A 54,447-nucleotide genomic window follows, 5' to 3' on the forward strand; every position below is an offset into this window, starting at 1 on the left:
CCGCACCGTCGGCCGCCGTTGCAGCTTGCGCGGACAGGGTCAAAGGTTCACCGTCAAAGTGAAACGCTGCGGTGGTCCGGACATCCATGCCGACCCAATTGGCCAATTCCTCCAGCTTGACACCGCCCAGCGACAGCACCAACTCGGACAGCGCCTCGTTGGTTTGCACCTGTTGTTCAACCATCGAAAACTGCGCTAGTTGTGAAGCATATTCACTGGAATCCATCGGCTCCAACGGGTCCTGATTCTGCGCCTGAGTGGTCATCAGCAACAAGAATGTGTCGAAATCGGATGCCACTGACGGGGCCTGCGAACTGGACGCCGCCTGCGCTGGCGTGTTGGTCTGAGTCGTCGATTGCGTTGGGGTGATCATGGTCAAAGCCTCATGTCGATTCGCCCGTCAGGGCGATGTGTAGGCGCGCCGGACCAGCCTCGGCGGCGTGCTCGGGTTGAGAGGTCGAGAACGCGTTGCCCTCACCCCCCTCAGATTGTTCGTGTTGCGCATCGGCGGATGTGCCCAGATCAAAGGACAGATCGCCCAGACCGAAATTCTGGAACTCGGCCTCAAGAACCGAGAGGTGGCGCCGCATCATGTCCAGCGTCTCAGGGCGTTCTGCGCTGATAGTCAGATGCAGGCCGTCGTCGCGGCCATTCAGAATGATCGAAACGCGTCCCAGTTCTTCGGGATTCAACGCAACCTCGATGGTGCCGGAATGTGGCCGGACATTGATAGCGGTCGCCATCTGAGATGCAATGGCACGCGCCGTTTCCGCGCGGGCGGTGGCTGTCATTGCCTGAACCGCGGGTCCCGATTCGCGTGAGTACGATAGCGTCGGGGCCTCTCTGGCGGCCTGTATGTCCTCAACCTCGGGGGTAGGCAGCGTGTCCGTTTGGGGGCTGGTTTTCTCGGTCGCCAGAAGCTGCATCTGCACAAATGTCGGTGCGCGTTCCGGTATTTTCTGGATCGGTTCCGCCACTGGCGTGGATTGCGCTACAGGCCTGTCCGGGTCGGAAAAGACCGACAGAATCGGCGACTCTTTCGGGCGCTGGTCCGAAACGGCCGGACCCATCGACGAGCTCTGCGGTTTAAGGGTGCCTTCAGTCGGGCGTCTTGGTTGCTCGGCCCCTGAAATCAATGCCTGAAAGACCGGCGGAAGCGCGCGCTGCGCTGGGTTTTCGGCTGTTTGCAGGAGTTCAGCCTGTGGAGGACCCGGTTGCTTGTCCCCGGTCGATTCGGCGTTAGCCTGAACGACCGGCGGTGTTTTAGACCGCACTTTGGGGGCCGTGTCCAAAACAGGTTTTGGAATCGCCTCTGCAGCAACAGGGCGGATTTCGGCAGGCGGCTGGTTATCCGGTGCAACAGCGATGTCTGTCGACTCAGCCTCTTCCGTGACGACCTCCAGTTCGGACGCTGCGTCCGGATCCTGAACCAGAAGATCAGCCGTTTCAGCACCCCCGTAATGCGGACCGGTATCCTGATCCAAGACCGTTTGAAAGGACATACCGCCATTGGACTCGCGCGCCTCCTGCGGGGTCGCATCGGGTTTCGCGGCGGCGGCGGTTGGCGAGGACATCACCGCTGAAAGAGGGTTGGGCATTTTGCTCCGGCTCCTTTTGTGTAACCGAAATCTGCCCGCAGGAAGTTACGTTTATTTTAACCGCTTTCGCCTTTGATCGAGAAAGTTCGATGCAAATTTCGGAGAAAGCAATGAAGGTTTCTGCGACACCTCCCGTCACGCAACCACCGAAGACACCTCAGAAAGTAAAGGCCGCTGCTGTCGAGTTGGAGGCGGCGTTTTTGGCTGAAATGCTCAAGGCCTCCGGGTTGGGCAAAGCACGCCAATCCTTTGGCGGCGGCGCAGGGGAGGACCAGTTTTCGTCGTTCCTTGTGCAGCATCAGGCGCGCGCACTGGCCGAAGCCGGTGGCGTCGGCCTGTCCGAAATTCTGTTCAAGTCCATGATGGAGAAAACCAATGCCGACCAAAGCTGACACCGACCTGATCAAGTCCTTGGAAGAAGTGCTGGACCTTGAGCGGACGGTGCTGGTCGACGGTGATCTGGACCGGCTGAATCACATGGCGCCGGAAAAGGAAAAACTGATCGGGGCAATCAATGACCTTCAGGTCTTTGACAGTGCCGAGTTGATTCGCCTGCAAGAGAAGGTGGAGCGCAATCAGGCCTTGCTGAACAGCGCGGCCGAGGGGATTCGCGCCGTGGCCAGCCGCATGGCCGAATTGCGCCGCGTGCGTCAGGAATTCAGCACCTATGGCGCCGACGGTCGGCGCAACGGATACACCGTGCGCCACCATGCAAAGCTGGAAAAACGGGCATAGTGACGGGTTTGATTCAAATCCGAGTTTTCTGGCTTGGGCGCTTTAGCACTCCGTTAGGGGATCGGCGGCAAAGGTGGTCGGGCACCTGAAACAGCAGGTGGCGCGAACAGCCCGACGGCGGATCGCACTGATCAGAAAGACGTCAAAGCCCGCAGATGGTGCGGGGTAAGCATGGGCGCAAAGGGCCCGAACGGAAAAGGAAGAAAGCTATGTCCAGCATTCTGACCAACAATGGCGCAATGGTTGCGCTGCAAACTCTGAAATCGGTCAACAAGAACCTGGCACAGACCCAGAACGCGATCTCGACCGGTAAGGACGTTGCAACTGCCAAAGACAATTCGGCCGTCTGGGCGATCTCCAAAGTCATGGAGTCCGACGTTAAGGGTTTCAACGCGATCAAGGACAGCTTGGCGCTGGGTGAATCGACTGTTGCCGTGGCACGGAACGCGGCTGAAACCGTGACGGACCTTCTGAACCAGATGAAAGGCAAGATCGTCGCGGCCCAGGAAGACAACGTGGATCGCGGCAAGATCAATGCGGACGTGAGCGCGCTTAAGGATCAGATCGAGTCCGTTGTTGGTGCGGCACAGTTCAATGGATTGAATCTGGTGAACGGGTCTTCGGGTCCGGCTTCGATCCTGTCGTCTCTAGATCGTGATGCATCTGGTGGTGTGACACCGTCGTCGATCAGCGTTGCAGCGCAAGACCTCTCGGTGGGTGGCTACACAGCCAAGGGTGTTCTTGCTGGGTCGGACAACGTGACCACTGACAACGATACCGCAGGTTTCACTATGGATAAGTCCGGTGGCACCGGGGATATCGTGATCGACAGTTCGACCGACAACTTCGCAGCGGGCGACAAGGTGTCGATTGCAGTGGGTGATCAGGTTGCAACCTACACCATTCAAGCCTCTGATCTGGATCCCTCGGGCACATATGATGCAGCGTACACAGACGGTATCGTTGCTGTGGGTCTGAAGAACAAGATCGACTCGCTGGGTATCACGGGTGTCGCGATTGACTACGATTCGGGTAACCCAGGAACGTTGACCTTCGTGACCGGTACTGCAACGGCGGGCGCCGACGCGGATCGTGACGTGACCGTTTCAGCTCAATTCACCAATGCGGGTGCCGGGGGTCTTGGGGCCTTGGATGCAATCGACGTCTCTACCGACTCGGGCGCATTGGCAGCTCTGGGAACCATTGAGGGATTGATTGATACTGCCATCGACGCGTCGGCAGCGTTCGGGTCCGCGCAGGGCCGGATCGAGACCCAGAAAGAGTTCATCTCGAACCTGGCCGACTCGTTCAAATCCGGTATCGGTTCGCTGGTAGACGCCGACATGGAAGAAACCTCGGCTCGTCTGCAGGCCCTGCAGGTTCAGCAGCAGCTAGCCACCCAGTCGCTGTCGATCGCCAACCAGGCGCCGCAGTCGATCCTGTCTCTGTTCCGTTAACCTCCGAAACTTGGCCGGGGCGTGGAAACGCGCCCAGGCCCTGACCGCCCAAAGACGGGCAATTGGAAGGATTTCTAGTGACACCGCACACTCTTGCTCAGCGAGCCTATGCACAGACCGCCGCCCCCACGCGCACACCGCGCGACACCGAGTACGAGGCGATTTCAAAGATCACGCACCGGCTCAAGGCTGCGGCCGCCCAGCAAAAGACAGATTTTGGCGGGTTCGTTCAGGCCCTGCACGAAAACCGCCGTCTTTGGTCCGTTCTAGCCAGCGGTGTCACGGATTCGGACAACGCCTTGCCCAACGAGTTGCGGGCACGGATTTTCTATCTGGCCGAGTTCACCGAACAGCACAGCAGCCAGGTTCTGGGCAACAAGGCAACGGTGGAACCGCTGCTTGAGATCAACATGGCCGTTTTGCGCGGCCTGCGGCAAATGGGGGCCACCTGATGGGCGGGCTGGTTCTGAAACTGGCCCCGAAAGAGAGGGTTCTGATCAACGGCGTGGTTGTTGAAAACGGGGATCGCCGCAGTCGGTTTTCGATCATGACGCCTGATGCCAACGTCTTGCGTTTGCGGGACGCCATCCACCCGGATGAGGTGAATACCCCGGTGCGACGGGTTTGCTATGCCGCACAGCTTGTGCTGTCCGGCGATATGGAGCCCGAACGGGCCCGTCAGCAACTGCTGCGCCGGGTCGAAGAGCTGAGCCAGGTCTTTACCGACGCGGACAGTCGCCGTGTGTTGTCCGAGGCGACCGAGGCCTTGTTGGCCGAGCAGTATTACAAGTGTCTGAAAGCTCTGCGCGCATTGTTGCCGCGCGAAGAGCGGTTGATGGCGTATCAGCAATGACGTTCCAGCCAGTCATCCCTACGGGCGGTTTGGTGGGCTGGCGGTTTCTGCAGCGCACCTATGACGCGCAACTGGACAGCTTTTCGTCCTCATCCTTCAACGAGAGGGAGCGGCAGTACTTTCTGGACAACATCGGCAAGGTGCAAAGGGCCGAGGATCTGGTGTCGGATCGGCGTTTACTGCAGGTTGCACTCGGCGCTTTCGGTTTGGAAGACGATATCAACAACCGTTACTTCATCCAGAAAGTGCTGTCCGATGGCACCAGCGCCGATGATGCGCTGTCAAACCGGCTGTCTGACGGCCGGTATCGGGAGTTTTCCGAGGCGTTTGGTCTGGGGCCGGGTGAAATACGCCGAACCGGGCTGGCGACCTTTATGGAGGACATTGCCCGCGACAACGTCGTGTCCCGGTTCGAAATCGCGGTGGGCGAGTCTGATGAAACCATGCGCATTGCGCTGTATGCGCAGCACGCTCTGGTCGACTTGGCTGGGCAAAACGGCAGTGCAGACACCAAATGGTTCGATCTGATGAGCCTGCCGCCGCTGCGCAGTATGATGGAAACGGCGCTTGGGCTGCCATCAAGTTTCGCTCAACTGGACATCGACCGGCAACTTGAGGTGTTCAAAGACAGGTTGTCGGGTGTTACCGGGTCAGATGACCTGTCGCAGTTTACGGATGAGGAGGCGGTGGTAAAGCTGACGGACCGGTATCTTGCCCGCAGCCAGATTGCTCAGTTGCAGAGCACGATTTCACCCGCTCAATCCGCACTAATCCTGCTGGGGGCGTGACGGAAAACACGGATTCAACATCTGGTCATGCCGGTTCTCGTTGGATCCCAACACCTGTCACCAAAACGGACGTTAGCCGCTCAAAAGCGCATCTGCTGAGGTTCGGAGTGCGAAGGATGTGACCGGAAGGGACACGTTGTGCAGTTTGACATCCCCAAGCGGCTCGGCATTGGCACAGGCCGGCTGAATGTCGGCTGAGACTACAATACGATGGCCTACCTTTTTGCCATACTCCCCCAATCGGGCCGCCACGTTTGCGGCTTGTCCGATGACGGTGAAATCAAGCCGTTCGCGTGACCCGACATTGCCATAAGTAACCCGACCATAGGCGACCCCGATGGAGCAATCGCAATGGGTGTCTGATCCGGACTGGCGCAATTCGCCCAGTTTTTCGACGATTTCGATGGCAGAGCGTTGAGCATTCCAACGCGCCGACTCCGAGTCATCACCGGCTGGGAAAACTGCCAACACAGCGTCGCCGATGAACTTGAGGACCTCACCGCCGTTTTCGTGCACGATGCCGGATACGGTCTCAAAGAACTCGTTCAGCAAGTTGATATAGGCGGTACGGCCAAGACGTTCTTCCAGGCTGGTGGAGTTGCGCAGGTCGCAGAACATGATGGCGGCGTCGATCTCGTCCCCGTCGCCCCGCCGGATTTCTCCCCCCAGAACCCGCGCACCCGAGCGTTTGCCCACATAGGTTTCCAGCAAGACCTGCGCGTTTTCGCGCTGCATGAAGACCTCGTAATACCGGGCAATGACCGAAGAACACTCGAAAACCAGCCCAAGGTTTTCGGTGGTGAACCCATCCGGGTGATCGCAAGTCAGAGTCAGAACATTGGTTCGCCCGTCCGAGAAGGGCAGGGGCATGGCAACGTAATCAGTTGCGCCTTTGGCGCGCAAATCCTCCATGATCGGAAAGCTGTTTTGCGGATTTTCGTCATTCAGACGCTGACGCACCCCGCCCAGCCCGTTCGACACGTGACGCAGGGGGCTGTTGATATAGGCCGGGTGGTCGTGAATCTCATAGGTGGGCACATTGGTCGAGATCTCGGCCTCACCCTTTTCCCAGATATAGTGTTTGCCCGCGATCAGTGGATGCAGCGACCAGGCCAGAATGCTGAGCCGTTGGATGGCGATGCCGTGCTCCAGCATTTTTTCAGCTAGGGCTTTGGTGAAGGCTTCGGGGGTCTGGTTCTCGGACGCGCCGCGCATCAACCAGTCGATCAGCGGACCGCTGATATTACCATCCTCGGGGTCGCGCAGAGTGTTTTCGCCCAGATCGATCCGCGAATAGGCGTCGGGCATGAAACCGATATGGCCCTGAATGGCTGTGCTTTCGGGCAGGGCGTCTTCATAGGCCCAGACGGAATTGGCCAGCCGCTGACCATCCAGAATAACATCGTGATAGGTCGCGGTCCCTTTGAAGGGGCAGAAGGTCTGCAATTCGGTTTCCTCGCCAAGATCGATGCAGACGTCCTCCCTTGGGATGTAGATCGTGGCGGGCAGCCGCGTTTCATACATGACCTTGGCATTGCTGCTATCGGCCAAAAGGGTTTCGTCGCGGTAGATCGCAACGCGACCGGTCAGCTTTTCGACCGAGATGTCGTAACCATTGGTCTTTGGGGTGGTGTGCACATTCATCATCAGACTCCCTGACGCGAGTCTTAATAGGATGGGGCTTTGACTGTCGCATTCCAAGGGGTGTCACCGGCTTTTTACCACACACAAATTGTGCAGAAAGGCCGGATCAGACCATCTGGATTACGTCTTTTTCGATCGACAGCATATAGCCCTTTTTGGCGATGTTCTTGACTAGCAGTTCGCTGACCATCTGATTGCCCAATGCATCGCGCAGCCGTTTGATCCGGGTGGCACCTGCGGCCTCATCACAGTCGGCGGCGTCTTTGCCGGAAATCATCGCCTCGATTTGCACGCCCGAAAGAACTTCGTCATCCAGACGGGATTCAGCCAAAACCGACAGGGTCTCCATCGCCGCCGGGGTCAGTTTGAAATCCATGTTGTTCAGGTAGACGGTGTTTTCCTCGCGACTGATCAGCAGAGAAGTGACCTGAATCCCGGTGCGTTCGATCTGTGCCATCCGCCGGTTCAGAGTCACCAGCATCACCAGAAACACCAGCGCGGTCACCAGCATGGCGCTGGCAAAGACCAGCAGCACGAAGATCACCATGCGATAGCTGGACAGCGTGTCGGCGAAGGCCGTGCCGGATTGCGCCAGAATCTCGAGCAAACGGATTTCCGTCTGCGAGGTTAGGTCGCTTTCGATGAACAACCGTTCGACCCGAGCGTTAAAGGCATTGGCATCTGGCAGGGTCCAGAACAGGAAGATCGCCGCCGTCACCAGAATCACTACGATCGCCGCGATGCCCGCGCCGACCAGTCTGACACCGGATCGGCGGGCCTCAGTAACGGAGATAGAATTTTCCGGCATTGCCCTTCCTTTTATCCAACCCTTCCGATCCGAACACGGATATGACGTTCAGCAGGGTCCAGCCCGAGCCTTTTAGGCGATTGGCGACTTCTTTTTTTGCGCGCCCCTTGTCGCAGGCAGGCACCTGCATGACGCCATAGTGCAGGCGCAGCGGATTATCCTTTTTGGCCTTGTAGTCGGCATAGCAATCGGCCGCAGCTGCGGTAGAGCCAAGCGATATCAGGGCCAACAGGACCAAGGAAGAAAGGATCTGTTTCATAAGCCGCATCCTGCGCATGGGTTGCCACGATATTCAATAACCCAAGGGGTTTGGCAGGTCTGATATTGGATAACAACGGGGCGTTATTGCTTGTCTGAACGGGGAAGGAACAGTGTCAGGGCATCGAGCACACGGCCCGCCACCGGGCCTCTAAGACCTCTGAAGGACAAGCAACATGCATAAGAAATTCATCGCCCTGATCGTGGCCTCTGCGGTTGCCATCACCGGAATTTCGGCGTCGCAGGCGCGGGCTGCTGATGTCGAAGATATCCTCGGCGGGCTTGCGGCAATTGCGCTTCTTGGCGTCGCCGTGAAGCATTTCAGTGACGAAAACAAAAAGAATACCGTTACGAACAACTACAATCACGTATATAAGGCGCCCCAAAACCGCGTGTACTCGAAACCGAAGCATAAGCCGCATCGCGTACGCCCGCTGCCCAAACGTGTTGCGCGCTACAACCTGCCGCAACGATGCTTGCGAAATTTCAAAGGGCATGGACCCAAACAGCGTCTGTTGGGCACGAATTGTCTGAGCAAGCACTACAAATACAGCAATAGCCTGCCAGACCAGTGCGAGGTCAGGTTCTGGAACGGCGACAGGGTCAAGCGGGCGTACCATCCCGGCTGCCTGCGCCAGAATGGATACCGCGTAAGTAACAAGTAAAGGTTTTCGAGCAGGAGCGGCGCCACAGAAGCGCCGTGCAGGGAGAGGGTGGCGCAAGCTGCCCTCTCTTTTTTGTTGCGGTGCGCGGTGAAACGCGGTTTTCCGGGGGTATGACGACACCGGATTATGAAATTGAGAAAACCGCCGCGGCGAATGGCTATCTGCGGATCGCGGGCGTGGATGAGGTTGGGCGTGGGCCGCTGGCTGGGCCGGTGGTGGCGGCGGCCGTGATTCTGAACTCCGGGGATATTCCCGAGGGGCTGAACGATTCGAAGAAGCTGACGGCAAAGCGGCGCATCGCGCTTGAGGCCGCGCTGCGCGACCGTGCCGAGATCGCGGTGGCCGAGGCCACGGTGGCTGAGATCGACGAACACAACATCTTGCGCGCCTCGCATCTGGCGATGGAGCGGGCGGTGGCAGCGCTGAACCCGCCGCCGGATTACCTGCTGATCGACGGCAACATGATTCCGCGTGGCCTGACGATCCCCTCGCAGGCCGTGGTCAAGGGCGACGCGCATTCGGTGTCGATTGCGGCGGCGTCAATCATCGCCAAAAACTGGCGCGATCAACTGATGGTGGATTTGGCGCAACAGCATCCCGGCTATGGCTGGGAGACAAACGCCGGTTATCCGTCGAAACAACACTGCGAAGCGCTGCAAAATCTTGGTGTGACCCCACACCATAGACGTTCGTTCAAGCCGGTACACAATATCTTGTATCAAGAGTAAATCGTAAGTCGCTGATTCAAAAAAGAAATTGACGGCGAATCGTCTTTGACTCATCCTTGTCTCAACCAAATGAGCGCAAAAGCGCCGTGGATACTTGAGGCAGTAAAATGACAACAACCACCAAAAAGGGCGCAAAAGCGCTCCCTTTAAACACGATTCTATCCGGGGACTGCATCGATGTGATGAACAGTCTGCCCGAGGCGTCGGTGGACCTGATCTTTGCGGATCCGCCCTATAATCTGCAGCTGAAAGGCCAGTTGCACCGCCCCGATAACAGTCAGGTAGACGCGGTTGATGATCACTGGGATCAGTTCAGCAGCTTTGGAGCCTATGACCAGTTCACCCGCGACTGGCTGAAGGCAGCGCATCGGTTGCTCAAGCCGAATGGCGCGATCTGGGTGATTGGCTCGTACCACAACATCTTCCGTGTGGGCTCGGCCCTGCAGGACGCGGGATACTGGATTCTGAACGACGTTGTCTGGCGTAAGTCGAACCCGATGCCGAACTTCCGCGGCAAGCGGTTCACCAATGCGCATGAGACGATGATCTGGGCGTCGAAACGCGAAGGCGCGAAATACACGTTCAATTATGAGGCTCTGAAGGCGCTGAACGAAGGCGTGCAGATGCGCAGCGACTGGGTGCTGCCTATTTGCACCGGGCATGAGCGTCTGAAGGACGAAAACGGCGACAAGGCACATCCGACGCAGAAACCGGAATCTCTGTTGCACCGTGTGCTGATCGGTTCGACCAATCCGGGCGATGTGATTTTGGACCCGTTCTTTGGCACCGGGACTACAGGCGCTGTCGCCAAGATGCTGGGCCGCGAATTCATCGGCATCGAGCGCGAGGAAAGCTATCGCAAGGTCGCTGAAAAGCGCATCGCCAAGGTCCGCAAATTCGACCGCGAGGCGCTGGAGGTCAGCGCCAGCAAGCGCGCCGAGCCGCGTGTGCCCTTCGGCCAGCTGGTCGAGCGCGGGATGCTGCGGCCGGGCGAGGAGCTGTATTCGATGAACCAGCGCCACAAGGCCAAGGTCCGCGCCGATGGCACGCTGGTTGGACAAAACGTCAAGGGCTCGATCCATCAGGTGGGCGCGCATCTGGAAAACGCCCCCTCTTGTAACGGCTGGACCTACTGGTGCTTCAAACGCGACGGCAAGACGGTGCCCATCGACGTGTTGCGCCAGCAAATCCGGGCAGAGATGCACAACTGATTTCACCAATACCGCCGGTGCCTGTGGCCTGACACAAGGCACTACGCCTTGCCCCGCCGACCTCGGCGGGGTCTTTTGTTTTCCTGTCGTCTGGTCTCAAACCGCGCCTCCTGTATCCTGCGATGCAGTGAAGGAGCCTATGTGATGTCGGATACCACAGCCAGCCAATCCCGCTTTGACCGGTTCTTTGTAACCCGCCCAGATAACTACGATCTGGAGAACAAATACACCGAAGCCGCGCTGGAACGGCACAAGCGCGAAGGACTGGAGCTTGCCGTGCGTGCGCGGTGGATCGCAATGGGGCTGACCGCTATACTGCTGGTTTTCCTCAACCCGCAATGGGAAGTGCTGTGGTACCATTTCATCCTGCTGCTGATCTGCGCAAATGGCTGGCTGATCCGGCGTGCTGGTCGTGTGGGGCAATCGCGGACCGAGCTATTGCTGATTTTTGCGGACTTGTTGATCATGACGACGGCAATGGTCGTGCCCAACCCGTTCAGCGACGATGTGCGACCGCTGGCGATGCAGTACCGGTTCGATAACTTCCAGTATTTCTTCATCATTTTGGCGGCCGGAACGCTGGCGTATTCCTGGCGCACGGTGATTGCGATAGGATCATGGACGGCGGGCATGTGGACCGCTGGATGGATCATCGCCTGGTGGGTTGCGACTCCGATGCCTGAACTCAGCGAACGTGTGGCCGAGGCTTTGACCGGCTATCCGGATGTGGCTGAGCTGTTGGACCCCAACAGTTTCATGCCCACGCAACGAATCCAGCAGATCGTAGTCTTCATGATGGTTGCGGTGACGTTGGGCGTGTCGATGCGGCGGCTCAACCGGTTGCTGATGACCAATGCAGGCTTGGAGCGCGAACGGGCAAACCTGTCGCGCTATTTCTCGCCCAACGTGGTGGATGAACTGAGCCAAAATGATGAGCCGCTCAAGCAAGTGCGCAAAGAAAACATCGCGGTTCTGTTCATCGATATCGTGGGGTTCACCAAATACGCCGCCGGGCGCGATCCTTATGAGGTGATCGAGGTTCTACGCGGTTTCCACGCCCGGATGGAGGCCGAGGTTTTTCGGCATCACGGAACGCTGGACAAGTATCTGGGGGACGGGTTGATGGCAACATTCGGGACTCCGGTACCAACGCCTTTAGACGCAAGCAACGCGGTGGCCTGTGCCCGGGATATGGTCGTGGTGATCGACCGCTGGAACATTGAGCGCCGCCGGGCGGGTGAGCCCGAGATTCGTGTCGGAATCGGGGTTCATTTTGGTGAGGTGGTTCTGGGCGATATCGGGGCCAACCGGCTGGAATTTGCGGTAATTGGGGATGCAGTGAACGTGGCCGCCAAGTTAGAGGCGCTGACCCGGGAGTTTCAGGCAAGGGTGATCATCAGCGACGCGGTGCGAGGGCAATTACAGGACGAGGGTCACAGCGCATTTGAGCTGATGGCAGGATTCGAAAAACATGAAAACCATGCCGTCCGGGGGGTAGAGGCCCCGATGGATGTTTGGGTGATGAGGGGGTAGGTGCTCCCGCCGATCTGCCCTGCATCAGAGATGCAAGGCAGATCGTTGGGCCGGGCAGCGCGCTGGCGCGCACTGCGGTCACGGCTGAGGTGAGGGGTTCTCTGCGCGGTTGTAGGGCGTCCAGTCGGTGACTTCGGGGTAGTATTGGCGACGCCAGGCGCGGACGCGGGGGTTCATGACACGGCGCCAGAGTGGCGGGATCATGGCCGCCACGGTCATCACCGGATAGCCGTAGGGCAGTTGCGGGGCAGCGTCCTCTGGGTGGTGCTGCAGCAGCGGAAACCGGCGGTTCGGTTTGTAGTGGTGGTCCGAGTGGCGCTGTAGGTTGATCAGCAGCCAGTTCGACGCCGTCTGCGAGGCATTCCAGGAATGGCGCGGCAGTACGTGTTCGTATTTGCCCTGACCTAGATGTTTGCGGGTCAGGCCATAATGTTCCACGTAATTGACCAGTTCCAACTGCCAGATGGCCGTGCCCGCTTGGATTAGAAACAAGGCGAGGCCGGATAGACCTCCGATAGCGAAGGCCAGCGCCAGCATCGTGGCTTGCAGGCTCCAATATCGCCAGAACGGGTTGGATGGGTCGCTCCAGTGGCGATCCTTGCGGGCCAGTTTTTCGCGCTCGGCCCGGAACGCGGAGACGAGGCTTTGTTTCAGGACGCGCGGGTAGAAGCGGTGGAAGCCTTCGTTATAGCGCGCCGTGACCGGATCGCGCGGGGTGCCGACAAAGCGGTGATGGACCAACAGGTGCTCGGACCGGAAATGCGAATACAGCACCATCGCCAGAAGAATATCGCCCAGCCAACGCTCGAACCGGCCCTTTTGGTGCATCAGTTCGTGGCTGTAGTTGATCCCGATGGTGCCGGAAATGGTACCCATACCGAAGAACAAACCGATCTTGGCCGCTGTCGACAGATGGTCTGAATGAGCGGCGTACCAGATCAGCCCATACAAGGTTAGGAACTGCACCGGAACCCAGGCTTTGGTCAGCAGGATATACCAGCGCAGCACGGTGTCTGGCGTGTCGGGGTCGGCGTTGCTCAACTCCAGCCCGGTCAGGCGATCCAGCACGGCAAACGCCCACCACGTGCTTGCCGGGACAAGCAGAACCCACCAGCCGCCTGCCATCGCCGTGCCCCAGATCAACGGGATCAGCAGGAATGAGATCCAGAAGGGCAGTGCCGATTGCCAGCGGGACAGGGACTGGATCGCGGTCATGGGGTGGCTCCGAAAAACTGCGCACAGACTAGTCACAGTCCGACAGGACGTACAACGGGCTATCGGTTGCGCCAGAGGTCGTGCGCCTTGCGCATTACGGTGGGCAGGTCTCTGGGGCGAAAGGCGTGTTTTTCCAGCACGATTAGGCCTTCGGGCAAGCTTTCGGCAGTCAACGGCGCCGTCCAGATGCGCAGGATCAGGTGGAAATGTGTGAACGTGTGTCGCACCTCTCCGGTCAGAACCTGCCAATCTGCCTCAAACGGGGGTGTTTCATCTGGTGCATCGGACCAATCCGAGCTTGGCCAGCCCAGCATTCCGCCCAGCAACCCCTTGTCGGGGCGGCGCTCTAGCAATAGGGCGCCGTTATTGCTTTGGGCGATATAGACGTGGCCGTATCGCGTCGGTTTGGGCTTTTTGGGTGTCTTGCGCGGCAGGTCGGGCTGCGTTCCGGCCATGCGGGCCTGACAGGGATCGCGGACGGGGCAGATCCCGCAGGCCGGAGATTTCGGGGTGCAGATCGTGGCCCCCAGATCCATCACCGCCTGCGCATAGTCCCCCGGCCGCGTTTTAGGAGTCAGCGCAGCGGCCTTGTCCTTGAGCAGGGGTTTCGAACCGGGCAGCGGGTCGTGAATGTCGTAAAGCCGCGCCATGACTCGTTCGACATTGCCGTCCAGCACCGTTTCTGGGCGGTCGAAGGCAATGGCTGAAATGGCGGCGGCGGTATAGGGGCCGATGCCGGGCAGTTTCAGCAGGGCGTCATAGCTGTCGGGGAAGATGCCGCCATGATCCGCGGCGACCACCCGAGCGCATTTCAGCAGGTTTCGGGCGCGGGCGTAGTAGCCCAGCCCGGCCCATTCCCCCATGACCTGATCATCCGGCGCTGTAGCCAAGGCCTGAACTGTGGGCCAGCGCGTAGTAAACCGCATGAAGTAATCGCGCACGGCAGCCACGGTTGTCTGCTGCAGCATCACCTCGGACAGCCAGACGCGATAGGGATCGGGCACAACCTCGGCGGCCCGATCCGCAGGCCCGACGCGCCAGGGCATCTCGCGGGCGTGGCGGTCGTACCAGCTCAGCAGAGCGCCGCTCAAGTCCTGTTGAATAGAGTCACGCAAGTTTTATCTATCTCCCGTCGGGTTTCGCTGGCGCCCGGTGTCACGCCCTTTACAATAGCGGCGCAGGAGTTGGAAACCAGATGCAGCGCAGACGTTCTTCGACCCGCGGGTTCAAACGCACCGCGACATTGCTGAACGGACAGATTCGGCGCGCCGGGGAAAGCCGGGGCTTTGCCGTATCGCGTTTGCTGACCCACTGGGCCGAGATCGTGGGCCAGGATCTGGCATCGATCGCGCGACCGGTGAAGGTGGGTTATGGCAAGGGCGGAATGGGCGCGACTCTGACCGTTCTGACCACCGGCCCGCAGGCCCCGATGCTTGAGATGCAGAAGGAACAGCTGCGCGGCAAGGTGAACGCGGTTTACGGCTATAACGCCATCAGCCGGGTGCGCATCACCCAGACCGCTCCGACCGGATTTGCCGAGGGGCAGGCCAGTTTCGATCACAAACCGAAACCGGCGAAACCCAAGATTGACCCAGAGATCGAGGCCGAAGCAGGCCGGACCGCACGCGACGTTCACGATGGTGATTTGCGCGCGGCCCTTGAACGTCTGGGCCGTAACGTTTTATCCAAGCAAAAACGCTGAGAAAGGGCTGAGAAATGAGCCGTATTGCAACCGGAATTTGTGCGGCGGTCGCCATCGCCGCAGGCGGCTATTGGCTGTCGCAGTCAAATTCCTCTCCGTCTTATCCGCTGGTCGGCAGCGCCGAGGCGCAAGAGGCCGATCTGGACACCTCGACCATCGTCGAGATGGTGCAGGGTGCCGAGGACGCGCCGGTCGAGATCATCGAATATGCCTCTTACACCTGTCCGCATTGCGCCACTTTCCATCAGGGCGCGTATAAGCAGCTGAAGAAAGATTTCATCGACACCGGCAAGGTCAAGTTTATCTACCGCGAAGTGTATTTCGACCGCTACGGCCTGTGGGCCTCGATGGTGGCGCGTTGCGGCGGATCCGAAAAGTTCTTTGGAATTACGGATCTGATCTTTGAAGGCCAGTCCGAATGGGTCAAAGCCGGTGGCCCGGCCGAGATAGTAGACGAACTACGTAAAATCGGCCGTCTGGCCGGCATTGACAATGATCAGCTTGAGGCCTGCCTGCAAGACGGCACACGCGCACAGACGCTGGTGGCTTGGTATCAGGAAAACGCCGAGCGTGATGGTGTTCAAGCGACGCCGTCCTTCATCGTGAACGGCAAGAAGGTCGACAACATGTCCTATGCCGATTTCAAGACGCTGATCGAAGACGAACTGGGCAGCTAACTGCCTTATGCGACCGGCCTTTGGCGGGCCGGTCGCCAATCACGGCGACGGGGCGATCTGCAGCAGCATCTGCCGGACCTTGTCGGCTTCATCCACTTTGAGACGGACCGGTAGCGTCAGGACCTTGCTGCGGAACGCGGCGGGCAGGCGGACGGCGTCTTTTTCCGTTGTCACCATCTGCGCGCCCAATTGCCGGGCCTCGTTCTCCAACCGCGCCATCAGGGCCGGGGTCAGCGGCTGATGATCATCTAGCGCTTCGGCTCGTAGCAGTTTTGCGCCTTGTTGGCGCAGGGTGCGAAAGAACTTGTCCGGGTGCCCTATGCCTGCAAAGGCCAGAACGGGCGTGTCGACCCAGTCCATTCCGGTCTGCAACGGCGCGACCTCACCCGTTACATGGGGCACCGACAAGGCTGTGCCCCACTGATCGGAGAATTGCGCCTGAGATGCCGCATCCCCCAGTGAAAGCACCAGATCGGCACGTTGCAGTCCAATATGAACGGGTTCGCGCAGGGGACCAGCGGGCAGACACAGACCATTGCCGAAACCGCGCGCGGTGTCGACCACGATGACCGAGAAATCCTTGGCGACCGAGGGGTTTTGGAACCCGTCATCCAGCACGATCACCGTGGCCCCGGCCTCGGCGGCGGCGTGCGTTCCGGCAGCGCGGTCCTTAGCCACCCAGACCTCGGCGAATGCGGCCAGCAACAAGGGTTCATCCCCAACCTGCGCAGCGGTGTGTTTTGCGGGATCAACCCGTACGGGACCTTCCAATGAACCGCCATGGCCACGCGTCACCACATGCGTTTCGTGCCAGGCGTCGCGCAATTGTTCGATCATCCAGATCACAGTGGGGGTCTTGCCGGTGCCGCCTGCGTTCAGATTGCCGATGCAGATCACCGGAACGCCAGGTTTGACACCGGTGTCCGAGGCAACCCGGCGCGCGGTTGCGGCCGCATAGATACGCCCCAACGGTGCCAGCAATCTGGCGCGCAAATCCAGCCGGTCAGGGGCGGTGTTCCAGAAATCAGGTGCGCGCATCATCTGCCTCCCGCTGATCCAGACGGTCCTGCACCATGTCGATCAGCTGATCCGTCTGTGGTGCACCCTCGGACACGATCTGCCACCCGGCCAGCGCCATGTCCGCAGCGCGATCCGGCGACAGCATCTCGACCACGGCGTCGCCCAACTCGGTTGCGGTTTGGACCCTGTGCGCGGCACCGGCGCGGTCCAGTTGATCGTATATTTGCTGATGACGATGCACAAACGGGCCGTGAATGATGGACGAGCCGAGGGCAGCGGCAATTAGCGGATCGTGCCCGCCGGCACCGCGTTCCAGCGAACTGCCTATGAACGTGACTGGTGAAACCCGGTGCCACAGGCCCAGATCTTCAGAATCTGCTGACAGAATAACCTGCGTGGTGTCTTCGATCTTCCCGTCAATGTCCCAGTTGGCACAGCGCAGGTCCATGGTTTCCAGGCGCCGGTGCAATGGCTCAGCTTCGGCGGTGTCCGCAACATGCAGAACCAGGGTTAGACGGGGCAAACTTCGCATCGCCTGACGATGGGCGCTGAGAACCGAGATGAACTCTTTGTCCAACACACAGGCAGCCACCCAGACAAGCCGGCCGGTCAGTGCATGGTTCGTTTCGATCAGTTCGTCTTCGGGCCAGGGCCTCGGGTTTGGGCTGACATGCAGGGGCGGCGATTCACTGACTTTGTCCGAGGAAATCCCAAGGCGGCGGATTGTTCGTGCCGTCTCGGAAGTCTTGGTCAGGATCGATTGGAAGCAGTCCAGAGTATAGCGGGAGATATCAGGCAACCATCTTGCCCCCCGCGCGATTCTGATGTCGATCTGCGCCTCGATCAGGATCAGGGAAATGCCGCGTTCCTCGGCGCGGGTGATTATGTTGGGCATCAGCCCACCTCCGACCCATATACCGATATCGGGCTTCCAGTGATCCAGAAAGGCACGCGCTGCGCCGGTTTGTTCCAGGGGCAGGTTTACCAGAGGATAGTCACTCTTTGCCCAGCGCCAAAGATCGGCCTCGGGCGGGGCAGTCAGTAACACGTTCAGCGAGGGGCGGCTCTGTTGCAGCCTGCGACAGAAATCGGTCACCGCGCGCTGACGGTGCTGGGCGCTGATATGGATCCAGATTAGCTCGCCTTCGGGGCGGGGCGGGTTGGGTTGGCTTGTCGTGTTGGGCACGCCCCAGGACAGAACCCGATACGCGGCCAGGCTGAGAGAGCGCGGCTTGCTCATGGTTGTATACCGCTGCTGTCCGGATCAAGCCCTGCGCGTAGAGCATCGTGAAGCGCCGGACCCGCTGCGATCACGCCATTCAGGCGCGGGTGTGCATTGTTGAACCGCAAGGGCTGGCCCAGCCGATCCGAACAAGTGCCGCCCGCCTCGCGGATGATCAGGTCTCCGGCGGCAATATCCCATTCCCAACTGGGTCGCAGTGTCAGCATCCCGTCAAAACGCCCTTGGCCTACTACGGCCATGCGATAGGCCAGCGACGGGCGGTAGACCCGTTGGAATTCGGGGACTTGACCGTGCAACCAATGGCGCGGGTCCAGATTGGGTTTCGCGGCCAGAATCTCGGCGGTTGCCAAATCCGAGACCCTGGACACCCGGATCGGCGCACCGTTGAGCGTTGCGCCTTCGCCTTTGGCGGCGGCGTAAAGCAGGTCGCGCTGCGGCAGGTAAATAACCGCGGCAGTGACTTCACCCTCTTCGGCGATGGCAAGCGAATGCGCCCAGGTGCGGGACCCCTCGGCAAAGCTGCGGGTGCCGTCGATCGGGTCGATGATGAACACACGGTCGCGCGTCAGCCGTGCCGACGAATCCTCGGTCTCTTCACTCAGCCAGCCATAGCCGGGCCGGGCCGAAGGCAGGCGCTGTTCCAGCATGGCGTTGACGGCCAGATCGGCTTCGGTCACCGGGCCCGCTCCGTCGGGTTTGTCCCAGCGCTGGGCCGTGGTGCCCGAGTATCGGGTGGCGATCTTTCCGGCCTCAAGTGCGGCGTCGATCAGAAGGGGCAGGTCAGTTGCCGGCAAGCGTCATTCCTTCGATCAGCACCGAGGGCACTACCCGCGACAAGTAAGGTCGCGCATCGTTTGCCGGGATGATCCGTTTCAGCATGTCACGCAGATAGCCCGCGATGGTGCATTCATTGACCGGATGGGTGATTTCTCCGTTTTCCACCCAGAAGCCCGAGGCACCGCGCGAATAGTCGCCCGTGTTGGGGTTGATGGTGGAGCCGATCATCGAGGTCACCAACAGCCCGGTGCCCATGTCACGCAAAAGGTCCTCGCGGCTTTGGGCGCCTTGCGTCAGGCTCAGGTTCCAGTTGCTGGGCGAGGGCGGTCCGGACACGCCGCGCGCCGCGTTGCCGGTTGACGTCATGTCCAGCTTGCGCGCACTGGACAGGTCCAGGGTCCAGCCGGTCAAAATGCCGTTTTCAACAATCGCACGCCGCTGGGTCGCCAGCCCTTCGGCATCGAAAGGGCGCGAGCCTGCGATGCGCGGGCGGTGCGGGTCTTCGATCAGCGACAGATGCCCGGGCAGGACCTGTTCGCCCAGGCAATTCTTCAGCCACGAGGCCCCCCGCGCGATGGCGGCCCCGTTGCTGGCCGCCAGCAGGTGGCCGATCAGCGAGGACGAAATGCGTTCGTCAAACAGCACCGGAAAGGTGCCGGTCGCAGGCTTTTGTGCGCCCACCAAAGCGACGGCGCGTTCGCCCGCGCTGCGGCCAATGTCTTCGGCATTGCGCAGATCGCTTTGAAAGGTGCGGCTGTCGCCGTCATAGTCGCGTTCCATCCCGGTGCCTTCGCCCGAGATCGCCACGCAGGATGTCGAGCGGCTGCTGCGGGAATAGCCACCGGAAAACCCGTTGGTTGCAGCCAGATGCACGCGGTGGGTGCCATAGCCCGCCGCCGCGTCGGAGACCTGCGAGACCCCCTGAACCGCCAGTGCTGCCGCTTCCGCTTCCAACGCGTCGCGCATCAAGTCTTCGGCTGCCGGTTCCGGGGTCGGGTCGAACAGTTCCAGCGCGGGCAGGTCCCAGCCGCTCGCCAGTTGTTGTGTATCGGCCAGTCCGGTGAACGGGTCTTCGGGTGCTTCGCGCGCCATGGCCACAGCGCGCTCGGCCATCGCGGTCAGGGTTTCGGGCCGACTGTCCGAACTTGACACGATGGCCTGTCGCTGGCCCAGAAACACCCGCAGTCCCAAGTCGGTCCCTTCCGAGCGTTCGGCATGTTCCAGCGCGCCGCCCCGCACCTCGACCGAAACCGAAGAGCCGTCGATCACAATGGCATCCGCCGCGTCAACTCCGGCCTTGCGGGCTGCGTCCAGCAGGGATTGGCTGATTTCTTCGGGTGTTCGGGTCATGCGGCCTCCGGTCTTTATCCAATGGACCTAGCCTTGGACCGCCTGGCCCGCAAGACCTCAGGGCTGAGAGATTCAACCTTTGTACCCATAAGATTGACCTGAACCCGGGGGGAGAGCAAAGGGCTTACAATTGCGTTTAAACATCCATTTGTTGGGACGCGTTACTGTTTTGGTGGCCTGCGATCACAACAGGTTGAAACTTGCACCTGAGTGGATGAAGGCACAAAGAAGAACTCACTTTGGCTCAGTTTTTTGCTGTCAATTTTGATGAACGCCATGTCGCCGCCTCAGGCAAAGGGTCAGGTATTCTTATCAGTCGCATCACCAAGGTAATGACCAAGCTGCAGGTACCGGCCGAAGTGGTGCCGTTTCAGGAGTTGATGAAGCGTGGCCCTACGGTTGACCCGAAAAGCTACGTATTGCGTCACTACAACGAGCTTTTCGTCGCCCAGCACCAAAATGTGGACTGGTTGCGCGGGCGTGAGGCCGAGCTTTTGGCTTTGGGCCACAAACTTCTGCATTCCATTGAGAATGGACGCGTCGTTGGCTGCAAAATCCGGAACAACAAGGTTTTGACGGCTGCGGGCGTACCTACACCAGGTTGATCGAGGCAGGTGACAGTTTCGACACCACCTTTTCGAACGACATATCAAACGCGCATGTTCCGGTTCAACTGGTAAGTGACACCGGAGACTGGATGCCACCCGTTACAATACTGACTATGTCAATTGCAGGCACGAATACAAAGGTGAGCTCTGGCAAATCTCTATTCGTGCAATGGCAGTGAGTGAGCAGGTTCTGTTTTCCTGGGTAAGAGCCGGACAGGGGCTAAATATCAGAACGCGGGGTGCGCCGCTTGATGCTGAAATGCTGACGCATTTTCACAAAAAACTGATCAACCCAAATACCGATCAGATTCAAGAAATAGCTAAATGCGTAAAGAGAGCCGTTGGCGTCGGGATTTATGTGCATCGCCCGAGCCTTGGTTCAGGAGCTTGATCTAAAGGCTTAAAGCAAAGGGAGGGCGAAGCGCTGCAAAAGCAGAGCTTTGCCCGATCAGCATCACTTGATGCGTTGGCCATTGGCCAAAATCTGACCATCTTCGGTGAACTCGATCTTCGAATTCAATGTATCGGGTTCATCGCCCGGTACTGCCATCAGCCCCATCATCATCCGCGCGCCCATTGCGTCGCTTTCCTGAAGCAGGCCCATGCCGATCAATTTGTCGATCAGCGCATTGGCACCTACCAGCTGCAGGTTGGCCACGCCCGCCGGTGCGGGCATTCCGTCAAACTCTTCCGTGTTCGAATTATCGAAGGTGAAATCTGCGTCACCCGTAAGTTTCGCGCCCACGAGCGATACCAGCAAATCGTTGATTTTCAGCGAGTTCAGCTCACCCGGTGCTTCGCCGGATGCCTCCATCGCTTCGATCGAGGCCGGATCGAAGAAGTTCGTCAGGATCTTGGCAGTTCCAGTAGCGTCCAGCGCAACGGTTGCGGGGTCACGCGGCAGCGAACCCGCCGGGTCGAAGATGCTCCACAATACGTCTGACATGGTGAAGTCCGTCAGGTTCATGGCAAAGCCAAAGGGCTGCTCTTCCTCTGATTGCTTCAATGGGAACTCGAAGCTCAGACCAGTCTTGGCCATGGCGATTTCAATTGGAAACGGCAGTTCGGCCGTTGTGACTGCCAGTTTCGCGCTGTTCTGCTCGATATCATAAGCAAGGCGCTGTTCGTCGAGGCTGGCTCCGAACCGTCCGCCTTGGGATTCGCTGCCCATCGAGAACGCTTCACCCTCGCTGGTGCCGGCGATGGCTGTCTGGCCCGAGCCATAGGTGAACAGACCCGAGAAAGAGGTGTCGCCCTGGAAAAACGACTGCGGGTCCGCGGCGTCGAAATCCGACGGGAACACGCTGCTGCCTTCAAAGGTCAGATCGTTCATGGATCCGTCGATCTTGCCATCATCTGATCCCTCGGGGTCGTTGAACACAAGGTCATAGGTCAGGCCGTCGGCGGTAAACTTCTGATCGACTTCGCGGTTTTCGCCGATTTTCATCCGCGAATTGCCCGCGAGGTTGGTCATTTCCAGTGCCAGGTCCAACAGGTCTTCTGGCGCGGTGTCGCCGTCTACCGTCAGGTTGCCCAGCTTCACGCCCAGGGTGGGCGCTGTATAGTCATAAGTCATGTCGTCCGGTTCGCCGGATACGATCATTTCCAAACCAGTGTGATAATACTCGATATCGACAGAGAACGCGTCCCCCTCTTCTTCGCCCGATATCGTCATGGGGAAGTTCTCAGGCAAACCGACGCTGACTGTACCGTCGCCATTTTCGGTCAGGGTCATCTGAGGGACGGTCATCTGGAATGTCCCGTCGCTGTCCGGCACCGTCATAGCCACGATCATATCCGATATGGTGGTCACATTGCCCGATGCAGATTGTTCAGCCGAAACCGTGTACCCCATCTGGGACAGGTAAGCCTGCCAGTCATCCCAGACCTGCTGCGCGGTGACATCGGCAAGTGCACCTTGGGTGATAACGGCATAAGCCAGAACTGCGCCGCTGCTGCGGCGAAGAAAAACGGACATTTGAGAACCCTTCTTGATCAATTTTGCGCGCATCGTCGTGCCTGTGGGCCCGGGCGTCAAGGGGCAAGGGCTGGACCCTTTCCCCATTGGCGCGGTAGAGATTCACACAATCTCAAAACAACAGAGGTACAGCGTCTATATGCAGGGAAAAACCGTACTTATAACTGGCGCTAGCCGCGGTATCGGGGCCGAGGCGGGGCGCGTATTTGCCGCAGCCGGTGCCAATGTCGCGTTGGTCGCTCGCAATCGTGATCAGATTGATGCGCTGGCTGAGGCGCTCGGTGAGAACGCCATCGCGCTGCAATGTGATGTCAGCGATTTCGGACAGGTCGAGCAGGCCGTTGCGAATTGCGTTGATCGGTTCGGTGGGTTGGATGTGTTGGTCGGTAATGCTGGTGTCATTGATCCGATCTTTCATCTGTCCAACGCCGATGTCTCCGCCTGGAGCGCGGCGATCGATGTTAACCTCAAAGGCGTTTTCTATGGGATGCGCGCGGCCTTGCCCGTGATGCGCGCCGCAGGTGGTGGCACAGTGATCACGGTATCTTCGGGGGCGGCGACCAACCCGATTGAAGCGTGGAGCCACTATTGCGCCTCAAAGGCGGGGGCCAAGATGCTGACCGAATGCCTGCATCTTGAGGAATCCATTCATGGTATCCGCGCCATGGGCCTGTCGCCGGGCACCGTGGCTACCGACATGCAGCGGGTCATCAAGGCCAGCGGAATCAACGCTGTCAGCCAGCTGGACTGGAGCGATCACATCCCCGCCGACTGGCCTGCGCGAGCACTGCTTTGGATGTGCTCGGCGGATGCAGATGAGTTTCTGGGCACTGAAATCTCGCTGCGGCGTGAGGATATCCGGCAAAGGGTTGGGCTGACGTGATCGAACTGACCAAGGAAGACGGATTGTGGACTGTCACGCTCAATAATCCGCACAAGGCCAATGCCTTGACCGAAGCGATGTTGACAGAACTGGCCGAGATCGCCGAGGCCGCGACCGAGGCCCGCGCTTTGATCCTGACCGGTAAGGGTAAGGTGTTCAGCGCCGGGGCCGATCTGGATGAGGTGCGCGCCGGTCTGGCGACCTCGGATGTGTGGGAAAGGCTTTCGGGTGCCATCGCCGCTCTGCCGTGCCTGACCGTCGCCGCCCTGAACGGAACGCTTGCGGGCGGGGCCAACGGGATGGTCTTGGCCTGCGACATTCGGATCGCAGTGCCGCAGGCCAAGTTCTTTTACCCGGTGATGAAGTTGGGCTTTTTGCCGCAACCCTCGGACCCGGTGCGCATGGCCGCGCTGATCGGATCGGCACGCACCAAATTGATTCTGATGAGCGGGCAGAAGATCACGACCGATGAGGCCTATGCCTTTGGTTTGGTTGATCGCGTGGTTGATCCTGACAAGCTGATGTCAACCGCGCATGAACTGGTGGCGGATAGTCTAGCCGCAGACCCGGAAATTGCTGCGGGTATCGCAAGGATGTGCCAATGAGGCTATCCGCTCTGCTGTTGCGAGTAGCCGACCCGGAGCGGCTGACTGCGTTTTACGCGGATACTTTCGGCATGACCGGGCAGGTGCAGGGGGCGAATCGGCGTGTTGGCTATGGTGGTCAGGACGCGGACCTGCTGCTGATGCCGGGCGGGGGTGCCTACACCCATGACGGCGGCCAGCGATATTGGAAAATTGGGATCACCGTGCCGGATGTCGATTTGGCCGCTGCATATCTGCGCCAGAAAGGGGTTGAGGTCTCGGACCCGAAACAGTTCCTCGACATCGGGTACATGTGCCATCTGAAAGACCCCGAAGGGTTTGTGATCGAGCTGCTGCAACATGATTTCAAGGGTAACCGCCCCGAAAACGTCGCCGACCCGGCCGCGCCCTTCGCCAACGCCTGCATCGGCCAGATCACTTTGCGCACCGGGGATATTGCCGCCGAGGATGCGTTCTGCCGCGCGCAGGGAATGCGCCTTTTGTCGGTGCAGGAGGTGGATCAGTACGGCTTTGACCTGCATTTCTATGCCTTCACCGATGAGGTGCCGCCGAACCCGGACCTCTGGTCAGTCGAAAACCGCGAATGGCTATGGAAACGCACCTATACCACGCTGGAGTTTCAGCATCTTGCGGGCGCGCAGTTTGCTCCGGCCCCGGATTATCGCGGGTTGGAGGTTCAGGGGCTGACAACATCTCTCCGTGATGCCTTTGGCGACCCGGTGCGGCCCGGCTGATCACCGCCCGCGCCGTTTGCCGGGTACTTTCGAGCGAAAACCGGGCGGGCGTTTGCGGACCCAGTTCAGGAACTTCTCCAACCGCGGGTGGGCGCGCAGGGCGTTGACCGTGTTGAAATCGCGCGCCAGTTCAGCCTCGGTCAGGGTGGCGTGGACCTCTTTGTGGCAGATGACGTGCAGCAAAACCGTGGGTCCGCTCTTGCCCCCTTTGAGTTTTGGGATCAGATGGTGCAGGCTGCCGCCCCCATCCGGGATGGGGCGGTCACAAAGCGGGCAGATCGGGTCGCTGGTCGACATGGCAGGGTTTAATTTGCGCCGGATGGCACGAAAGGCAAGAGGACAGAAATGGCGCAGGCAGTGGTAATCGGGGCCGGACCTGCTGGTCTGATGGCGGCGGAAGAACTGGCCGCTGTCGGCCATGACGTGCTGGTGGCCGAGGCCAAACCGTCGGTCGCGCGCAAGTTTTTGATGGCCGGGAAGTCGGGTCTGAACCTGACCAAGGATGAGCCGTTCGAGACCCTGTTGCATGCCTATGGCGAGGCCTCGGACTGGCTGCGCCCGATGCTTGCCGAGTTCGATGCCGCCGATGTGCAGAATTGGGCGCGAGAACTGGGGCAGGAAGTGTTCACCGGCTCCACAGGGCGGGTGTTTCCCACAGTGATGAAGGCGTCTCCGCTTTTGCGTGCGTGGCTGAGGCGACTGGAAGGCGCAGGTGTGCAAATCAACACTCGCTGGCGTTGGCAGGGGTGGGACGGCGATATGCTGTTGTTCGAGACTGCAGATGGCCAGAAAAACACCACGCCGGATGTCACAATCCTTGCTCTAGGCGGGGCTAGTTGGGCGCGGCTGGGGTCAGACGGCCAGTGGGCGCAAATCTTGCAGGCCAAGGGTGTGGACCTTGCACCCTTTGCTCCTGCGAACTCGGCGCTATCGTTCGATTGGAGCCCTCACATGCAACCGCATTTCGGCGCGGCCCTGAAATCGGTGCGCTGGATGGCCGGAGCGTTGGACAGTCGCGGTGAGGCCACGATTTCGGCGACCGGCCTTGAGGGGGGCGGGCTGTACTCTCTGACACCGGCCCTGCGCGATGGAGACGATTTCTTTGTTGATCTAGTGCCCAATCTGGACGCGACTTCTTTGCAACAACGGTTGGCCGTAAAAAGTTCAAAGACCACGCTGTCGCAATGGATGAAAAAGTCTTTGAAACTGCCGCCGCAAAAGATTGCGCTTTTTCATGAGATGGTAAAGCGGTACGATCTTCCAAAGTCGCACGAGGCGGCTGCAATCAAACACCTCCCTATCGTTGGCGCGGAGCTTCGCCCGATGGACGAAGCCATTTCGACCGCAGGCGGTGTCAGGCAATCCGCAGTGGATGACGGGCTAATGTTGACCGCGTTGCCCGGCGTGTTCTGCGCCGGAGAGATGCTGGATTGGGAAGCCCCGACAGGTGGTTATCTGCTGACCGCCTGCATGGCGACCGGGAAATGGGCCGGTCGCTCAGCGGCAGAGTGGGTGAACCGTTCAGCGTGACCGGGCCAGCATTGCCAGACGGATCATGGCGCGTTCAACCAGCGCCATGGCCGGGGCGGTCTGCCCCGCCGACCGCAGCGACAGGTCAGTATCGGTGAGAACGGTCAGGGCGGTCTGCAGTTTCGGCGCGCCCCAGCCCTGCGCCTGCCGCAGAATCCGGTCGCGGCGTTTGCCGTAAACCGGCGGCCGCAGCTTGCCGATGCCTTGTGCCGCGCCGCCCGGGTCAGAGGCGCAGGCGTACAGAGTCCGAAAATGCCGGGTCGCGCCGATGCACAGGCTGACCGCATTGGTGCCTTGCGATTGCAGGCGCCGGATCAGCGGACCGATCTCGCCCGCGCGGCCCTCGGCGACCACGTTCAGAACGTCGTCCAGCGCCGCTTCGGTCGAGCGGGGAGCGCAGGCTTCGATATCCTCAATGGTCAGTTCCGAACTGTCGCCACGTTTGTAGAGAGACAGTTTCTCAATGGTCTGTGCGAAGTCGCCCGGGCTGATTCCGGTGGCCAGCTCCGCAAGAGCCGACATCGAATCGCGGGGGGTGTTTTGCAAACCGGCCTCGGTCAGAATCCGTTCGATCTCACCACGCGACGGAGGATCGTCGTAGATACCGATCGCATAGGCCGCCGGATGTGCCTCAAACGCTTTGCGGATTTTCGAGCTGGGTTTCAACTGCCCGGCGGTCACGACGATCTGGGCATCGCCCTGGGTCCAATCCTCAAACGCAGCGAGAATTGCGGGGGCGGCGACGTCGGTGGTGTCTTCGACAAAAACGGCGCGCGGACCAGGAAAGAACCCCACCGCCTTGACCGCGTCCAACAACAGGGCCGGGTCGCTGCGCAAATCCGCACCCGGCATACGGGTCAGGCGCATTTCCTCTTCTGCGTTGGGACCCAATAGTGCGGCCAGAACCTGCTGACGTTTCAGCGCCACGCGCATCGCATCAGAGCCGTATATCAGCAGCCCGGCCTTGTCGGCGTCTGGTCGGGCAAAATACCCTTCAGCCTCACGCGGGCTAAGCTTCATGTGCCAAGACCTGGTGCAGTATAAAGCTCAGCAATGATTTGATCCGACAGAATAACCATCAACCGTTCTTTCGCATCGCGCTCATCTGCCAATGTTGAGACGGTCGATCCGCTGGCCGAATAGCCAACGAAATTGTTGACTGTACCAGAGGCAATGGTCTGCCCGGTCGAATTCGATCTGAGCGCATAATTCGCGCTGCCCTCGATGGTATAGCGATTGGTTTCGTTCGATGTGGTGATCGCCGCCGAGCGTAAAACCGTTCTGACACTCACATCCAGCTTGTATTCGCTGCCCGACGTTGCGCTACGCCCCAGCCGCTGTTCCAGATTCTGGACCAGCATGTAGCTATCGACCGAATTCGGCGCAGATACAGCGACCTGACCATTCAGGGCCGCACCCGAACCGCCGGGTGCGTAGACCGGTTCAAAGCCACAGGCGGCCAGCGCAAGTGGCATCAGCAACAGGGTTCTGCGATCAAACAACGACATTCACGATCCGGCCTGGCACAACAATCACCTTCTTAGGCGCATTGCCATCCAGCGCCTTTTGCACAGCTTCGGTGCTGAGTGCGATTTTTTCAACCTGCGTCTTGTCCATATCTTTTGGAACGCTGATTTCCGCGCGGCGTTTGCCATTGATCTGGATCGGCAGAGTGACAGTGTCGTCGATCAGCATCGCCTCGTCCGCGACGGGCCACGGGGCGGTGGCAACCAGACCTTCGCCACCCAGCAACTGCCAAAGTTCCTCGGACAGGTGCGGCGTCATCGGCGACATCAACTGTGCCAGCGTTTTGGCGGCCTGACGCTTGGCGTCGCTACCAGCCTTCGATTTGGCCAGCGTGTTGGTAAATGCATACAGCTTGGCGATCGAGGCGTTGAAGCCGAAGGATTCGACGCCGCCAGACACATCATGGATCGCCTTGTGCATTTCACGCAGCAGGGTTTCGTCTTCGGCATTGGCCGGTTGATCAGACGCGGCAATTTCCGACGCGATCCGGTGCACGCGGCTGAGATGTTTAAACGCGGCCTCGGCGCCCGAGGCGGTCCACTCCACATCACGTTCGGGCGGCGAATCGGACAGCACGAACCAACGAGCGGTATCCGCGCCGAAGGCCGAGATGATGCTGACCGGGTCCACCACGTTTTTCTTCGACTTCGACATTTTGGCCGAGGGGATGATTTCAACCTCGGTGCCATCAGCCAGTTTGCCTTCGGTTACATCCTCGGGCAGGTGATAGACCGGGCGGTCGTTTTCGTCGCGAGTCTGGTAAATTTCGTGCGTGACCATGCCCTGAGTGAACAGTGCATTGAATGGTTCGATGGCCTTTTTCGGCAGATGCCCGGTGATTTGCATCGCCCGCGCGAAGAAGCGGGAATAGAGCAGGTGCAGAATCGCGTGTTCAATGCCGCCGATATACTGATCGACATTCATCCAGTATTCGGCCTCGGCCAAATCGGTGGGGGTTTTAGCGCGCGGAGCGGTGAAACGAGCGTAATACCAGGACGAATCGACGAACGTGTCCATCGTGTCGGTTTCACGCTTGGCTGGTGCTCCGCAGGACGGGCAGGGTGTATCCCGCCAGTTGGGGTGGCGGTCCAGCGGGTTGCCGGGGATCGAGAAGTCGATGGGTTTGCCGTTGTCGTCATCATACGGCAGCTCAATCGGCAGATTCTCTTTCTTCTCGGGCACCGTGCCGCATTTCTCGCAATGGACAACGGGAATCGGACAACCCCAATAGCGCTGGCGGCTGAGGCCCCAATCGCGCAGACGGTATTTGATGACACCCGCGCCCCACCCAGCCTTTTCCGCGAAATCTACGGTGGCGTTGATCGCCTCATCGCCCGTGGCTTCGGTCAGGCCCGCGAAATGGTTCACCCAGCGGACTTTCTCGGTCTTCGGGGGCACGAAAGCTATCTTGTCGACTGGAGTATCGTCATCCAGCGCAAAGAACGTATCAACCACGGGCAGGCCGTATTTGCGGCAGAAATCCAGGTCGCGCTGGTCATGCGCCGGGCAGGCAAAGATCGCACCGGTGCCGTAATCCATAAGGATAAAGTTCGCGATCCAGACCGGCAGTTCCCAATTCGGGTCCAACGGGTGTTTGACGCGGATTCCGGTGTCATAGCCCAGCTTTTCAGCGGTCTCGATGGCCTCTTCAGTGGTGCCACCCTTGCGGCATTCCGCAACAAATTCAGCAACCTTGGCGTTTTCAGCCTCGAGCTGTTTCGCAATCGGATGATCTGGCGAGATGCCGACAAACGAAGCGCCCAACAGCGTGTCAGGGCGAGTCGTATAGACTGTGATCGGCTCTCCGCCATCGGTGCGTTCAAAGCCGAATTGCAGGCCGCGCGACTTGCCAATCCAGTTTTCCTGCATCAGGCGTACTTTGGCGGGCCAGTTCTCAAGCGTGTCCAGCGCCTCGAGCAACTCTTCGGAATAGTCTGAGATTTTGAAGAACCACTGAGTCAGTTCGCGCCGCTCAACCAACGCGCCCGAGCGCCAGCCACGGCCGTTTTCCACCTGTTCATTGGCCAGAACGGTCATATCGACCGGGTCCCAGTTCACGACGGCGTTCTTGCGGTAGACCAGCCCGGCCTCGAGCATATCCAGAAACAGTGCCTGCTGTTGACCATAGTATTCCGGGTCGCAGGTGGCGAATTCCCGCGACCAGTCGATCGAGAGGCCCAGAGGCTTCATCTGTCCGCGCATGTCGGCGATGTTGCCATAGGTCCAGTCCTTGGGGTGGCCCCCAATGGCCATCGCGGCATTTTCCGCAGGCATCCCGAACGCATCCCAGCCCATCGGGTGCAGCACGTTGTGGCCGGTCGCCAGTTTGTGCCGCGCGATCACGTCACCCATCGTATAGTTGCGCACATGCCCCATATGGATTCGACCCGAGGGGTAGGGGAACATCTCAAGCACATAGTATTTTGGCTTGTTCGCCGTGCGGGTGGCGGTGAAGATTCCGGCCTTGTCCCAGGCCTCTTGCCATTTTGCTTCGATTTCGTTGGCCGAGTAGCGAGACATCATACGGTCCTTCGTGAATGAAAACGCCGGGTAGGAACCCGGCGTGGTATTAGTGTGATTTTCGGCGGGTTGCTAGAACTTGTTGTCCGCAATGCGCAACTGCCGCGCGCGGGACAGGATCGCATCTTCGACCGCGCGGGATGTCGCTGCGCTGACCGGAGCGCCGCCGCTGGTCTGCAGCGACACCGACAAAGAGCGCGCCGCGAGTGCCGGATCACTGATGTGAACAGTGGCACGGTATTGACGCCCTCCGCCAGGAGGTGTGCCGTAACCCGTTATGATTACGCCGGTAAACGGGTCGACCTCCTGCACAGGCAGGAAATTCAGAACATCCAGCGACGCTGCCCACAGGTAGCGATTCACATTTGTGACCTGCTCGGCATTCTTGTTGTCGAACAAATCCCAGATCGTCGTGCGATTTGGATCGTTGAACTCTTGTTCATCGGCGTTGCCACCCGTAGCCACAACATTCGGATTCGGTGTCGCCCCCCGATTCTCTCCGCAGGCCGACACGGCAGCCGTCACTATGATCAAACCGAAAATCGTCTGCAGGCGCATTGTCGACTGGTCCTGTTCACTTGGGTCTACGTTGTCAGATGTTACTCCTAGACAAGGACCGGTTCAGCAACAACCCTATTATTGTCGCATTCGCGTGGGTTTGGGGCCGGTATGGCCCCTAAAACGAACTGTGGCATCCTTGCACCAATTTTGTGCCAATGCTGTCCATTCATTTATGCCAAGCTTGCGTGTTGGGGGCAAAAAGAGCGAAACGGTTCCCGTGCTGAGACATGTGCTGAGGCATGTGTCGAGTAGAAAAACTTTGAAACCGAGGGAAACAAGATGAAAAAAGTTCTCTTCGCATCGACCGCTCTGATCGCGACCGCAGGTGTCGCAGCGGCTGAATCCGGAATTAACTTCAGCGGTTACGGCCGTTTTGGTATTGGCTACCAGGAAGACCGCAGCTTCTCGACCTCCGTGCAGGTTGTTAACCCGGACGGTACTGATCTGACCACCGTCACTGCAACCACCGAAGGCGACGACGCCATCCTGGTATCGCGCTTCCGTCTGAACATCGACGGTTTCACCGAAACCGACGGTGGTGTTCGCTTTGAAGGCCGCGTTCGTCTGCAGGCTGACGAAAACCCCGCCACTGGCGAAGCAAACAATGCTGACCTGAACGCGGCACGCTTCTCGGTCATCTATGGTGGTCTGCGCGTTGACGCCGGTAACGTTGCCGGTTCGTTCGACAACCTGGCAAACTACTACGGTAACGAAGTCGGTCTGGAACTGTTCGCAGGTCAGTACTCGGGCGTTAACTACAGCTTCCTGAGCTACCAGTCGGGCGACAGCGACGGTTCGAACGCTGTGTTCTTCCAGTACGCAGTTGGCGACTTCGCCTTCGGCGCGTCGTATGACCAGAAAAAAGCAGTTACCCGCACACTTGGTGTTGGTGTGGACGACGATGGTGATCCCATCCGCACACTCACAGCGACTTCGGAAGATGCAGACCGTTGGGACGTTAGCCTGACCTACGCCTTCAACAACATCACTGCCGCTGTTGCATATGGTGAGAACGACGACGACGGCGCCTCCGGTGGTAGCCTGACCGTTCTGACCCTGGGTGCAGAATTCGGTGACTTCAACGGTACCCTGTTTGTCGCAGACGACGATGTGAACGATGCCGCCAAAAACGGCACCGCATGGGGTCTGTCGGCTGCTTACAACCTGGGCGCCGCAACCACCCTGCTGTTCGCCTACGGTGACGGCAATGCTGACGAAGACAAGCAGCAGATCGCTCTGGGTGCCATCTACGACCTGGGCGGCGGTGCATCGCTGCGCGGTGGTGTTGGCCGCAACGACACCGATGGTGAAGACCAGTGGGTTGCTGACTTCGGTGCGCAGTTCAACTTCTAAGTTGATCTGAAACCGCAAGGTTTTAGGGCAGGTCTTCGGACCTGCCCTTTTCTTTTGCTCCGACATGGTGTTTTTCTGCGCTGAAAGCAGATTGAGGAAACCATGTCGCTGCAAGATATCACTGCCCGCATCGCCAAAGCAGAATCCGCCGCAGGGCGGGCCATCGGATCTGTCAAGCTAATCGCAGTCTCCAAAGTGCAGCCGGATGAGCGTGTGCAGGCCGTTCTGGATCAGGGGCATCGGTGTTTCGGTGAAAACCGGGTGCAAGAGGCCGCTGGCAAATGGCCGGGCTTTACTGCGCAATTCCCGGATGTCGATCTGCATCTGATCGGCCCGCTGCAAACCAACAAGGCCCGGCAGGCGATGGAACTGTTCAGCACCATCCATTCCGTCGATCGGCCCAAACTGGCTAAGACACTGGCCCGGCTGGCGCAGGAGGTCGGGTCCTGCCCGGACCTGTTCATTCAGGTCAATACCGGAGAAGAGGAGCAAAAGGCCGGTATCCTGCCTGCCGACGCCGATGCGTTCATTGCGGAATGCCGTGAACTGGACCTACCGGTTCAGGGGCTGATGAGCATCCCGCCGGTCGATGAAGAACCCGCGCTGCATTTTGCCCTGCTGGCCAAGATTGCCGAGCGCAATGGTCTTCGGGGCCTGTCGATGGGTATGAGCGGAGATTTCGAAAAGGCCATTGCGCTTGGGGCAACCCATGTGCGCGTCGGCTCCGCGATCTTCGGAGAGCGAGTCAAACCTCAGGAATAATCAGCCGCGCGCCCAGAGACACTTTGGCAGCGATCCAATGCAGGTGGGCGCGGCGGAAGGCGACACAGCCCTCGGTCGGATAGCCGGGGCGGCGCCACTGGTGAATGAAGATCGCCGATCCATGGCCAGGCAAGGCGTTTGGCCAGTTCCAGTCGGTTATCAGCACCAGATCATACAGGCGATCGGCGCGGCGCAGCTTTTCATGGCTGAAGGCATAGGGCGTGGTGACCAGATGATTATAGTGGCCATCCTGCACGTCATCCGACCACAGATCGCGCGGACCGATGGGAATCGCCCATTCGCACGGTTTCGCAATCCGGTCCGGCCGGTAAAACATGCCGACGATATGATGTACGCCGGTTGGTGTGGCGCCATCGCCTTCGCGCTTGGTGTTGCTCAGCCCGCCCTTGCCGATGGTGCAGGGAAAGACCCGTCCGGCAAACCGCACTCCGCGTGGGGTCAGCACCAGATCATCGGGTGTCAAAGCAGGTGCCCCGACTTGGCCGCCTTGGTCGCCAGATAACCGCGGTTATGGGCGGTTTCACCGACTTTCAGCGGAACACGCTCGGTCACGGCGATCCCGGTTTTCTCCATCATAGCAATTTTGGCGGGATTATTGGTAAGCAACCGGACAGAGCTGAACCCCAGCGATTTTAGAATATCCGAACCCAGCCGGAAGTCCCGCTCATCGTCCTCGAAGCCCAGCCGGTGATTGGCCTCGACCGTGTCGAACCCCTGATCCTGCAGGAAATAGGCGCGCATCTTGTTGGCCAGACCGATTCCGCGACCTTCCTGGTTAAGATACAGCAGCACCCCGGCGCCTTCCGAACCCATCTGCGCCAGCGCGCCCCGCAACTGCGGCCCACAATCGCATTTCAGACTGCCCATCAGATCTCCGGTGAAACAGGCCGAATGCAGCCGTGCCAGAACCGGTTTGTCCCGATCCGGGCGGCCGATTTCGACGGCGTAATGCTCTTCGCCGCCATCCTCGGGGCGGAAAACGTGCAACCGCCCGGCCTCGGACACTTCCATCGGCAGACGGGCGGCCACCACCTCGTGCAGTTCACTGCGATCTGCCAGATGCGGCGCGGCGCGGGTGTGGTCGATACATGTCAGGCCATGTGCTGCGGCAAAGCTGTGCCCGTCCTCGATGGGCAGAACAACAGCCGCAGGCAACAGACGCGCGGATTTGGTCAGGGCGATGGCAATGCGGTGCAGATTGGCGTGACCCTGACGCTCGGTCATCAGAGGGCCTTTCATCGGCGCGTTCAGATCGTCCGAGGGATCGGCCACGGCCTGAACCCAGGCAATATCCGCGTCCGCCGGAATGATCACACGCGCCAGATCGCCGTCATAGGCCCGTGCCTTCAGTGTCTCGGCCCGGCGCACGGTGACGGCGACCACGGGCTCGCCGCCGAGGCCGCGCAGATCCGCAAGCCGCTGGGCGCTCAGCGTCTCGGTGGCAACAGCCAACACGCTGAAACCGCTGTTATCGGTCAGGGCAACCGGGACCCCCATACGCAGGTCCGCGCGGGCCCGCGCCAGCAATTCTGAAATATCCGGGATAAGACTCATCTGTGTTACCCTGTAACCATCCGGCCTTCCTGTAGCCTGATAGAACGGAAATGTGAAACATTTCCTCCGCGTCAGACACGAGGGCGTGAGACGATTGCAGTAAACCTTGTTGATTGCATCTTCCGCGCGCAAGTGGTGGAAAAGGCTTAGGAGGACCGGACATGGCTCAGCTCAAGAAAATCCTGCTGGTGGATGACGACGAAGACCTGCGCGAGGCGCTCAGCGAGCAACTTGTGATGACAGAGGATTTCGACGTGTTCGAAGCCCATGATGGTGCATCCGCGATGGAGCGGGCACGCGAGGCGATTTACGATCTGGTCATTCTGGACGTCGGCCTGCCGGATACCGATGGGCGCGAGTTGTGCCGCCTGATGCGCAAGCAGGGCGTCAAAAGTCCGATTCTGATGCTGACCGGCCATGACAGCGACGCCGATACTATTCTGGGTCTGGATGCAGGCGCCAATGACTATGTCTCAAAACCGTTCAAGTTTCCGGTTCTGCTGGCCCGTATCCGCGCCCAGCTGCGCCAGCACGAACAGTCCGAGGATGCGGTGTTTGTTCTGGGACCGTATACCTTCAAGCCTGCGATGAAGATGCTGATCACCGAAGACGAGCGCAAGATTCGGCTGACCGAGAAAGAAACCAATATTCTCAAGTTCCTGTACCGCTCGACCGATGGCGTGGTTGCCCGCGATGTGCTGCTGCACGAGGTCTGGGGCTACAACGCCGGGGTCACCACCCACACGCTGGAAACCCACATCTATCGCCTGCGCCAGAAGATCGAGCCCGATCCGTCCAATGCACGCCTTTTGGTCACAGAATCGGGTGGATATCGACTGGTCTCTTAACTCGTTGTGGATTGACGTGGATCAAAGTGATACTCTGGATGTGTAATTAGATTTCTCCCAACCCGCGCATGTCCGGGTTATGACATGCACCTCCCTGTTGGACTGCCGGGCCTTTGGCCCGGCTTTTTTTGTTATTTTGTGCTTTCGCGCTGGTTCGCCTGCTGGTGTACGCGAACTGCTAATTGTTAGCCCTCTGTCACGGTGTAGCTTTCTTCTGGACCGCAGTTTGCCCGAGGCGCCGACGATTTTGGATGAGACAACAGTGCAGTCTCAAAGCTGCGCAGAATGCGACGTGCCGGAGGGCCGTAATTCTCTATTGTGCGTCCAGCGGCAACCAGAGTCTCGATAATCTCGGCCTGCGCTGTGGTCTCCAATGACTCCATGGCGCAACTACCGGGCATTAGGCTTTCGCTCGGGATGCCCTCGGCAAAAACAATCTCGTGCTGCTCCAGCAGGAAGTGATGATAGGTGACGAAACCGCAGATGCGCCGGTAGATTTGATCGTCATCAACCAGATCCATTGCTCTGACCAAAGAGGTATCTGTGTCGAAATAAAGTTGCAGTCTCCAGTCCTGGACCAGCATCCGGTGCTGAGGTGACACGACCAGGTCCCGGGCATTTCCCAATGCGCCGGTCTTTATGACGATCGGAGCCAACTTTCCCAAGGCCGCCTTTCTCGACGATCCTGCCCACAAGATGGGTTGTGGGCCGTGATCGGCCGTGTTGACCAGATCGCCGGGTCGCAGGTCTTCGATGGGGCGATCACCAATGGGCGTTTGGATCAGCGTGCCAGCCGCATAGCAGACAACCTGAGCGCCCAAGCTATCGTGAAGCGCGCCATTGTCATTCTCGATGATATTGCCGACTGTATAGGCGACCCCTGCAGGAGGAACGCCATCAGGAAAAACGAGATAAAAGCCGTCTTCATCCTGTCCGCCGACGCTATCGTTCAAATCGTTATCGTTGTTTAGGTCAACATCGATGACTGCTATTCGGTAAGCGGTACCGTCCGGTGCAAAAACCTCAAACGTGTAATCCCAGATCACTTGTTGGAAAGTGCCGTCCAATTCGGTGACCTGTTCCCATTGTGCTCCGATCTGTTCCTGTGCAGAAACCTGTTCATTGGTCGGATCACCGTTGAAATTTACAGCACCCTCATTTTCGCGCACTGCGAAATTTGTCGTCGTTCCGTTCCAGCTCCAGAAACTACCGTTTGCTGGAGCGAGGTCGTAGTTATGGGATGCCCCGTTAACTGTACTTTGAGTGCCGAAGATTGTGTTTTGATAACCGTACCAGATTGGCATGATCAGGCCTCGCTAATGCAATAATGCAAAATAACTTTCTGTTTTTTGTCCCAAAATTACAGAAAGTTAAATGGGGAATTATCGGAAAATTTTGACTGAAGTCTGTCGAATCCGTGACGGGAAACGACCATTTCGCTTTCCGATGGCGCGAAGTTCGTCTGCGCGCTAGGGTGCGTGCGACGCGACTTAGGAAAGCCTTGCCCATGCCCTTTACCCTAGCTACTTGGAACATCAACTCTGTCCGCCTGCGCGAGCCCATCGTGCTGAAATTGTTGCAGGAAGAGGCTCCGGATGTTCTGTGTCTGCAGGAGTGCAAGTCTCCGGTCGAAAAGATCCCGACCGAAGGGTTTGCCGAACTGGGCTATACCCACATGGTTGCGCGCGGGCAGAAGGGATATAACGGCGTCGCCATCCTGTCGCGCCTTCCGATGGAAGAGGTTGGTGACAAAGATTTCGCAGGTCTCGGCCATGCCCGCCACATCGCCGGGCGGCTGGAAAACGGTGTCACCATCCACAACTTCTATGTCCCCGCGGGCGGTGACATCCCGGATCGGGAAAAAAACGAGAAGTTCGGGCAAAAGCTCGATTACCTCACCGATATGCGCGACTGGTTCCACGCGGAGAAGCCCGAGAAGTCCATTCTGGTCGGTGACCTTAACATCGCCCCGCGCGAGGATGACGTGTGGTCGCATAAACAACTGATCAAGGTCGTGTCGCATACGCCGATCGAGGTTGAACAGCTGGCCGAAACGCAGGATGCGGGCGGTTGGGTGGATATCACCCGGCAAGATATCCCCGAAGGCCAACTCTATAGCTGGTGGTCCTATCGGGCGCGCGATTGGGACGCGGCGGATAAGGGGCGGCGGCTGGATCACGTCTGGGCCACGCCGGATATTTCGAACGCGGGCCATTCCAGCCGCATCTTGCGCGACGCGCGCGGGTGGGAGAAACCCAGCGACCACGCCCCGGTTTTTGCCAGTTTCGATCTGTAATTGCGCAACTCTGCCCTTGGTTTCTGCAACAAGCGGTTGCATATAGGGCCCGAGTTCGAACCGGAGAGTGAATGCCATGGACCTTCTGAACGCCGCAGGTGCCCCCGATACCACCGATCTGATCAAGGATGGAACCGAAGCCACGTTCATGACAGATGTGGTCGAAACCTCGCAGGAAATTCCGGTCATCGTGGATTTCTGGGCGCCTTGGTGCGGCCCATGCAAGACGCTGGGGCCGTTGCTGGAAGAGGCCGTGACCGCCGCCAAAGGCGCGGTGAAGATGGTCAAGATCAACGTGGACGAGGCGCAGATGATCGCCGCGCAATTGCGCATTCAGTCGATCCCGACCGTCTACGCGTTCTTCAAGGGCCAGCCTGTTGACGGGTTTCAGGGCGCGCAGCCGGGGTCCGAGATCAAGGCATTTGTCGACCGCGTGATCGAGGCTGCAGGCGGCGAAAGCCCCGGTGGTCAGTTGGATGACGCGGTGCAAGCCGCCGAAGAGATGCTGGCTGAAGGCGCAGCCAGTGATGCGGCCCAAACCTTCGCCGCCATTCTGGGTGAGGACCCCAACCATGCTGGCGCTTATGGCGGTTTGGTTCGTGCCCACATTGCGGCAGACGATCTGGACCAGGCTGAGGCAATCCTGAACGGTGCACCGGCTGAGATTTCCTCTTCACCCGAATTGGAAGCCGCTCATGCGCAACTGGAACTGGCCAAGCAGGCTGCTGATGCTGGCCCCGTAGCCGAACTGACTGCGGCTGTCGAGGCTGAGCCCGATAACCATCAGGCTCGGTTCGATCTGGCACAGGCGCTGCACGCCAATGGCGAAGTGGAACAGGCTGTGTCACAGTTGCTGGAACTGTTCCGCCGGGATCGCGAATGGAATGACGGTGCCGCCAAGACGCAGCTGTTCACCATTTTCGATGCGCTCAAGCCTAACGATCCGATTGTTCTGAACGGTCGACGCAAGCTCAGCTCGATGATATTTGCCTAATTCCGGATCAGAGCTACACTCGGGTACATGATGCATCCCGCTGATCTGCCGGAAACGGTATCCGTTTTTCCATTGCCCGGGGCGCTGCTGCTGCCCCGTTCGCGCTTGCCGCTGCATATTTTCGAGCCGCGCTATCTGCAAATGCTGGACGACGCCCTGAAGACGCGGGAACGGTTGATTGGAATGGTTCAGCCCAACCCCTGTCGAAGCGACGAAGACAAGTTGCACCAGATCGGTTGTGCCGGGCGTGTGACACAGTTTTCAGAAACGGAGGATGGTCGTTATCTGATCACGCTGACGGGAATTTCCCGGTTCCGCGTCGCGTCAGAACTGGATGCTTTTACACCTTATCGGCGCTGCGCGGTGTCGTGGGACGGCTTTGACCGGGATCTGGGCACCAAGGCTGAGTTGGACGAAGGGTTTAACCGATCGCGCTTTTTGCATCTGCTTGAGAGGTTCTTTGCCTCGCGTCAGTTGTCCACTGACTGGGATACGTTGAAAGACGCCGATGATGAACTGCTGGTCAACTCGCTGTCGATGCTGCTGGATTTCGACCCCGAAGAGAAACAGGCGCTGCTTGAGGCCCCCTGCCTGCGCACCCGGCGCGAGACCTTGGTGACACTGATAGAATTCGCCATGCGCGGCGGAACGAATGAGGAAAAACTGCAATGACCGACTCTGAACACGCCTTCGACCGTCACATGCTTGAGGCGCTGATCTGTCCGCAGACCCATACCACGCTGCACTATGACGCCGAAAAGCAGGAGTTGGTGTCCAAGGCCGCAGGTCTGGCCTTTCCGATCCGCAACGGTATCCCGGTGATGTTGGTCGACGAGGCGCGTACGCTCGATTAAATTGAGCGGCCTTGCAGCAGTTTTGGCAGGTCTCCGGTCAGCCCGGCAGCCTCGCGCACGAATCCGCGGCGCAATCCGGGCAGAGAGCCGACGATTCCCATCCCGATATCACGCCCCATGCGTAGCAACGGATTGTCGTTGGAAAACAGCTTGTTGAACACATCCGTCGCCATCGCCAGCGCGGCGGCATCGAAGCGGCGCCACTCCTGATAGCGCTCCAGCACCAAGATTGATCCGATATCCTCGCCTCGCCGTCCCGCTAGCGTCAACACCTCGGCCAATGCGCCCACGTCACGCAGCCCGGCGTTCAGGCCTTGCCCGGCGATGGGGTGCATTCCGTGTGCGGCGTCTCCGACCAGAGCCATTCGGTCGCCGATAAAGGAATTGGCGACGGTCAGGTTCAGCGGATAGGTGAAACGGTCGCCCTGGAGGCGGATGTCGCCCAGAAAATCCCCGAACCGGGGGCGCAGAACCTGCAGATACTCGGCCTCGGGCAGGGCGTTGATACGCAGCGCGGCCTCGGTCCGCTCGCTCCAGACGATTGAGCTGCGGTTGCCGGTAAGCGGCAGTATCGCCAGCGGGCCGGGCGGCATGAAGAACTGATGCGCGATGCCATGATGGGGCAGGTCATGTTCAATGGCGCAGACCAGCGCGGTCTGTCCGTAATCCCAGCCGGTGCGTTTGATGCCAGCGCGCGCGGCGGTGCCACTGCGGCGGCCGTCGCAGCCCACCAGCAGGCCACCGGTGACAGTGCTACCATCATCCAGGGTCAGGGTCACACCGGTTGCGTCAGCCTCTTGCGCGACGACGGTCCGGCCATTGATCTGGGTGATACCCTTTTCCTCGGCCAATGCGTCCAGAAAGGCTCGGCGCAGGTGGCGGTCCTCGACCATATACCCCATCGGGCCTTCTTCGATCTCGGCATGGTCGAAATGCATAAAGAACGGCGATGGTCCCGCGCCCGCATGTCCGTCAGTGACCTTGATCTCCAACATCGGCTGGGCGTGCTCGGCGACCCGCTCCCATACTCCGATCGCGTCCAGAAGGCGTTGCGACGCCAGCGCCAGCGCATAGGCGCGCCCGTCAAAGGCCGCGTTCTTGCGCACGGTCTCGGCCAAAGCGTCAATCACGGTGACGGAATGCCCCGTCTGCGCCAGAGCCAGGGCCAGGGCCGGGCCATTCAGGCCGCCGCCCACGATCAGGATATCGGTCTTCTGTTCCATGCCCTGCAATATGCGCGGCCTTTCGGGATTGTCCATGTGCGGTCCTGTCGCTACCGTCCGATGAACGCGATTTTCCAAAGGGGGCAGGGATGCAGGATTGGCTGACCATGACGGCGTGTGATCTGGGCCGGGGCATTGGTATGGGGCGGATCGACCCCGTTGAGCTGACCGAGGTCTACCTTTCAGCCATCGATGCCCACGCGCACCGCGACCGGATCTACGCCCGCGTGACCCACGACCGCGCCCGCGCCGAGGCCAAGGCGGCGCAAGAGCGCGCCAAGCTGGGCCTGCGCCTGTCTCTGCTGGATGGCGTGCCGATCAGTTGGAAAGACCTGTTCGACACTGCCGGAACCGCGACCGAGGCCGGATCGGCCCTGCTGAAAGGCCGCGTGCCCGAGGCCGACGCGGTTATTCTGCGCAACGCCACCACGCTGGGGGCGGTTTGCCTGGGCAAAACCCACATGAGCGAGCTGGCCTTTTCCGGCCTTGGACTGAACCCGATCACCGGAACCCCTCCTTGCATCGATGATGAAGCGGCGGTGTCTGGCGGCTCATCCTCAGGGGCGGCAGCGTCGGTGGCTTGGGGCTTGGCGGCTGGTGGGATTGGCTCGGACACGGGCGGCTCGGTGCGCATCCCGGCGGCTTGGAACAATCTGGTCGGGCTGAAAACAACCGCCGGGCGGGTTAGTCTGGAAGGGGTGGTGCCCTTGTGCCTGCGCTTCGACACCGCCGGTCCGCTGGCCCGGTCGGTCGAGGATGCGGCCCATCTGCTTGCTTTGCTGGAAGGCAACGCACCGGCCGACCTACGCGGAGCCAACCTGAAAGGCCGTCGCTTTGCCGACCTGCAAAACGTGGCCAAGGACGATCTGCGGGACGCCCCGCGCAAGGCATATGACGACGCTCTGGACCGTCTACGGGATGCCGGGGCTGAGATTGTGCCGCTTGAAGTGCCTGAGTTGAACGATGCGATGGGCCTGTCCGGGATCCTCTATACAACCGAAGCCTATGGGCTTTGGCGTGATGTGATCGAGGCCAACCCGGACGCCATGTACCCCGAGATCCTTGAGCGCTTCCGCGCGGGCAAGAACGCCTCTGGCCCCGACTATATTGCTGCGTGGTCCAAGCTGAAGGCCAGCCGCGCCGCGTGGGACGCAGCCACCGCAGGGTTCGACGCGGTTCTGGCCCCCACGGCCCCCATCCTGCCACCGAATCTGGACCGGCTGATGAGCGACCACGATTATTACGTCACCGAAAACCTGCTGGCCCTGCGTAACACGCGGATTGGCAACCTGATGGGGCTGGCTGCGCTGACCTTGCCCACCGGAACACCCGGCTGCGGGCTGATGATGATGGGCTATCCGGGGTCGGAAGAGGCTCTATTACGGCTCGGATCAGCCGCCGAGGCCGCTTTGGCCTGAATGCCACAATCCCCTGATTCGGCACCTCTTTGTCTGGACGAAACGGGGTGTGACCTGTAATCTGCCAAAAAAACGGGGCGAAAATGATCCCGGTATTGAGGCAACAGTTATGAATTTCCCCGAGCGGTTTTCGAACCTACCGGAATACGCATTCCCGCGTCTGCGCACCCTGTTGGACCACCACCAACCGGGCGGAGATGTGATTCACATGACCATCGGCGCGCCGATGCATGACTTTCCGGCTTGGGTGACCGATGTGATCACCGAGAACGCAGCCGGGTTTCAGGGTTATCCCCCAAATGAAGGCTCGCCGGAGTTGCGGTGCGCGATCACCGATTGGATTGCGCGTCGCTATGGCGTGCAGATGGACCCCGACACAAACGTGATGGCCCTGAATGGCACGCGCGAGGGGTTGTATAACGCCGCCATGGCGCTGTGCCCCGAGGAAAAAAATGGTCAGAAACCGGTCATCCTGTGCCCGAACCCGTTCTATCAGGTCTATATGGTCGCCTCGATCTCGGTCCGGGCCGAGCCGGTTTTCGTGCCCGCCACGGCCGCAACCGGCCACCTGCCGGACTATGCAGGCCTGCCCGAGGATGTTCTGAACCGCACCGTCGCGGCCTACATCTGTTCACCCGCCAACCCGCAGGGGGCGGTGGCCTCGCACGATTATTGGGTCGAATTGATCCAATTGGCCGAGAAATACGATTTCCGCATCTTCGCTGACGAGTGCTATTCCGAGATTTACCGCGATGAGGCCCCTACGGGCGCCCTGACCGTGGCGCAGGAACTGGGCGCTGACCCTGAGCGGGTGACGCTGTTCAACTCGCTGTCGAAACGGTCGAATCTGGCTGGCCTGCGGTCCGGCCTGATTGCTGGTGGTCCCGAGACGATCAAGCGGGTCAAACAGTTGCGCAGCTATGCAGGCGCGCCGCTGCCGCTGCCGTTGCAGGCCGCTGCGGCGCGGGTCTGGGCGGATGAAGAACACGTGGCCGAGAACCGCGCGCTCTATCAGGACAAATACGCGATAGCCGATGAGGTGTTCGCAGGCCTGCAGGGCTATTTGCCGCCCGAGGCTGGGTTTTTCCTGTGGCTGCCGGTCGAAAACGGTGAGGAAACTGCATTGAAGGTCTGGAAGCAAACCGGAGTTCGGGTGCTGCCGGGCGCATATCTTTCTCAAGGTGATCCGGGGCAAAACCCGGGCGAGCAATTTATCCGGGTCGCAATGGTGGCCCCAAAAACAGAGATGAAGCGCGGACTGATCAAGCTCCGTGACTGCATCTATTCGTGAGGTACGAGGGCAAAATGGCATCATTGAACGCGCGAAACCGCGATCCATTATTGGACAGCACGACTCAGGCCGCGATTGAGCGGCGCAGCAAGGAATTGATCGGGATCGCCCTGATCCTGCTGGGGCTGGCCTCGGCCGCGATGATCTGGTCTTACACGCCGGATGATCCGAACTGGATGGTTTCGACAGACGCGCCGGTGCAGAACTGGCTGGGACGGATCGGAGCCTCGATTGCGGCTCCTTTGTTCATGATCGTTGGCTGGGGCAGTTGGAGCATCGCGTTGGTGCTGATCGGCTGGGGTGTGCGCTTTGCCGGGCATTTCGGCGAAGAACGCGCGGTTGCCCGTCTGATCTTTGCCCCGATCTGGATTGCAATTGTCTCGGTTTACGCCGCAACGCTGGTGCCGGGTGAGGCTTGGCGCACGACCCACAGTTTTGGTCTGGGTGGGTTGTTCGGTGATACCGTGATGGGTGCGCTGCTGACGCTGCTGCCGATCTCTTCGCATTTCATGGTCAAGTTGATGTCGCTGGCGATGGCCGCCGGAATGCTGGCGCTGGGTGTCTTTGTACTTGGTTTCACTAAGGCCGATGTGCGCAAGGGGTTCCGCGGTTTCCTGTTGGGGCTGGTGATGTCCTACGACATGCTGATGAACTTTTTGGGCCGTGGCGCTGCTGCCACCGCGCAGGCCGCGCGTGATCGCCGCGCGCAATGGGATGAACGCAAGACCGCCCGTGCAGAGGCCGTTTTTGATGATGAAATCGCGTTTGAAGAGCCGATCTATGAAGAACCGGAGCTCGACGAACCCGAGCCCGTAAAAACCGGCCTGCTGGCGCGGATGCCCAGCCTGATCCGCCGCCCTGATCCGATGCCCGAACCCGAGCTGGTCGATCCCGAACCCGTCGCAGGCTTTGATGAGATGCCGGGCGAGGACCGTATCCGGTCAAAGATTTCCGCCGCCGTGCGCAATCGAAAGGTTGCTGCGGGCGAGATGGCACCCGAGCATGATCCAAACCTGCCGCTGACCAAGGGGCGGGGTCGTGGACCGGACCCTCTGATCCTGAACGCCAGAGGAGGGGAAGACTTGCCGCCGGAACCGCCGATGACGTCGGTCGGTCTGCCGCCGGAACCGATGCTGACGGCAGAGCCCGCGCCCGAATGGCAGCAGGAACCGCTGCACGAGGATTTAGCGCCCGAGCCGAATTTCGAAGATGAGGCCGTGTTCGAGGATGCGCCGATGCCAGAACCCGAACCGCAGTCGCGCCCGGCGATGAAAATCCCTGTGGCCGAGCCGCGCAAGCCGGTGGTGGCCCAACCCGTGCGTCGCACCCCGCCGCCCTCGCGCCGGGCTCAGGCCGAAGCACAACCTGCGCTGTCGTTTGAGGATCGGCATTCGGATTTCGAGTTGCCACCACTGAACCTGTTGTCGAACCCCGCCAGCATTCAGCGCCATCATCTCAGCGATGAAGCGCTGGAAGAAAACGCGCGGATGCTCGAAAACGTGCTGGATGACTATGGCGTCAAGGGTGAGATCGTCAGCGTTCGCCCCGGCCCTGTTGTCACCATGTACGAACTCGAACCGGCTCCGGGCCTGAAAGCCAGCCGTGTGATCGGTTTGGCGGATGACATCGCGCGCTCGATGTCGGCCCTGTCGGCGCGGGTTTCGACCCTGCCCGGACGGTCCGTGATTGGTATCGAACTTCCCAACGAAAACCGCGAGATGGTTGTGCTGCGTGAAATTCTCGCCAGCCGCGATTTCGGCGATGGTAACCACGCGCTGCCGCTGGCGCTGGGCAAGGATATCGGCGGTGAGTCTGTTGTGGCGAACCTTGCGAAAATGCCCCACCTGCTGATCGCGGGGACCACCGGTTCGGGTAAGTCGGTCGCGATCAATACGATGATCCTGTCGCTGCTGTACAAGCTGACGCCGGATGAGTGCCGCCTGATCATGATCGACCCCAAGATGTTGGAACTGTCGGTTTATGACGGCATTCCGCATCTGCTCTCGCCTGTTGTGACTGACCCGAAAAAGGCAGTCGTGGCCCTGAAATGGGTCGTGGGCGAGATGGAGGATCGCTATCGCAAAATGTCCAAAATGGGCGTCCGTAACATCGCAGGCTACAACGGCCGTGTGAAGGATGCTTTGGACAAGGGTGAAATGTTCAGCCGTACGGTCCAAACCGGCTTTGACGATGAAACCGGTGAACCGGTGTTCGAGACCGAAGAATTCGCGCCCGAAGCGATGCCCTATATCGTTGTCATCGTCGATGAGATGGCCGACCTGATGATGGTTGCGGGCAAAGAGATCGAAGCCTGCATCCAGCGTCTGGCGCAGATGGCGCGGGCCTCGGGTATTCACCTGATCATGGCGACGCAGCGCCCCTCGGTCGACGTGATCACCGGTACAATCAAGGCGAACTTCCCGACCCGGATTTCCTTCCAGGTGACTTCGAAGGTCGACAGCCGGACGATCCTTGGTGAAATGGGGGCCGAGCAGCTACTGGGGCAGGGCGATATGCTCTATATGGCCGGTGGTGCCAAGATCACCCGTTGCCATGGGCCGTTTGTCTCGGACGAAGAGGTCGAGGAAATCGTCAACCACCTGAAACAGTTCGGTCCGCCGGATTACATGAGCGGCGTGGTCGATGGCCCGGCAGAGGAAAAGGCCGACAATATCGATGCTGTTCTCGGCCTGAATACCGGTGGCAACACCAACGGAGAGGATGCTCTGTACGATCAGGCGGTGGCGATTGTGATCAAAGATCGCAAATGCTCGACCTCCTACATCCAGCGGAAACTCGCCATCGGCTACAACAAGGCCGCGCGGCTGGTTGAGCAGATGGAGGATGAAGGCGTTGTTTCGGCGGCAAATCACGTCGGTAAGCGGGAAATCCTCGTCCCCGAGCAGTAGGATATTTAATAACAAGGGTAGAAGGCTTATCTGGGACGCATGAAACAGATTGCTTTTGCCCTTGCCCTGACCCTGGCCGCACCTGCCGCCTGGGCGGCCGATAAACTGCCGCTGTCGCAGATCTCCAATTATCTGAACGGTCTGAAAACCGTTCAGACGACATTTACTCAGGTCAACGACGACGGCTCGCTGAGCACCGGCAAGCTGTGGATGCAGCGGCCCGGGAAGATGCGGTTCGAGTATGATCCGCCCAGCAGCGCAGTTGTGCTGGCCAATGCGGGCACGGTGCAGATCTTTGACCCCAAGTCGAACCAACCGGCCGAGCAATATCCATTGAAACGGACACCGCTGTCACTGGTGTTGGCGCGCAATGTGAACCTGGGGCAGGCGAATATGGTCGTGGCTCATGATTTCGATGGCACCGCGACGGTTGTCACCGCACAGGACCCGAAAAACCCCGAGTCCGGCCGGATCGAGCTGATGTTCACCGATAACCCGGTCGAACTGCGCAAATGGGTGATTCACGACAATGCGGGCACCCAGACAACTGTGTTGCTGGGTCAGCTGGACACGGGCAAGAATTTGAACCGGGACCTGTTTAGGAAATCAAACAGAAGCGGGTCAGGCAATCGCTGACCCGCTGACCTGTCAGTAGCGGCAACCGGACAGTTGCGCCTGATACAGCTTGGCGCGCGCGTCAACGTCATTGGCGACGTTCAACAGCCAGGTCTTGCTGTAGTGACTGCCACGGGCGTAGCCGGTGTGACCCTCGTGATAAGCGAGGTACTGGTTGCGCGTATCACTGGGATGAATGCCGTTCCGTTCATAGCTTTTGTTCATGTACCAGCCGATGAAATCCGACGCATCGCGGATGCGATCCCGCTTGGCGCGGCGTTTGCCGGTTTCCTTCTGGTACTGCTCCCACGTGCCGTCCAGCGCCTGGCTAAAGCCATAGGCGCTGCTTTGGCGGCCCATCGGGATCACGCCCAGAACGTATTGGTGCGGCGTGCGTGCGTCGTGTTTATAGCGGCTTTCCTGATAGATCGTCGCCATCTGAACGTGGACAGGTACGCCCCATTTCCGTTCGGTGCTTTTGAAGGCCTTCATGAATTCGGGCCGTTCGCGCGCAATGCTGCACGCGTCATTCAGCTTGTTGGGCGGCTGTTTGGAGCCACCCCCACAGGATGCCAAAAGCAGCACCCCGAAGAGTACGATAAGAATTCTGCTCATGTGCCTCGTGCCTTTTTCTTTTATTCTAGCGCAGATTGAGCGTTTAGGAAATCACAATCGTTATAAAACAATAGCAAGAATTAAGGGTAACGCGCCGACAGACAGGATTGTTGAGATCATGACCATCCCCGCAACAGCGTCTGAGTCCGCTTCAAACCGTTCCGCCAAAAGATAAGACGTAACTGCAACCGGTGCGCACATCTGCAGCACCATGACACCAAATGCGATTGCATCGAGGCCGAAGAGAATCGCTAATACCCAGCCTAAAGCAAAACACACGACGAGTTTGATTAGCGATAGCCAGATGGCCTGACTGATTTTGTGGGACGACAGGCGGGCAATGGCCACCCCAACCGTTATCAGCATCATCGGAACAGCCATCTGTCCTAATAATTCCAACGTGTTGGTTAAAAAGACCGGCGTCTGCCAGCCGCGCCACAGAAACAATGCTCCTAACAAAGTTGCCCAGACCATAGGTTCCCGCGCCGCTTTGCCAAACCCGCCTTTACCGGCCACCAGATAGATGCCGTAGGTGAAGGACAGCAGGGCAGTAACGGCCAGAAAAACGACCGCGTAACCCAGCCCAGCTTGCCCAAAGGCAAATATACATAACGGCAGGCCCAGATTGCCTGTATTCCCGAAAATCAACGGAGACAGGTAAGTTCGGCGATCCAGTCCGCGCAGACGTACAAACACCTCAAATACAATTGCCAGCAAGACATGCCCGGAAATGGCGGCCAATGTAAAACGCGTCAGCTCTCCGGGAGGGATTTCGGTTTGCATTAGTGCCACAAAGATCAGACTTGGCACTGCAAGCGTGACGCCAAGGCGGGTTACGAACTCCATCCGGTACTCGAATCCCAGTTTGACCCAAGAAAAACCAATCGCTGCCAAAAGAAAGACCGGGGCCACGATTTCGAACACTGTCAGCAAGAGGTTCACAGACTGTTTCCCTTAATTTCGGATCAATGATTGGCTTTTTGGCCCGGAACGGGGTAGTAAGACCAGTGGGGGCAGATACAATGCTGAAGACACATGCCAAATACGGCTTGGGCCAGGTGGTCCGGCATAAAAAACATCCCTTCCGAGGGGTAATCTTCGACGTGGACGCCGAGTTCTCGAACACTGAAGAGTGGTATCAGGCCATCCCCGAGGACAGCCGCCCAATCAAGGATCAGCCGTTTTATCACCTGTTGGCGGAAAACGACCAATCCTTCTATGTTGCTTATGTTTCTGAACAAAATCTGGTTGCGGACCAATCTGGTGAGCCGGTTGAACACCCCGATATCCCCGACATGTTCGGCCCGTTCGAGAACGGCGCATACCCTCTGCACTTTCAGCTGAACTAACGCCGCAAACCCAGTCCGCGCCGGTTAATATCCAAGTGCGCATCCGTCTTTTCGTGGATCGCTTGCGCCCTTCAGAATGCCGTTTTCACAGATTCGAATAGCCTGCGCACCGCCCAGGGGTGTTTCTGAAATCGCAACAGTGTGGCCTAAATCACGCAATTGCTGCGCTGTACTGGGCGGAATCCCGCGTTCCAGTTTCAGTACGCCGTTATCTGCAAATGCGCGCGGAGCATCCATGCTTGACTGCATGTCCATCCCGTGATCGGTCAGATTTGACAAAAACCGGGCATGACCGGTGGGTTGATAGGCGCCGCCCATCACTCCGAACGGCATTAAAACCCGGCCATTCTGTTTCAAAATGCCGGGAATGATGGTGTGCATGGGGCGTTTGCCGCCGCCCAGCTCATTGGGGTGGCCGGCTTGCAGGGTAAAGCCAGCACCGCGGTTCTGTAACAGAATACCGTATTTTTCCGATGCAATCCCAGAACCGAAGCTGTGAAAGATAGAATAGATCAGGGATACGGTCATCCTGTCTCGGTCCACCACGGTGATATAGACGGTGTCTTTGTGAATGGCCTCGGTCAGCGGGGCTGCAGCAGGCATCGCGCGTTTCGGGTCGATCAGTGCCGCCAGCCTGTCGGCCACACCCTGGTCCAAAAACCGATCCGCATGTGTTGTGTGATCGGGATCGGCAATGAACCGGTTGCGGGCGTCATAAGCAAGGTTTGAAGCTTCGGCCTCGATATGCAGACGTTCAACCCCAAACGGGTCCAGGCTGGCCAGTTCGAAGTTCTTGAGGATGTTCAGCAGCAGAATTGCGGTGGCACCTTGGCCGTTGGGCGGGTGCTCGACAAGTTCCAGCCCTTTATATGGGCCACTGACGGGGTGGGTCTTGGTGCAGGAGGTGGCCAGAAAATCTTCCGCCTTGTGGGTACCGCCCCGCTGGGCCAGCGCGGTGATCATATCCTCGGCGATGTCGCCTGAATAAAACGCGTCCCGCCCATCTCGGGCAATCTGACGCAGAACTTCTGCCTGACCGGGGGACCTGAACACCTGACCGGCATCCGGCGCTCGGTCGTTGATCAAATAATGCGAACGCGCCGCCCCTTGAAGGGTGCTTGCGCCGGTCCTCCAGTCAAAGGCTACTCTCGGGGCAACCGGCACGCCGGTCTCGGCATAGTGAATGGCGGGCTGCAGAATGGCATCCAGTCCCAGCGTGCCCTCGGTTTCCGCCAGATGACAGAACGCATCGACCGCGCCGGGAATGGTCACGGCGTCGGCCGTATTCAGCGGCACCGCAGCCAGCCCTTGTGCCCGCAGTTTCTCCGAATCGGCTGCGGCAGGTGCGCGGCCCGAACCGTTCAGGGCGCGGACCTCATCCTCTCCCGCCCGGTTGAACAAGACAAAGCAATCGCCACCCAATCCGGTCATCTGTGGTTCGCAAATGCCCAGCAAAACCGCCCCGGCAATGGCCGCGTCCATTGCGTTTCCACCTTGTTGCAGAATGTCCAAGGCCGTTTTCGCCGCCAGAGGGTGCGACGTGGCGCACATCCCTTCCGTCGCCAGAACTTCGGACCGGCCCGGAGTTTGAAAATCCCGCATAGTGCATTTCCCCGTTTTGAACGCGTCGAAGGTATCGCGCGGTCAGATGTTGTCCAGTCACATGAGGGAAAAGTTCCTCGGCGCCGTTCACTGGGTGGGGGCTGTGATTCTTGGCGCCGAGGGAAGCTATCTGAGCTACAGATACTTTTTGCCCGTTGTTTGCGGCGCCACAATGGTTCGATCTGGACCTTATTGTGACGTTTTCGTGCCGTCAGGCTGGGTCAGGAAAATCAAACCGCAGCGACAACCGGTTACAGCCGTCGGAACGTTCATAGCGGATTTCGCTGGTCAATTCGTGAATCATAAACCAGCCGAACCCGCCTTCGGGCAGTTCGTCGATCGTTGACCCCAACGGTGCCGGAACCCCGTCTGGCACCCGAAACCCGGGCAGCGGGTTGCCGGTGTCCGAGATCAGAATCTCCAGCCAGTTCCGGTGTAGGCGGCACCGCACCTTGACCTTGGCAGGCGTGACATCGGCATAGGCATGTTCCACCACATTGTTGATCGCCTCGGCTAAGGCAATCTTCACGTCACCCGCCTTGTGCTGCGGTAGCCCCTGTGTCGCCAGACACCTACTGAGTTGCGCAATTCCGGCGCTGGCCTCAGACTCGGTCGCTGCGAAACTCAGATCCAAACATTTGCCGTCACACATGGGCATTGAGCCTATTCTTGGTCGGGGAAGGGTCAGCCGGCGGCGGTCGACAATGCGTCATCCAGCGTTGGGTACAGTTTGAACACCGTGTCCATTCGGGTTAGTCGAAACACCTTTTCGACGAAAGGGTGCAGCCCGGCCAGATCCAGCCTGCGGTCGTTTCCAAGCTGCTTCATTGACGCGACGATGGCGCCCAGTCCGCTTGAATCGATGAATTCAACGCTGCTCAGGTCCAGCACCACCCTTATGGCGCCGCCTTCGGCTTCGTTGCGCATGTCTTCCTTGAACTGGATAGCCATGGCTGCATCAATGCGGTCTGAATGGACTTTGATAATCTGGGTTGCGTCGGTCGTAGTGCTGGTCAGGGCCATTCGCGACGGTCCTCTAATCTGAAATTCGCTAGTAGAAATACGCTAGACTGCAAATCTTACCATTCGGTATCCATCGGGTGGGAAAAGAGGAGGAACACGCCGATGAAACAGGTTGTTATTGCCGGGGCCGCGCGTACGCCCATGGGCGGATTTCAGGGGATGTTCGACGGAGTGGCCGCTGCCGAACTGGGCGGAACCGCCATCCGATCCGCGCTACAGGGCGCGGGCACTGAAACGGTAGATGAGGTGCTGATGGGCTGTGTTTTGCCCGCTGGTCAGGGTCAGGCCCCGGCGCGGCAAGCCGGATTCGCGGCGGGTTTGGGCGAAGAGGTGCCCGCCACGACCCTGAACAAGATGTGCGGATCGGGGATGAAGGCGGCGATGATCGCATTTGACCAGATTGCCCTTGGCCACGCCGACACCGTGATCGCGGGTGGGATGGAAAGCATGACCAACGCCCCCTACCTGCTGCCCAAGATGCGCGGCGGCGCGCGAATCGGACACAGCCAGGTGGTCGATCACATGTTCCTGGACGGGCTCGAAGACGCCTATGACAAGGGCCGCCTGATGGGCACCTTCGCTGAGGACTGCGCCGAGGCCTATCAGTTCACTCGCGAGGCACAGGACGAATACGCGCTGCAATCGCTGTCTAACGCCCTGTCTGCGCAGGAAAGCGGTGCGTTTGAGGGTGAGATCACACCGGTCACCACCCGCACCCGCAAGGGTGAGGTCACCTTTGGACAAGACGAGCAACCGCAATCCGCGCGGCCGGACAAAATCCCGACGCTGAAACCCGCCTTCCGCAAGGATGGTACTGTGACGGCGGCCAATTCCTCGTCGATCTCCGACGGTGCCGCAGCGCTGGTGCTCGCCTCGGCTGACGCCGCCGAGGCGCAAGGCCTGACCGTGCGCGCCCGGATCGTTGGCCATGCCAGCCACGCGCAGGCACCCGGTCTGTTCACGACCGCGCCGGTTCCGGCGGCGCAAAAGCTGCTCGCGTCCATTGGCTGGTCCAAAGACGACGTGGACTTGTGGGAAGTGAACGAGGCCTTTGCCGTCGTCCCTATGGCCTTCATGCATGAGATGGGCCTGCCGCGCGACAAGGTTAACGTGAACGGTGGCGCCTGCGCTTTGGGCCACCCGATCGGCGCCTCAGGCGCGCGGATCATGGTCACTCTGCTGAACGCGTTGGAAAAGCGAAACCTCAAACGTGGCGTCGCTGCGATCTGCATCGGCGGCGGCGAGGGCACGGCCATCGCTATCGAACGCATTTGACGCTTCGACTGATTGCAAATACTCCGGTGCTAACGTCCACCAAAGAGCATGACCATGACTGTTGACTACAACACGCTCGCCAAAACCATTGCTGCGCTGACCGAGGGGGAAATGGATCAGGTTGCCCTGATGGCGACGATAGCCTGCGAGGTGCACCACTCGGACGATCGGTTCGACTGGACCGGATTCTATCGGGTGACCGAACCGGGGCTACTGAAGATCGGCCCTTATCAGGGCGGGCATGGCTGTCTGGTAATCCCCTTCGACCGCGGGGTCTGCGGAGTTGCGGCGCGCACGGGCGAGGTGCAACTAGTGCCCGACGTGGATGCATTTCCAGGTCACATTGCCTGCGCTTCGTCCACCCGGTCCGAACTGGTTCTGCCGGTACGGAACGCATCGGGCGACGTGATTGCGGTGTTTGATATCGACAGTGATCAGCCGGACGCTTTCACCGATCAGGACGCTACATCAATCGGCGCAATTCTTTCCGATGTGTTCGAAAATTGAAATCAGCCGGGTTGTGTCCCGGCTGACCCAAAATTGACTGACAATGAGACCGCTCAGGCCCCGAGCACTTTGGCTTTCTGAGCGGCAAATTCCTCGTCCGTCAGGTGCCCTTTTTCCTTCAGCGCAGCAAGTCGCTCCAATTCATCCGCTGCTGACGCGCTCGCGACTGAGCGGATGTAGTCCTTCTGCGCTTCTTCAATCTGGTTCATGGTCTCGACGCTGTGCTGATGCATTTTGTCCCCACGTACGATGAGATAACACAGAACACCCAGCCATGGGATCAGGATCACAAAGGCGATCCAAAGCGCTTTGCCGCCGCCACTCAGATCTTTTGAGCGAAAGACATCAGCGACGACAGAGATCATCACCCAGAACCAGGCGACCATCAGGAACAGCCAGAAGATTGACCAAACTATATCAAAGAAACCGAGCCCATTTTCCATATTCGTCCAACCCTTTGCTTATCAGAAAGAAATCCCTGTTCTCAGGGATCACGTGATTGTAACAGACAGTTTGCGAGTTGGTTAGAATATTGTTTCGGTTGCAAAAAACGATCACAGAGGATCGGGAAAGACACCAGCCAATTGCGCGTAAATTAGGCTCATCTGGACACCGAGAATCACAAACAGCCTGATTGAAAACCCACGCTTGCGTGTTTTGTTTCGGAAAATCCATCGACCCAACAAAGCACAGGGGCTGCCGCCAAGTGCAGCCAGCCATAACAGCCGAC

59 protein-coding genes (2 of these 59 running past the window's edge) are annotated in these 54,447 nt (G+C 59.3%); 31 read left to right on the forward strand and 28 right to left on the reverse strand.

The genetic code is table 11. From position 1 onward, the window contains the following. Positions 1-373: the 5' portion of a flagellar hook capping FlgD N-terminal domain-containing protein gene (locus ACR0ER_RS17805; protein WP_480770092.1), read on the reverse strand. 293 nt of this gene lie to the left of the window's left edge; only the first 373 of its 666 coding nucleotides appear in the window; its start codon is at positions 371-373; its stop codon lies off the left edge, out of view. Positions 374-383: 10 nt separating this feature from the next. Then, positions 384-1,598 (reverse strand): flagellar hook-length control protein FliK, encoded by a 1,215-nt coding sequence (locus ACR0ER_RS17810; RefSeq protein WP_480770093.1) that lies wholly within the window; start codon positions 1,596-1,598, stop codon positions 384-386. A 110-nt stretch (positions 1,599-1,708) separates the two neighbouring features. Between ACR0ER_RS17810 and ACR0ER_RS17815 the strand changes: the two genes are divergently transcribed. The 6 genes from ACR0ER_RS17815 (at position 1,709) to ACR0ER_RS17840 (ending at position 5,431) form a co-directional block, all read left to right on the forward strand. After that, positions 1,709-1,990, forward strand: coding sequence for a rod-binding protein (locus ACR0ER_RS17815; RefSeq protein ID WP_480770094.1), 282 nt, complete (start codon positions 1,709-1,711; stop codon positions 1,988-1,990). Further along, complete coding sequence (locus ACR0ER_RS17820) at positions 1,974-2,333, forward strand: flagellar biosynthesis protein FlgN (protein ID WP_480770095.1); 360 nt, start codon at positions 1,974-1,976, stop codon at positions 2,331-2,333. Before ACR0ER_RS17815 ends, ACR0ER_RS17820 begins: the two co-directional genes overlap by 17 nt. 209 nt (positions 2,334-2,542) lie before the next feature. Beyond that, entirely contained in the window at positions 2,543-3,790 is a 1,248-nt protein-coding gene (locus ACR0ER_RS17825) for a flagellin N-terminal helical domain-containing protein (RefSeq protein ID WP_480770096.1), read from the forward strand. 77 nt (positions 3,791-3,867) lie between these two features. Further along, positions 3,868-4,242: a flagellar biosynthesis regulator FlaF gene (gene flaF / locus ACR0ER_RS17830; protein WP_480770097.1), complete on the forward strand. Its 375-nt coding sequence runs from the start codon at positions 3,868-3,870 to the stop codon at positions 4,240-4,242. Continuing rightward, positions 4,242-4,643 carry a flagellar biosynthesis repressor FlbT gene (flbT, locus tag ACR0ER_RS17835; protein ID WP_480770098.1) on the forward strand — a complete coding sequence of 134 codons (402 nt, stop codon included), beginning with the start codon at positions 4,242-4,244 and terminating at the stop codon, positions 4,641-4,643. The genes flaF and flbT overlap by 1 nt, the downstream gene beginning before the upstream one ends. After that, positions 4,640-5,431, forward strand: a complete 792-nt coding sequence (locus ACR0ER_RS17840; protein WP_480770099.1) for a DUF1217 domain-containing protein — start codon at positions 4,640-4,642, stop codon at positions 5,429-5,431. Before flbT ends, ACR0ER_RS17840 begins: the two co-directional genes overlap by 4 nt. Positions 5,432-5,503: 72 nt before the next feature. Here the strand turns inward: ACR0ER_RS17840 and ACR0ER_RS17845 are convergent, their stop codons facing one another. The 3 genes from ACR0ER_RS17845 to ACR0ER_RS17855 all read right to left on the reverse strand — a co-directional run bounded on the left by ACR0ER_RS17845 (position 5,504) and on the right by ACR0ER_RS17855 (position 8,142). After that, positions 5,504-7,075 carry a DUF427 domain-containing protein gene (locus ACR0ER_RS17845; protein ID WP_480770100.1) on the reverse strand — a complete coding sequence of 524 codons (1,572 nt, stop codon included), beginning with the start codon at positions 7,073-7,075 and terminating at the stop codon, positions 5,504-5,506. Positions 7,076-7,181: 106 nt separating this feature from the next. Continuing rightward, complete coding sequence (locus ACR0ER_RS17850; RefSeq protein WP_170329530.1) at positions 7,182-7,883, reverse strand: winged helix-turn-helix domain-containing protein; 702 nt, start codon at positions 7,881-7,883, stop codon at positions 7,182-7,184. After that, positions 7,855-8,142 carry a hypothetical protein gene (locus tag ACR0ER_RS17855; RefSeq protein WP_480770101.1) on the reverse strand — a complete coding sequence of 96 codons (288 nt, stop codon included), beginning with the start codon at positions 8,140-8,142 and terminating at the stop codon, positions 7,855-7,857. The genes ACR0ER_RS17850 and ACR0ER_RS17855 overlap by 29 nt, the downstream gene beginning before the upstream one ends. A 175-nt stretch (positions 8,143-8,317) precedes the next feature. On the opposite strand from ACR0ER_RS17855, the gene ACR0ER_RS17860 reads away from it, so the two are divergent. The 4 genes from ACR0ER_RS17860 to ACR0ER_RS17875 all read left to right on the forward strand — a co-directional run bounded on the left by ACR0ER_RS17860 (position 8,318) and on the right by ACR0ER_RS17875 (position 12,278). Beyond that, complete coding sequence (locus ACR0ER_RS17860) at positions 8,318-8,806, forward strand: hypothetical protein (protein ID WP_480770102.1); 489 nt, start codon at positions 8,318-8,320, stop codon at positions 8,804-8,806. Between the two features lie 110 nt (positions 8,807-8,916). Then, positions 8,917-9,534 (forward strand): ribonuclease HII, encoded by a 618-nt coding sequence (locus ACR0ER_RS17865; protein ID WP_480770103.1) that lies wholly within the window; start codon positions 8,917-8,919, stop codon positions 9,532-9,534. A 107-nt stretch (positions 9,535-9,641) separates the two neighbouring features. Beyond that, positions 9,642-10,745, forward strand: a complete 1,104-nt coding sequence (locus ACR0ER_RS17870; protein WP_480770104.1) for a DNA methyltransferase — start codon at positions 9,642-9,644, stop codon at positions 10,743-10,745. Positions 10,746-10,889: 144 nt separating this feature from the next. After that, positions 10,890-12,278: an adenylate/guanylate cyclase domain-containing protein gene (locus ACR0ER_RS17875; RefSeq protein ID WP_480770105.1), complete on the forward strand. Its 1,389-nt coding sequence runs from the start codon at positions 10,890-10,892 to the stop codon at positions 12,276-12,278. Positions 12,279-12,356: 78 nt separating this feature from the next. On the opposite strand, the gene ACR0ER_RS17880 is transcribed toward ACR0ER_RS17875, so the two are convergent. Together ACR0ER_RS17880 and mutY are read right to left on the reverse strand one after the other, a co-directional pair. Then, positions 12,357-13,493: an alkane 1-monooxygenase gene (locus ACR0ER_RS17880; RefSeq protein WP_480770106.1), complete on the reverse strand. Its 1,137-nt coding sequence runs from the start codon at positions 13,491-13,493 to the stop codon at positions 12,357-12,359. A gap of 59 nt (positions 13,494-13,552) precedes the next feature. After that, positions 13,553-14,608 carry an A/G-specific adenine glycosylase gene (mutY, locus tag ACR0ER_RS17885; RefSeq protein WP_480770107.1) on the reverse strand — a complete coding sequence of 352 codons (1,056 nt, stop codon included), beginning with the start codon at positions 14,606-14,608 and terminating at the stop codon, positions 13,553-13,555. A gap of 80 nt (positions 14,609-14,688) precedes the next feature. Here mutY and ACR0ER_RS17890 point away from each other — a divergent pair, with 80 nt between their 5' ends. Continuing rightward, the gene (locus ACR0ER_RS17890; protein ID WP_480770108.1) at positions 14,689-15,195 is read left to right on the forward strand and encodes a DUF721 domain-containing protein; all 507 of its coding nucleotides are present in this window, start codon (positions 14,689-14,691) and stop codon (positions 15,193-15,195) included. 14 nt (positions 15,196-15,209) lie between these two features. Then, positions 15,210-15,872, forward strand: coding sequence for a DsbA family protein (locus tag ACR0ER_RS17895; protein WP_170329522.1), 663 nt, complete (start codon positions 15,210-15,212; stop codon positions 15,870-15,872). Positions 15,873-15,911: 39 nt separating this feature from the next. On the opposite strand, the gene lpxK is transcribed toward ACR0ER_RS17895, so the two are convergent. From lpxK to ACR0ER_RS17915, 4 genes are read right to left on the reverse strand one after another with little or no spacing between them, the layout of a single operon-like run. After that, positions 15,912-16,910, reverse strand: a complete 999-nt coding sequence (gene lpxK, locus ACR0ER_RS17900; RefSeq protein WP_480770109.1) for a tetraacyldisaccharide 4'-kinase — start codon at positions 16,908-16,910, stop codon at positions 15,912-15,914. Next, entirely contained in the window at positions 16,897-18,132 is a 1,236-nt protein-coding gene (locus ACR0ER_RS17905; RefSeq protein ID WP_480770110.1) for a 3-deoxy-D-manno-octulosonic acid transferase, read from the reverse strand. Before ACR0ER_RS17905 ends, lpxK begins: the two co-directional genes overlap by 14 nt. Further along, entirely contained in the window at positions 18,129-18,929 is an 801-nt protein-coding gene (locus ACR0ER_RS17910; protein ID WP_480770111.1) for an inositol monophosphatase family protein, read from the reverse strand. The genes ACR0ER_RS17905 and ACR0ER_RS17910 overlap by 4 nt, the downstream gene beginning before the upstream one ends. After that, positions 18,916-20,262, reverse strand: coding sequence for a TldD/PmbA family protein (locus ACR0ER_RS17915; RefSeq protein ID WP_480770112.1), 1,347 nt, complete (start codon positions 20,260-20,262; stop codon positions 18,916-18,918). Before ACR0ER_RS17915 ends, ACR0ER_RS17910 begins: the two co-directional genes overlap by 14 nt. 239 nt (positions 20,263-20,501) lie before the next feature. On the opposite strand from ACR0ER_RS17915, the gene ACR0ER_RS17920 reads away from it, so the two are divergent. Further along, the gene (locus tag ACR0ER_RS17920) at positions 20,502-20,867 is read left to right on the forward strand and encodes a hypothetical protein (RefSeq protein ID WP_480770113.1); all 366 of its coding nucleotides are present in this window, start codon (positions 20,502-20,504) and stop codon (positions 20,865-20,867) included. Positions 20,868-21,324: 457 nt separating this feature from the next. Here the strand turns inward: ACR0ER_RS17920 and ACR0ER_RS17925 are convergent, their stop codons facing one another. Next, positions 21,325-22,848 carry a DUF2125 domain-containing protein gene (locus ACR0ER_RS17925; RefSeq protein WP_480770114.1) on the reverse strand — a complete coding sequence of 508 codons (1,524 nt, stop codon included), beginning with the start codon at positions 22,846-22,848 and terminating at the stop codon, positions 21,325-21,327. A gap of 139 nt (positions 22,849-22,987) precedes the next feature. Between ACR0ER_RS17925 and ACR0ER_RS17930 the strand changes: the two genes are divergently transcribed. Genes ACR0ER_RS17930 through ACR0ER_RS17940 form a run of 3 tightly spaced genes read left to right on the forward strand, consistent with a single transcriptional unit; the run spans position 22,988 to position 25,070 of the window. Next, entirely contained in the window at positions 22,988-23,731 is a 744-nt protein-coding gene (locus tag ACR0ER_RS17930; RefSeq protein ID WP_480770171.1) for an SDR family oxidoreductase, read from the forward strand. Further along, entirely contained in the window at positions 23,728-24,336 is a 609-nt protein-coding gene (locus tag ACR0ER_RS17935; RefSeq protein ID WP_480770115.1) for an enoyl-CoA hydratase/isomerase family protein, read from the forward strand. The genes ACR0ER_RS17930 and ACR0ER_RS17935 overlap by 4 nt, the downstream gene beginning before the upstream one ends. Next, positions 24,333-25,070 (forward strand): VOC family protein, encoded by a 738-nt coding sequence (locus ACR0ER_RS17940; protein ID WP_480770116.1) that lies wholly within the window; start codon positions 24,333-24,335, stop codon positions 25,068-25,070. The genes ACR0ER_RS17935 and ACR0ER_RS17940 overlap by 4 nt, the downstream gene beginning before the upstream one ends. On the opposite strand, the gene ACR0ER_RS17945 is transcribed toward ACR0ER_RS17940, so the two are convergent. Then, positions 25,071-25,367 carry an HNH endonuclease gene (locus ACR0ER_RS17945; protein WP_480770117.1) on the reverse strand — a complete coding sequence of 99 codons (297 nt, stop codon included), beginning with the start codon at positions 25,365-25,367 and terminating at the stop codon, positions 25,071-25,073. A gap of 48 nt (positions 25,368-25,415) precedes the next feature. On the opposite strand from ACR0ER_RS17945, the gene ACR0ER_RS17950 reads away from it, so the two are divergent. Beyond that, complete coding sequence (locus ACR0ER_RS17950; RefSeq protein WP_480770118.1) at positions 25,416-26,600, forward strand: TIGR03862 family flavoprotein; 1,185 nt, start codon at positions 25,416-25,418, stop codon at positions 26,598-26,600. Here ACR0ER_RS17950 and holA read toward each other — a convergent pair. The 4 genes from holA to ACR0ER_RS17970 form a co-directional block, all read right to left on the reverse strand. Continuing rightward, positions 26,592-27,620 (reverse strand): DNA polymerase III subunit delta, encoded by a 1,029-nt coding sequence (holA, locus tag ACR0ER_RS17955; protein ID WP_480770119.1) that lies wholly within the window; start codon positions 27,618-27,620, stop codon positions 26,592-26,594. The two genes, ACR0ER_RS17950 and holA, sit on opposite strands and share 9 nt — an antisense overlap. Beyond that, a complete protein-coding gene (gene lptE, locus ACR0ER_RS17960) occupies positions 27,617-28,108 on the reverse strand; it encodes an LPS assembly lipoprotein LptE (RefSeq protein WP_480770120.1) in 492 nt (163 codons plus the stop codon). The genes holA and lptE overlap by 4 nt, the downstream gene beginning before the upstream one ends. After that, positions 28,095-30,647 carry a leucine--tRNA ligase gene (leuS, locus tag ACR0ER_RS17965; protein ID WP_480770121.1) on the reverse strand — a complete coding sequence of 851 codons (2,553 nt, stop codon included), beginning with the start codon at positions 30,645-30,647 and terminating at the stop codon, positions 28,095-28,097. The genes lptE and leuS overlap by 14 nt, the downstream gene beginning before the upstream one ends. A 72-nt stretch (positions 30,648-30,719) precedes the next feature. Further along, positions 30,720-31,205, reverse strand: a complete 486-nt coding sequence (locus ACR0ER_RS17970; RefSeq protein ID WP_170329508.1) for a DUF3576 domain-containing protein — start codon at positions 31,203-31,205, stop codon at positions 30,720-30,722. 282 nt (positions 31,206-31,487) lie between these two features. On the opposite strand from ACR0ER_RS17970, the gene ACR0ER_RS17975 reads away from it, so the two are divergent. Then, a complete protein-coding gene (locus tag ACR0ER_RS17975) occupies positions 31,488-32,561 on the forward strand; it encodes a porin (protein ID WP_170329507.1) in 1,074 nt (357 codons plus the stop codon). 102 nt (positions 32,562-32,663) lie between these two features. Continuing rightward, complete coding sequence (locus ACR0ER_RS17980; protein ID WP_480770122.1) at positions 32,664-33,323, forward strand: YggS family pyridoxal phosphate-dependent enzyme; 660 nt, start codon at positions 32,664-32,666, stop codon at positions 33,321-33,323. Here ACR0ER_RS17980 and ACR0ER_RS17985 read toward each other — a convergent pair. Together ACR0ER_RS17985 and ribA are read right to left on the reverse strand one after the other, a co-directional pair. Beyond that, entirely contained in the window at positions 33,307-33,807 is a 501-nt protein-coding gene (locus ACR0ER_RS17985; RefSeq protein WP_480770123.1) for a L,D-transpeptidase family protein, read from the reverse strand. The two genes, ACR0ER_RS17980 and ACR0ER_RS17985, sit on opposite strands and share 17 nt — an antisense overlap. Beyond that, positions 33,804-34,898: a GTP cyclohydrolase II gene (gene ribA, locus ACR0ER_RS17990; RefSeq protein ID WP_480770124.1), complete on the reverse strand. Its 1,095-nt coding sequence runs from the start codon at positions 34,896-34,898 to the stop codon at positions 33,804-33,806. The genes ACR0ER_RS17985 and ribA overlap by 4 nt, the downstream gene beginning before the upstream one ends. A gap of 161 nt (positions 34,899-35,059) precedes the next feature. Between ribA and ACR0ER_RS17995 the strand changes: the two genes are divergently transcribed. Beyond that, a complete protein-coding gene (locus tag ACR0ER_RS17995) occupies positions 35,060-35,746 on the forward strand; it encodes a response regulator transcription factor (protein ID WP_480770125.1) in 687 nt (228 codons plus the stop codon). A gap of 185 nt (positions 35,747-35,931) precedes the next feature. Here ACR0ER_RS17995 and ACR0ER_RS18000 read toward each other — a convergent pair whose 3' ends face one another. Next, complete coding sequence (locus ACR0ER_RS18000; protein ID WP_480770126.1) at positions 35,932-37,050, reverse strand: Hint domain-containing protein; 1,119 nt, start codon at positions 37,048-37,050, stop codon at positions 35,932-35,934. A 203-nt stretch (positions 37,051-37,253) separates the two neighbouring features. On the opposite strand from ACR0ER_RS18000, the gene ACR0ER_RS18005 reads away from it, so the two are divergent. The 4 genes from ACR0ER_RS18005 to ACR0ER_RS18020 all read left to right on the forward strand — a co-directional run bounded on the left by ACR0ER_RS18005 (position 37,254) and on the right by ACR0ER_RS18020 (position 39,890). Continuing rightward, entirely contained in the window at positions 37,254-38,042 is a 789-nt protein-coding gene (locus ACR0ER_RS18005) for an exodeoxyribonuclease III (protein ID WP_480770127.1), read from the forward strand. A 76-nt stretch (positions 38,043-38,118) separates the two neighbouring features. Continuing rightward, positions 38,119-39,036: a thioredoxin gene (trxA, locus tag ACR0ER_RS18010; RefSeq protein ID WP_480770128.1), complete on the forward strand. Its 918-nt coding sequence runs from the start codon at positions 38,119-38,121 to the stop codon at positions 39,034-39,036. A 27-nt stretch (positions 39,037-39,063) separates the two neighbouring features. Continuing rightward, positions 39,064-39,708, forward strand: a complete 645-nt coding sequence (locus ACR0ER_RS18015) for an LON peptidase substrate-binding domain-containing protein (RefSeq protein ID WP_480770129.1) — start codon at positions 39,064-39,066, stop codon at positions 39,706-39,708. Next, entirely contained in the window at positions 39,705-39,890 is a 186-nt protein-coding gene (locus ACR0ER_RS18020; RefSeq protein WP_170329499.1) for a Trm112 family protein, read from the forward strand. The genes ACR0ER_RS18015 and ACR0ER_RS18020 overlap by 4 nt, the downstream gene beginning before the upstream one ends. On the opposite strand, the gene ACR0ER_RS18025 is transcribed toward ACR0ER_RS18020, so the two are convergent. Further along, the gene (locus ACR0ER_RS18025; RefSeq protein WP_480770130.1) at positions 39,887-41,149 is read right to left on the reverse strand and encodes an FAD-dependent monooxygenase; all 1,263 of its coding nucleotides are present in this window, start codon (positions 41,147-41,149) and stop codon (positions 39,887-39,889) included. The two genes, ACR0ER_RS18020 and ACR0ER_RS18025, sit on opposite strands and share 4 nt — an antisense overlap. A gap of 53 nt (positions 41,150-41,202) precedes the next feature. Here ACR0ER_RS18025 and ACR0ER_RS18030 point away from each other — a divergent pair, with 53 nt between their 5' ends. From ACR0ER_RS18030 to ACR0ER_RS18045, 4 genes are all read left to right on the forward strand, one after another. Then, the gene (locus ACR0ER_RS18030; RefSeq protein WP_480770131.1) at positions 41,203-42,531 is read left to right on the forward strand and encodes an amidase; all 1,329 of its coding nucleotides are present in this window, start codon (positions 41,203-41,205) and stop codon (positions 42,529-42,531) included. Between the two features lie 109 nt (positions 42,532-42,640). Beyond that, positions 42,641-43,822, forward strand: a complete 1,182-nt coding sequence (locus tag ACR0ER_RS18035; protein ID WP_480770132.1) for an aminotransferase class I/II-fold pyridoxal phosphate-dependent enzyme — start codon at positions 42,641-42,643, stop codon at positions 43,820-43,822. Between the two features lie 14 nt (positions 43,823-43,836). Beyond that, entirely contained in the window at positions 43,837-46,731 is a 2,895-nt protein-coding gene (locus tag ACR0ER_RS18040; RefSeq protein WP_480770133.1) for a DNA translocase FtsK 4TM domain-containing protein, read from the forward strand. Positions 46,732-46,770: 39 nt separating this feature from the next. Further along, complete coding sequence (locus ACR0ER_RS18045) at positions 46,771-47,367, forward strand: LolA family protein (RefSeq protein WP_170329494.1); 597 nt, start codon at positions 46,771-46,773, stop codon at positions 47,365-47,367. 12 nt (positions 47,368-47,379) lie between these two features. Here ACR0ER_RS18045 and ACR0ER_RS18050 read toward each other — a convergent pair whose 3' ends face one another. Both ACR0ER_RS18050 and ACR0ER_RS18055 read right to left on the reverse strand, forming a co-directional pair. Then, positions 47,380-47,961: a transglycosylase SLT domain-containing protein gene (locus tag ACR0ER_RS18050; protein WP_480770134.1), complete on the reverse strand. Its 582-nt coding sequence runs from the start codon at positions 47,959-47,961 to the stop codon at positions 47,380-47,382. A 60-nt stretch (positions 47,962-48,021) separates the two neighbouring features. Next, positions 48,022-48,903: an AEC family transporter gene (locus ACR0ER_RS18055; protein WP_480770135.1), complete on the reverse strand. Its 882-nt coding sequence runs from the start codon at positions 48,901-48,903 to the stop codon at positions 48,022-48,024. An 80-nt stretch (positions 48,904-48,983) separates the two neighbouring features. Between ACR0ER_RS18055 and hspQ the strand changes: the two genes are divergently transcribed. Next, complete coding sequence (gene hspQ, locus ACR0ER_RS18060) at positions 48,984-49,310, forward strand: heat shock protein HspQ (RefSeq protein ID WP_170329491.1); 327 nt, start codon at positions 48,984-48,986, stop codon at positions 49,308-49,310. 24 nt (positions 49,311-49,334) lie between these two features. On the opposite strand, the gene ACR0ER_RS18065 is transcribed toward hspQ, so the two are convergent. The 3 genes from ACR0ER_RS18065 to ACR0ER_RS18075 form a co-directional block, all read right to left on the reverse strand. Continuing rightward, entirely contained in the window at positions 49,335-50,912 is a 1,578-nt protein-coding gene (locus tag ACR0ER_RS18065) for a gamma-glutamyltransferase family protein (protein ID WP_480770136.1), read from the reverse strand. A gap of 211 nt (positions 50,913-51,123) precedes the next feature. After that, the gene (locus ACR0ER_RS18070; protein ID WP_480770137.1) at positions 51,124-51,564 is read right to left on the reverse strand and encodes an ATP-binding protein; all 441 of its coding nucleotides are present in this window, start codon (positions 51,562-51,564) and stop codon (positions 51,124-51,126) included. A 32-nt stretch (positions 51,565-51,596) separates the two neighbouring features. Beyond that, a complete protein-coding gene (locus tag ACR0ER_RS18075; protein WP_170329488.1) occupies positions 51,597-51,935 on the reverse strand; it encodes an STAS domain-containing protein in 339 nt (112 codons plus the stop codon). Positions 51,936-52,037: 102 nt separating this feature from the next. Between ACR0ER_RS18075 and ACR0ER_RS18080 the strand changes: the two genes are divergently transcribed. Both ACR0ER_RS18080 and ACR0ER_RS18085 read left to right on the forward strand, forming a co-directional pair. Then, positions 52,038-53,210 carry a thiolase family protein gene (locus ACR0ER_RS18080; RefSeq protein WP_480770138.1) on the forward strand — a complete coding sequence of 391 codons (1,173 nt, stop codon included), beginning with the start codon at positions 52,038-52,040 and terminating at the stop codon, positions 53,208-53,210. 54 nt (positions 53,211-53,264) lie between these two features. Further along, positions 53,265-53,717 carry a GAF domain-containing protein gene (locus ACR0ER_RS18085; RefSeq protein WP_480770139.1) on the forward strand — a complete coding sequence of 151 codons (453 nt, stop codon included), beginning with the start codon at positions 53,265-53,267 and terminating at the stop codon, positions 53,715-53,717. Between the two features lie 53 nt (positions 53,718-53,770). Here the strand turns inward: ACR0ER_RS18085 and ACR0ER_RS18090 are convergent, their stop codons facing one another. Then, complete coding sequence (locus ACR0ER_RS18090; protein ID WP_480770140.1) at positions 53,771-54,160, reverse strand: SHOCT domain-containing protein; 390 nt, start codon at positions 54,158-54,160, stop codon at positions 53,771-53,773. A 111-nt stretch (positions 54,161-54,271) separates the two neighbouring features. Then, positions 54,272-54,447, reverse strand: partial view of a DUF1294 domain-containing protein gene (locus tag ACR0ER_RS18095; protein ID WP_480770141.1) — the 3' portion only. 166 nt of this gene lie beyond the right edge of the window; the window shows 176 of its 342 coding nt (coding positions 167-342); its start codon lies beyond the right edge, outside the window; the stop codon is at positions 54,272-54,274.

This window comes from Ruegeria sp. CH8 (assembly GCF_056536985.1).

What these genes read in the sequence shown, in the direction of transcription:
- flbT (WP_480770098.1), top strand. Translation starts at nt 4,242, where the DNA reads ATGGGCGGGCTGGTTCTGAAACTGGCCCCGAAAGAGAGGGTTCTGATC.
- ACR0ER_RS17975 (WP_170329507.1), top strand. Translation starts at nt 31,488, where the DNA reads ATGAAAAAAGTTCTCTTCGCATCGACCGCTCTGATCGCGACCGCAGGT.
- ACR0ER_RS17820 (WP_480770095.1), top strand. Translation starts at nt 1,974, where the DNA reads ATGCCGACCAAAGCTGACACCGACCTGATCAAGTCCTTGGAAGAAGTG.
- ACR0ER_RS17870 (WP_480770104.1), top strand. Translation starts at nt 9,642, where the DNA reads ATGACAACAACCACCAAAAAGGGCGCAAAAGCGCTCCCTTTAAACACG.
- ACR0ER_RS17970 (WP_170329508.1), bottom strand. Translation starts at nt 31,205, where the DNA reads ATGCGCCTGCAGACGATTTTCGGTTTGATCATAGTGACGGCTGCCGTG.
- ACR0ER_RS17945 (WP_480770117.1), bottom strand. Translation starts at nt 25,367, where the DNA reads ATGTCGACCAGCGACCCGATCTGCCCGCTTTGTGACCGCCCCATCCCG.
- ACR0ER_RS18000 (WP_480770126.1), bottom strand. Translation starts at nt 37,050, where the DNA reads ATGCCAATCTGGTACGGTTATCAAAACACAATCTTCGGCACTCAAAGT.
- ACR0ER_RS18045 (WP_170329494.1), top strand. Translation starts at nt 46,771, where the DNA reads ATGAAACAGATTGCTTTTGCCCTTGCCCTGACCCTGGCCGCACCTGCC.
- ACR0ER_RS17980 (WP_480770122.1), top strand. Translation starts at nt 32,664, where the DNA reads ATGTCGCTGCAAGATATCACTGCCCGCATCGCCAAAGCAGAATCCGCC.
- ACR0ER_RS18050 (WP_480770134.1), bottom strand. Translation starts at nt 47,961, where the DNA reads ATGAGCAGAATTCTTATCGTACTCTTCGGGGTGCTGCTTTTGGCATCC.
- ACR0ER_RS17905 (WP_480770110.1), bottom strand. Translation starts at nt 18,132, where the DNA reads ATGAGCAAGCCGCGCTCTCTCAGCCTGGCCGCGTATCGGGTTCTGTCC.
- holA (WP_480770119.1), bottom strand. Translation starts at nt 27,620, where the DNA reads ATGAAGCTTAGCCCGCGTGAGGCTGAAGGGTATTTTGCCCGACCAGAC.
- ACR0ER_RS17930 (WP_480770171.1), top strand. Translation starts at nt 22,988, where the DNA reads ATGCAGGGAAAAACCGTACTTATAACTGGCGCTAGCCGCGGTATCGGG.
- ACR0ER_RS17880 (WP_480770106.1), bottom strand. Translation starts at nt 13,493, where the DNA reads ATGACCGCGATCCAGTCCCTGTCCCGCTGGCAATCGGCACTGCCCTTC.
- ACR0ER_RS18030 (WP_480770131.1), top strand. Translation starts at nt 41,203, where the DNA reads ATGCAGGATTGGCTGACCATGACGGCGTGTGATCTGGGCCGGGGCATT.
- ACR0ER_RS17860 (WP_480770102.1), top strand. Translation starts at nt 8,318, where the DNA reads ATGCATAAGAAATTCATCGCCCTGATCGTGGCCTCTGCGGTTGCCATC.
- ACR0ER_RS17895 (WP_170329522.1), top strand. Translation starts at nt 15,210, where the DNA reads ATGAGCCGTATTGCAACCGGAATTTGTGCGGCGGTCGCCATCGCCGCA.
- ACR0ER_RS17925 (WP_480770114.1), bottom strand. Translation starts at nt 22,848, where the DNA reads ATGTCCGTTTTTCTTCGCCGCAGCAGCGGCGCAGTTCTGGCTTATGCC.
- ACR0ER_RS17875 (WP_480770105.1), top strand. Translation starts at nt 10,890, where the DNA reads ATGTCGGATACCACAGCCAGCCAATCCCGCTTTGACCGGTTCTTTGTA.
- ACR0ER_RS17940 (WP_480770116.1), top strand. Translation starts at nt 24,333, where the DNA reads ATGAGGCTATCCGCTCTGCTGTTGCGAGTAGCCGACCCGGAGCGGCTG.
- ACR0ER_RS18070 (WP_480770137.1), bottom strand. Translation starts at nt 51,564, where the DNA reads ATGTGTGACGGCAAATGTTTGGATCTGAGTTTCGCAGCGACCGAGTCT.
- ACR0ER_RS17855 (WP_480770101.1), bottom strand. Translation starts at nt 8,142, where the DNA reads ATGAAACAGATCCTTTCTTCCTTGGTCCTGTTGGCCCTGATATCGCTT.
- hspQ (WP_170329491.1), top strand. Translation starts at nt 48,984, where the DNA reads ATGCTGAAGACACATGCCAAATACGGCTTGGGCCAGGTGGTCCGGCAT.
- ACR0ER_RS18080 (WP_480770138.1), top strand. Translation starts at nt 52,038, where the DNA reads ATGAAACAGGTTGTTATTGCCGGGGCCGCGCGTACGCCCATGGGCGGA.
- ACR0ER_RS17845 (WP_480770100.1), bottom strand. Translation starts at nt 7,075, where the DNA reads ATGAATGTGCACACCACCCCAAAGACCAATGGTTACGACATCTCGGTC.
- ACR0ER_RS17950 (WP_480770118.1), top strand. Translation starts at nt 25,416, where the DNA reads ATGGCGCAGGCAGTGGTAATCGGGGCCGGACCTGCTGGTCTGATGGCG.
- ACR0ER_RS18015 (WP_480770129.1), top strand. Translation starts at nt 39,064, where the DNA reads ATGATGCATCCCGCTGATCTGCCGGAAACGGTATCCGTTTTTCCATTG.
- ACR0ER_RS18020 (WP_170329499.1), top strand. Translation starts at nt 39,705, where the DNA reads ATGACCGACTCTGAACACGCCTTCGACCGTCACATGCTTGAGGCGCTG.
- lptE (WP_480770120.1), bottom strand. Translation starts at nt 28,108, where the DNA reads ATGTCGTTGTTTGATCGCAGAACCCTGTTGCTGATGCCACTTGCGCTG.
- ACR0ER_RS17810 (WP_480770093.1), bottom strand. Translation starts at nt 1,598, where the DNA reads ATGCCCAACCCTCTTTCAGCGGTGATGTCCTCGCCAACCGCCGCCGCC.
- ribA (WP_480770124.1), bottom strand. Translation starts at nt 34,898, where the DNA reads ATGAGTCTTATCCCGGATATTTCAGAATTGCTGGCGCGGGCCCGCGCG.
- ACR0ER_RS18085 (WP_480770139.1), top strand. Translation starts at nt 53,265, where the DNA reads ATGACTGTTGACTACAACACGCTCGCCAAAACCATTGCTGCGCTGACC.
- ACR0ER_RS17865 (WP_480770103.1), top strand. Translation starts at nt 8,917, where the DNA reads ATGACGACACCGGATTATGAAATTGAGAAAACCGCCGCGGCGAATGGC.
- ACR0ER_RS18035 (WP_480770132.1), top strand. Translation starts at nt 42,641, where the DNA reads ATGAATTTCCCCGAGCGGTTTTCGAACCTACCGGAATACGCATTCCCG.
- ACR0ER_RS18025 (WP_480770130.1), bottom strand. Translation starts at nt 41,149, where the DNA reads ATGGACAATCCCGAAAGGCCGCGCATATTGCAGGGCATGGAACAGAAG.
- ACR0ER_RS17850 (WP_170329530.1), bottom strand. Translation starts at nt 7,883, where the DNA reads ATGCCGGAAAATTCTATCTCCGTTACTGAGGCCCGCCGATCCGGTGTC.
- ACR0ER_RS18065 (WP_480770136.1), bottom strand. Translation starts at nt 50,912, where the DNA reads ATGCGGGATTTTCAAACTCCGGGCCGGTCCGAAGTTCTGGCGACGGAA.
- ACR0ER_RS18040 (WP_480770133.1), top strand. Translation starts at nt 43,837, where the DNA reads ATGGCATCATTGAACGCGCGAAACCGCGATCCATTATTGGACAGCACG.
- ACR0ER_RS17840 (WP_480770099.1), top strand. Translation starts at nt 4,640, where the DNA reads ATGACGTTCCAGCCAGTCATCCCTACGGGCGGTTTGGTGGGCTGGCGG.
- ACR0ER_RS17815 (WP_480770094.1), top strand. Translation starts at nt 1,709, where the DNA reads ATGAAGGTTTCTGCGACACCTCCCGTCACGCAACCACCGAAGACACCT.
- leuS (WP_480770121.1), bottom strand. Translation starts at nt 30,647, where the DNA reads ATGTCTCGCTACTCGGCCAACGAAATCGAAGCAAAATGGCAAGAGGCC.
- ACR0ER_RS17995 (WP_480770125.1), top strand. Translation starts at nt 35,060, where the DNA reads ATGGCTCAGCTCAAGAAAATCCTGCTGGTGGATGACGACGAAGACCTG.
- ACR0ER_RS17915 (WP_480770112.1), bottom strand. Translation starts at nt 20,262, where the DNA reads ATGACCCGAACACCCGAAGAAATCAGCCAATCCCTGCTGGACGCAGCC.
- ACR0ER_RS17825 (WP_480770096.1), top strand. Translation starts at nt 2,543, where the DNA reads ATGTCCAGCATTCTGACCAACAATGGCGCAATGGTTGCGCTGCAAACT.
- ACR0ER_RS18090 (WP_480770140.1), bottom strand. Translation starts at nt 54,160, where the DNA reads ATGGAAAATGGGCTCGGTTTCTTTGATATAGTTTGGTCAATCTTCTGG.
- ACR0ER_RS18005 (WP_480770127.1), top strand. Translation starts at nt 37,254, where the DNA reads ATGCCCTTTACCCTAGCTACTTGGAACATCAACTCTGTCCGCCTGCGC.
- lpxK (WP_480770109.1), bottom strand. Translation starts at nt 16,910, where the DNA reads ATGCGCGCACCTGATTTCTGGAACACCGCCCCTGACCGGCTGGATTTG.
- trxA (WP_480770128.1), top strand. Translation starts at nt 38,119, where the DNA reads ATGGACCTTCTGAACGCCGCAGGTGCCCCCGATACCACCGATCTGATC.
- ACR0ER_RS17890 (WP_480770108.1), top strand. Translation starts at nt 14,689, where the DNA reads ATGCAGCGCAGACGTTCTTCGACCCGCGGGTTCAAACGCACCGCGACA.
- ACR0ER_RS18075 (WP_170329488.1), bottom strand. Translation starts at nt 51,935, where the DNA reads ATGGCCCTGACCAGCACTACGACCGACGCAACCCAGATTATCAAAGTC.